This is a genomic window from Flavobacterium kayseriense (assembly GCF_014305095.1).
In the GTDB taxonomy this organism is placed as follows: domain Bacteria; phylum Bacteroidota; class Bacteroidia; order Flavobacteriales; family Flavobacteriaceae; genus Flavobacterium; species Flavobacterium kayseriense.
The window spans coordinates 1-57,671 of record NZ_JACRUI010000005.1; the positions used below are offsets into that span (position 1 = coordinate 1).

The following is a 57,671-nucleotide window of genomic DNA, read 5'->3' on the forward strand; positions in this document are numbered from 1 at the left end:
TATACTTTTGCAGTAACCAATACAGGAAACACTACCCTTACGAATGTAATCGTAACGGATCCGATGACTGGTTTAACAATCACAGGAAACCCAATTGCAACGCTTGCAGTAGGCGCTTCTAATAGTACAATCAAAGGAACGTACACCATCACTCAAAGTGATATCGATGCGGGTAAAGTGGTGAACACCGCTTTGGCTACAGCGAAAGATCCGAAAGGAAATAGTGTAACGGATATCTCTGGTACTACCGTGACAAACGATACGCCTACGGATACCCCATTAACGCAAACTCCTCGTATTGCACTTGTGAAAACAGCTGCAGTAGGTGGAACTGGAAAACTAGGTGATGTAATTACCTATACTTTTGCAGTAACCAATACAGGAAACACTACCCTTACGAATGTAATCGTAACGGATCCGATGACTGGTTTAACGATCACTGGAAACCCAATTGCAACGCTTGCAGTAGGCGCTTCTAATAGTACAATCAAAGGAACGTACACGATCACTCAAAGTGATATCGATACGGGTAAAGTGGTGAACACCGCTTTGGCTACAGCGAAAGATCCAAAAGGAAATAGTGTAACGGATATCTCTGGTACTACAACTACTAACGATACCCCTACGGAGACTCCGTTAGCGCAACGTCCTAGTTTAGAAATAGTAAAAAATTCTACTTCAGAAAATTATACTAATGTTGGAGATATTTTGAATTATACAATCAAGGTAACGAATACCGGTAATGTAACATTATTCGCAGTTTTGGTAACTGACCCATTAACAGGTTTATCAATACTAGTACCTACACTAGAACCAGGAAAATCAATCGATTATGAACAAAACTATAGCGTAACACAAAACGATATATCAAACTTAAGTGTTACTAATATTGCTTATGTAAAAGCTACTGGTCCTGGGAATACAGAGATTTCAGCATCAGATGACGCAGTTGTTGAAGCAGCACTAGTTTTACCTTGTGGGAATGTGGTAGTTCACAATGCCTTCTCCCCTAATGGAGATGGAATAAATGAAACATTTATTATTGATAGTATTACTGATACGACTTGTTACCCAACTAATACAGTAGAAATATACAATCGTTGGGGTGTACTTGTTTATGAAGTAAAAGACTACGACAATGTTAATAGAGCTTTTAAAGGATTCTCTGAAGGTAGAGTTACCGTAAACCAATCGGTTGGTTTACCAGTAGGAACCTATTTCTATATCCTTAATTATACATCTGTCGATGGTAATGGTCAATTAGTGACTAATAAAAAAGATGGCTACCTATACCTAACTAGATAAGAATCAAACAACCAGGGTGTAAAATACCCAGGTTTATAAATTAAATCAAATGAAGAAAAATTTTCTACTACTTGCCGTATTACTAACAGGATGGTCAGGATTTGCGCAACAAGATGCTCAATTTTCACAATATATGTACAACACCATTAATGTTAATCCAGCGTATGCAGGATCAAGAGGTGTAATGAGTATATTTGCATTACACAGAACTCAATGGGTTGGGCTTGATGGTGCTCCTGTAACAAACACAGCATCCATAAATACTCCCTTAAATAATAGTAACTTGGGGCTTGGAGTATCTATTATCAATGATAAAATCGGTCCCACTGATGAAAACACAATCTCTGCAGATTTATCATATACGGTACCTACATCTGAAACTTTTAAACTTTCATTCGGTTTAAAAGCAACAGCTAATTTATTTAGTTTAGATGCTAGTAAACTTAATCCTGTACAAAGTGATCCCAGTATACGTGACTATAATAATAGGTTTACTCCCAACGTCGGAGCAGGTATTTACTACCATTCGGATAAGGCATATGTAGGTTTCTCTATACCGAATTTCATTGAATCCGACAGATATGACGACAATGAAGTAGCAATATTCAAAGAGAAAATTAATTACTACTTAATTGCTGGTTATGTATTTGATTTAAACTATAATTTAAAGTTTAAACCTGCATTGCTAACCAAATTGGTAAGCGGAGCACCTTTACAAGTAGACATTTCTGGTAACTTTCTTATTAATGAAAAATTTACGGTTGGTCTTGCTTACAGGTGGAGCGCTGCGGTTAATGCGATGGTTGGATTTCAAGTTACTGATGGATTATATATAGGATATGGCTACGATCTTGATACCACTCGATTAGGAAATTATAACGCCGGATCACATGAAGTATTTTTACGATATGACATATTTAAAAATAATAAGAAAATTACAACACCTAGATTCTTTTAAAACAATTACTATGAAAAACTTTATATATATTTCCCTACTAATAGTAAGTGTATTTTCATCAAAGTGTTATGCGCAAAAAGTTGCTAATGCAGAAAAAAAATATGATAATTACGCCTATGTTGATGCAATAAAAACTTATGAAAGAATTGCAAATAAAGGTTACAAGTCTACCGAAATTTTTAAGAATTTAGGGAATGCCTACTATTTCAATGGAGAATTAGATCAAGCAGCTAAATGGTATACTGAACTTTTTAGCATCTCATCTGACTTTGGAACTGAATACTATTATAGATATGCACAATCTTTACGCTCAATTGGTGATAATGCAAAAGCTAACAAAATCTTAGAGAAACTAAATAGTACTAATAATGATGATATTAGATTAGCATTATTTCTAAAAAACAAAAACTATTTAGAAGATATTAAAGCAAATTCAGGACGTTACAAAATAGAAGATGCTGGTATAAATTCAATATACTCAGATTACGGAACAACTATATACAACAATCAAATTGTTTTTACATCTGCGAGAGATACAGGTAGCCTAGGACAACGTAAGCATACGTGGACAAATCAGCATTTTACCAACCTCTATTCAGCTAATCTTACCGAAGACATGACTCCTGAAAGTCCAGTAAAGTTTGATCAAAACATCAAATCTAAATTTAATGAGTCTACTCCTATCTTCACAAAAGATGGTCGAACAATCTATTTTACAAGAAATAACTATCTCGAAGGGAAAAGAGGTAGAAATAGCGAAGGAATTACATTAATTAAAATTTATAAAGCTAAACTCATTAACAACGTTTGGTCAAATATAGAAGAGCTACCTTTTAATAGTGACAATTATAGTACCGCACATCCTGCTTTAAGTGCTGATGAGAAAACATTATATTTTGCATCAGATATGCCAGGAACTTTGGGACAATCAGACTTATTCAAAGTTTCAATTAATGAGGATGGTACGTATACAACTCCTCAAAATTTAGGACCTAAAATCAATACCGAAGGTCGGGAAACTTTTCCTTTTTTAAATGATGAAAACGAAATATATTTTGCATCTGATGGTCATCCCGGACTTGGAGGTTTAGATGTTTTTATGTCAAAAATAGATTCAAAAGGATCATTCACTGAAGTTATAAATTTAGGTGCTGAGATCAATTCTCCTAAAGATGATTTTGCTTATATAATTGATACAAAATCAAGAGTAGGTTTTTTTACTTCGAATAAAGATGGTGGATTAGGTTACGACGATATTTATAAATTTACTGAAACTAAGAAATTAATATGTGAGCAGCTGCTTAACGGGCAAGTAACAGATTTAATAACAAACGAGATTTTGCCAAATACAAAAGTAAGTTTACTTGATAAAGAACTGAACTTAATAGGTGAAGTTATATCTGATGCAAAAGGCTTTTATTCTTTTACTGTAGAATGTGGAAAAACATATAGCATTAGAATCCAAAAACCTGAATATAGTTCTAAAGAGGAAAAGGTAATTATTCCTAAAGTTAGCGGAACTACATACAAACCAACAACTTTAGAAAAGGTGGGTTGCAATGTAGTAGTAGGTGATGATTTAGGTAAATGTTTCGGGATTACGATGATCTATTTTGACCTTGATAAATCAAATATTAGACGCGAAGCTGCACTTGATCTAGAAAAAATATTAGATGTCCTAAAAGAGAATCCGAATATGGAGATAGATGTTCGTTCACATACAGACAGTAGACAAACATTCAAGTATAATGAAGCATTGTCCGATAGAAGAGCCAAATCAACAATTAGTTGGCTAATCAAAAATGGAATCGATGCAAAACGATTAACTGGAAAAGGTTACGGAGAGTCACAACTTATAAATAAATGTGCTGATGGCGTAGAATGTACCGAAGAAGAACATCAAAGAAACAGAAGAAGCGAATTTATAATAACTAAACTATAAGTTTTAAATTATATAGTTCATTCCAATATAAAGATTAAATAACTTTAGTCAAATAATTAAAAAAGTATTTACAAATGTAAAATTTGTAAATACTTTTTTTTGTTCTAGTCTTAGATATTTACAGATTGATCGAAATATTTATAAAGCTTGACAACAACTCTAATAAATAGAATAATGTATCCTTACTTACTTCTCTACGATAATTAAAGGCTCTTACTTATATACGTCAGATAAAAAATCCTTTTATTATAGTTTAGTTTAAACCTACTAAATCTATATAATTAAATTATTGAAAATCATTAAATCATGGGATACTATTTTAATTGATTTTATCTGTACTCTTATATTAAAAATACAATTGTATCTAATCCAAAAGTAATTCTTAACCTATTTAAGCCACATTAACTAAAAAGAGCATTATGATATAGGCTTATTAGTCTTCTGCCAAAAAAAGACCTAAGAACTATTAAAACTATAGGGAAGCCCCTATCCTACTTAATCTACTTTCTAATTTTGTTACATTACCTAATTTCATTATTTAAAAATGGATTATTTCATTCCTATGATTTTAAAAATGTACTTAATGAAAGTACTTGAAAATAAAAATTATATTATACAAACTTGACCTTATAGTTATTTTTTAAGTACAGCCCTCAAAATTTAATCATAGTTGATAAATATGTATTATGATAACCTGCTACACTCGTACCTGTTTCTATTGCTATAAAAACTACTAAAAGTACTAAAAGCTTATAATCAAGTGGTACATTCAACAACTTAATGCAACACTTTTACTTTTATGAATTTGTTGTTAAAGGAAAAGAAGCCTACCCGATTACCCTTTTTAAAACGTGTTATAATAAAAACTTTATTATCCGAAAAGTGATGAATTAAATATATTTCCATGCAATTAGACAAAAATAGTAATTTGATTCTCAGAGAAATTAAAAAATAGATTTACATTCCCTTTGATCTTTAGCAAGCATATCTTTTAGATTTTTGTGCTAATGACTATTATTTAAACAAAAGAAATCTTGATGAATAAACACTGATTTGATGTTAAAAGTATTTGTATACATGAGATTACTTAATAATCACTCTATCTAACAAATCGCTGGAAATATTAAAAATTTATATCAAAATGATTCAATACTAACGGTGGCTAAATTGTGGGCTTTAGACGAAAATCGCAATAATTAAAAAGATTAAGAGAAAATCAGGATTTACATGCGTCATTTTTCTCAAATGCAGCACATCGAAAACTAATACGCAAGCTGTGCCTACAACTATAAACATCTTAATCCTAGAAGCAAGAAATACAATTACTTACTTTAATAAAATGGAAATGGATAATCACAAATGGATAACCCTAAACAAAGATGTTAATATCTATTTTTGTGAATTCTTATTCATCTAGTAAAAAGATACAAATTGCAATACAAATGGGCTTTTTAGACGCTATGTTTAAAAGAAAACAGACTTTAATAGCATGTCCGAACAACAACTAAAAATAGTGCGAGAGCACCTTAATAACAGATCAAGGAAAGTCCTAGGACAAAACATCAGTAGATATGCTAGAACTTAAAATAAGTAAGATCAATATACAAGGTTCACAACCGTATTGCGCAGTTGATCATTGACTAAAAAGATTAATTGTTCAATATGATCTTGAAGCTACCATAAGCCATCTATTTGAATTCTATACTATGGCTAAAATCATTAGATTGTTACATGGTGATCATTTCTCCATTATACCTTTGAATGGTGCTTAAATTATTTCAACCATCATATTCACTTCAGAAATTTTGTGATGAATGCAGTATATCAACTCACCCAAATTACAAGTATTTGGTAGTAGCCTAGGAAATCATATCAGGGATTCCAAAATAAAAAGCTGTTAAATGGGAATAGTAATAAAAATAGAAATTAAAATAAAATTTTCATACTGGAGATTGTATGATAATTATAAAAAATAAGATGTTTTGATTACCATTGTAATGCCAATCGACTAATTGAGAACATATACTTGTTCCTCTCGAAACTTTATGATTTATACAATAGCTTAAATTAATAGCAAGCTGTACCATAAATTAAGATGAAGTTATATTTTATCAGAGATTGATAAATATAATTTACAGCAGTAATACATGACAAACTATAGAGAGCAATAGCTTCCGAAAGTAAACTAATTAGAAAACAATCTGATGAAATTAATTTTCAAATGGCGCGCGCATTAACTATTAAAGGTAGAAAGCAATTACAAATTATAAGTCATTTATAAGTACCACAAAAAAGAGACTCTAAAATAGAGCCTCTTTTATGATGAAATACAAAAAAAATACGATTTGGGGAACTATATATATTTTGTATTTACTGTATGTTACACATTATATTCTAACAAATATATTAGTGTAATATTTTTTTCCTGTAGTAGCGTTTTCTCTAATCGCTATCCCAAAGTGTGTAAAATTACCTTCAATATTGTCTTTATGACTGGCGCTTTTTAACCAAGCATTGACAGCTGACTCTGGAGAATTGTAATTATAAGCAATATTCTCTCCAACATTTTTTGCACCAACTACTTTTACAATATCTTCTGATCTTGATACGAAACCATCGTGACTCACTACATTTTTAGTGATCATATATTGATCATGCTCCTCTGATTTAACAGAAACATAATTTATTGGCTCTAATGCATTTAAACCAATACTAACTCTGTAATCGTTGATTAATTTCATAGCTGCTAACTCAGAAACTGAATATTCAAATTTTACTGCAACTTGCGATTTAGCTGTAACCGAATTATCTTCTGCTGAATCCGCAGAACAAGAGCTCATCATAAATATTATTCCTGCAACAAACAGGATGCTAAGTAATTTTGCTTTCATAAGTTAGTAGTTTAAGTTTAAAGTAGATTGTGGGGCAAACTTCTTTAAGTTTATATATCGTTTGTATTTTATATATACTCAAACATACTACTTATTTCTGCTTAAAAGCAAATAAAATCGACTAAATACATTAAATAAACAAAAATAAGATAATTATCTTACAATTAACCCGCAATTGTCAAATAATCAGAATAACTTGATAAGCAATAGTGCATTATTAATAAGACACTTAATTTTACTAATTTCCAAAATTCTTCTTATATGAATTTCTATAACAAAATTACGTTCATAACGAAAGGTACAATTATGTTTTGAAATATCTTTTTACATGCCTTTTGCTTTGATTACTAAAATAGAAAATAGAGACGGTCAATTATAGTACTTTGCCACACATTTGAAAAAGAAAACACTACAATAGCGAATACTACGTCACAACTTTTAACGAGAAGAGGCCATCATTTCTGATGGCCTCTTCTTGCTGTAAAAACAACAAAAAATTAGATTTGGGGCAAATTATTTTTTTTTGTCTTTAAAATATTTTAGATTTTTACAAATATATTTGTATAATATTTTTTACCAGTTGTCGCGTTTTCTCTTATAGCAATTCCAAAATGTGTAAAATTACCTTCGATATTTTCTTTATGACTTTCGCTTTTTAGCCAAGCATTTACAGCACCTTCTGGCGTATTATAATTGTAGGCAATATTTTCACCAACATTCTTTGCTCCAACAACTTTAACGATATCTTCAGATCTTGAAACAAATCCATCGTGACTCACTACATTTTTAGTGATCATGTATTGATCATGCTCCTCTGATTTAACTGAAACATAATTGATTTGTTGTAATACACTTAAACCTTTACTCACTCTGTAATCGTTGATTAACTTCATTGTCGCTAATTCTGATGCAGTGTATTCAAACTGAACTGAAGTTTGTGCTTTAGCAGTTACTGAAGTTTCTTCGGCTGAATCTGAAGAACACGAATTCATTGATAAGATTACAAACATTAATACTGTAGCGCGGAGTAAAATTGTTTTCATAAAATAGTAGTTTAAGTTTAAAGTAGATTGTGGGGCAAACTTCTTTAGGTTTATATATCGTTTCTGATTTGTCTCTACCCAAACATAGTAATATATTCGGTTTAAAAGCAAATAAAATCGACAAACTACATAAAATAATCATTTTTAATGTATTTATCTTACATCAAGGAGATAATCTCTCAATTTTCCAGCTAAAGTCATCTTGAGCTATATATCGAATTCTATCGTGCAATCTATTTGGTCTACCTTGCCAAAACTCCACTTCTACCGGATTAACAAGATAACCTCCCCAGTGCTCTGGTCTAGGAATGACCATCCCTTCATATTGTACTGCTAAATTCTTTAAATTTTCCTCTAGATAACTTCTAGATGGTACAACCTCGCTTTGATTCGACACAATAGCTCCAAGCTTACTCCCATCTGGCCTAGATTCGAAATAACTATCAGATATTGTTGTAGACACTTTCCGGGCTATACCCTTAATAATTACCTGGCGCTCCATAGCGTGCCAAAAAAAGGAAAGACATACATGTGGGTTCAGTTCAATAGCTTTTCCTTTATCGGAGTTGTAATTGGTATAAAAGATAAAACCTTCTTCAGTGTATTTCTTTAATAATACCACACGAGATCGAGGAAAACCATCCGCTCCGACGGTAGATATTGTCATAGCATTGACCTCCCCACCGTCTCCAAAATCCTCTACTTCATGAAACCAACGGTTGAAAAGATTAATAGGATCCTCAGGAATTGAAGTTTCTAACAATTCACTCTTTTCATATGACTTTCTATAATTACTTAAATCTTCCATGATTTTTTATTTTTTAATATCTCTAATCGTATTTAAATTATTTACTACTAAATTCAAAGGTTTTACCATCATCTGCCAACTGCACTTTATCAAATATAGTTTCAGCTTCCTCTTTAAAAACGCTAATATTTTCGTACCGTGTTGAATAATGGCCTAGAATTAATTGCTTAACATTTGCTTTTAGGGCTATCGTAGCTGCTTCAACAGCGGTAGAGTGTTTTGTTTTTTTTGCTAATAGCTCTTCTGATTGTAAAAAAGTTGATTCATGATACAATACATCTACATTTGCAATAATTGGAACTATCTCTTCACTGTAGGCCGTATCGGAACAAAATGCATAGCTTTGAGGAGCAATGGGATCATGTGTTAATTGTTCATTTTTAATCACGCTACCATCATCAAGTGTAATGTCTTTTCCGTTTTTAATATTCTGAAAAAAACACGATTCGATATCAAATTTTTTAACTGCCGCCACATTTAATTTTCTCTTGTCTAATTTTTCTCTAAACAAGAACCCATTAGTATAAATACGGTGTTTTAACGGAATTGTACTTACACTGACTTTATCATCTTCATACACTAGTTCACTACTTTTGCTTGACAGTTCGGTAAAATGTAATTTGTAATTAATCCAAGAATCAGTAAGTTTCATTTGTAACATAATGATCTCTTTAATTCCAACTGGACCATATATATTTATGTCTGTAGTACGTCCTAATAACGTAAAAGTTGAAATTAAGCCTATCAGACCATAAAAATGATCACCATGCAAATGTGAAATAAAGATGTGATTTATTTTCGAAAATTTTATCTTATTTTTTCGTAATTGAACTTGTGTTCCTTCACCACAATCAATAAGAAATAGTCTATTTCTAATCTCTAAAACCTGTGAAGTTGGGTTAGTGAAAGTTCGGGGAGTAGCTGCATAGCAACCTAATATTGTTAAATTCAAGTTTACATTTTTAATTGGTGAAGATTTAAAACATGAAAATCAAAATTTAAAAACCTAAATCTCGCTCAATCTCTTCCATTTCAATAACATCATGTGCTTCTAATAAAGAGGGCACCACGGTTAATTGATCAGGAACTGCATTGTAATCTATATTTAAAACAACGATTACAAAAGATTTTTTAGCTTTCTTGTGTTGTTTTGATAACAGAGAAAGTGACTTGATATCTGTAATTGATAGATCACTGTATTTAGACAAGTCTACAATAATGTTTAAAGGTTCAAAAGCTTTGTATTGGTTTGTTAACTTCATCAAAAAAGTACTAAAATCGCCTTGAGTATCTTTTATTGTAACTGAATGCCCTTTTTCACTAACTTTCATACTTTTATCTTTTAATTTTTAATAACTATAGTTTGTTATTTTATTAGCCCCTATTGAATTTTAGATGCTAATAGATAAATTACCGCCATACGGATTGCAACTCCATTCTCTACTTGATTTAAAATCACAGATTGGTTAGAGTCTGCTACATCTGAAGTTATTTCAACTCCCCGATTGATAGGGCCTGGATGCATTATTACAATTTCCTTGTGTAAAGAATCTAATAGCTGCTTATCAAGTCCATATTGTTGTGCATACTCTCTGGTTGATGGAAAATAATTTACATCCATACGTTCATTTTGTACACGCAACATATTAGCTACATCACACCATTCTAAAGCTTTTCGGAGATTAGGTTCTACTTGTACTCCTAATGATTCGATATATTTAGGAATTAATGTTTTAGGTCCGCAAACTTTAACCTCGGCGCCTTGCATTTGCAAAGCATAAATATTGGACAAAGCCACTCGAGAATGTAAAATATCGCCTACGATAACCACTTTCTTCCCTCCTACATCACTTAATTTTTCACGTATAGAATAACTGTCCAGTAAGGCTTGAGTGGGATGTTCATGTGCCCCATCTCCGGCATTTATTATACTTGCTTTTACATTTTTAGATAAAAAATACGCAGCTCCAGGATTTGCATGGCGCATAACAACCATATCAACTTTCATCGAAAGTATATTGTTAACCGTGTCTATAAGTGTCTCTCCCTTTTTAACTGACGATTGTGCCGCCGAAAAACTAATTACATCAGCTGATAGTCTTTTTTGAGCTAGCTCAAAAGATAATTTAGTACGGGTACTATTTTCGAAAAAAATATTAGCAATGGTAATATCTCGTAAAGAGGGAACTTTTTTGATAGGTCTATTAATAACTTCTTTAAAATGATCAGCAGTTTCAAATATTAAGTCAATATCATTTTTGTTGATGTATTTGATACCTAATAAATGATCTACGCTTAATTCTTTCATTTTATTTTGAGATTATTGTATTTAAAAAATTGTTGGTTGATGCTGATTAAAACTAGTTGGTTACCAAATAGACTTTATCTTCACCATCATTTTCTTCCCAACTCACCTTGACTTTTTCGTTATTAATAGCATCTACTTGTCTGCCTCTATAATCCGGCTGAATAGGCAGATTACGACTAAATCTTCTATCGATTAAAACGAGTAGTTCTATCTCTGAAGGACGGCCAAAAGACTGAATAGCAGTCAATGCAGAGCGAATACTTCTTCCAGTAAATAATACATCATCAATAAAAATGACTTTTTTATTCTCAACGATAAAATTTATTTTGGTCTTATTTGCCTCTAAAGGTTTTTCTGTCCTACGAAAGTCATCTCTAAAAAAAGTGATGTCTAGGTACCCTAATTTAATTTCAGGAGTTGCATATTCTTTCTCTAAAATACTTTTAAGTCTCTCCGCAAGAAAGGTTCCTCGGGGCTGAATCCCGACTAAAATTGTATCCGAAAAATCTAAGTGCTTTTCAATCAACTGGCAAGCCAAACGATGTAAAATAACGTTTACTTCTTTTGAATTAAGCAATACTTTTTCGGTCATAGTCTTAGTTTCTGTTGGTGTAGCAAATATACATATTTCAAAGTAGGTATTAAAATTTTATTTTTGCAAAACACATCTTAGAATATTGAAACTCTTAATAATAATTATATAATATTCAAATAGTACAACAATTGTACTTTTACCTTATTATTAAACATCGCTAAAACATATATTATGAAAAATCAAATACTAAGAGTACTTATGCTGCTTGTAGCTTCACTGTCGTTTACAAGTTGCGAACTAATAGGAGGAATATTCAAAGCAGGAATGGGAGTTGGAATATTTATTGTCATTGCAATAATCGCAATCGTTTTGATTGTAGTCAGCAAACTTTTTGGAAAGAAATAACTAAAAATAAAAAAGCTCCTTAATAATGATTTAGGAGCTTTTTCTATTGATATTAAAAAGTATAATTTTTACTTGGCGTACATCTTTACTCTCAATTCTTGTATTTTTTCATCGTCAAGGTATTCGTCAAATGTCATGTAACTATCGATAACACCTTTAGGAGTTAGCTCTACTACTCTATTACCAACAGTTTGAGCAAATTCATGATCATGCGTAGTGAAGATAACTGATCCCTTAAAATTCTTTAATGAATTATTAAAAGCTGTGATCGACTCTAGGTCCAAGTGATTGGTTGGTTCATCTATCATCAATACATTTCCTCTCTCCATCATCATGCGAGAAAGCATACAACGCACTTTCTCTCCTCCTGATAATACGCGACATGTCTTTAAAGCTTCTTCTCCTGAGAAAATCATTTTACCAAGAAAACTGCGAATATTAACCTCGTCACGTTCTTCCTCTGTCTTTACCCATTGACGCAACCAGTCTACTAGTGACAAATCGCTCTCAAAGAAAGAATGATTTTCAACTGGTAAATAGGCTTGATTTGTGGTAACTCCCCAATCAAAATTTCCGGCATCTGCCGTTTGGTTTCCGTTTAAAATTTCGTAAAAAGCGGTAGTAGCTCTAGAATCTTTAGAAAAAAGGACAATCTTATCTCCTTTAGCCATATTTAAATCCACACCTTTAAACAAAACTTCTCCGTCTATAGAAGCACTAAGTCCTTGAACATTTAAAATTTGATCTCCTGCTTCACGCTCTTGATCAAAAATAATTGCGGGGTAACGACGGCTGGAAGGTTTTATCTCTGAAATATTTAATTTCGAAATCATTTTTTTACGAGAGGTAGCTTGCTTAGACTTCGCCACATTCGCTGAGAAACGACGAATAAATTCTTCTAATTCCTGCTTTTTCTCTTCAGCTTTTTTGTTTTGCTGTGCACGTTGTTTTGCTGCTAACTGACTTGACTCATACCAAAAAGTATAATTTCCTGAATAATGATTTATTTTACTAAAATCAATATCAGATATATGTGTACAAACTGAATCTAAAAAGTGACGGTCATGTGAAACGACAATTACCGTATTTTCATAGTTTGCTAAAAAGTTTTCTAACCAAGCGATAGTTTCAAAATCTAGGTCATTTGTTGGCTCATCCATGATTAATAAATCAGGATTTCCAAATAAAGCTTGCGCCAACAAGACACGCACCTTAATCTTACCTTCAAGATCCCCCATTAATGTATAGTGATGTTCCTCAGTAATACCAAGATTTGATAACATCGAAGCTGCATCTGAGTCGGCATTCCACCCGTTCATTTCTTCAAATTGCACTTGCAACTCCCCTATTCTATCTGCATTTTTATCATTGTAATCAAGATAAAGTTCATCCATTTCTTTTTTAACGGCGTACAAAACTTTATTTCCCATGATTACAGTTTCCAATACTGTATGTTCATCAAACATATTGTGGTTTTGGTTTAAAACCGACATACGTTTTCCTGGCTCTAAATGAATGTGACCTGAAGTAGGATCCATTTCACCTGAAATAATTTTAAGGAAAGTAGATTTTCCAGCACCATTCGCACCAATAACTCCGTAAATGTTACCGTGTGTGAAGGTTGTATTTACTTCGTCAAACAAAATTCTTTTGCCAAACTGAACTGATAAATTATTAACTGTTAACATGAATATCTTTTAAAAAATTTGTGCAAAAGTACAAAAAAAATACCGATTTAAAGAAAGGCAATTACTATACTTATTCTGTCTAGCAATCATTATTTTCCTTTTATGATAAATCTATTTCAAGTATTAAAATTCATTCAAAAAACAAACATCACGAAATTTTAACGTATTTAATTTTAATTATATTTTTTTTTATTTGGCTTTAAATATACATTTACCGTTAAACTAAAACTTAAATAGAAAAAACTAAAAAATGGAAACCGAAAATCTACAAACTAAATGGGGACAATTTATCTCCTTAATCATCGTCTTTTTCTTTTGGGGATTTGTTGGTTCGGCCAATGACATCCTTATACCCGTATTCAAAAAGGTGTTTACCCTATCTCAAGTGCAATCACAATTAGTAGCTTGGGCATTTTATGTTGCTTATTTTGTTGGATCAATTATCTTCTTTTTAGTATCTGTAAAAGTCGACGTTTTACAAAAATTTGGTTATAAAAAAACACTTTCAGCTGGATTGTTGCTCTCAGCTATAGGATCGTTCATGTTCGTTCCAGCTGCTACAATGGAAAGCTTTCCTTTTTTCTTGACAGCTCTTTTTACTGTAGGGTTAGGTTTTTCTATTCAGCAAATTGTTGCTAACCCTTTAGCTATAAAAATGGGGAGTCCTGCAACTGGTGCACATCGTTTAACATTGGCAGGTGGTATCAATTCATTTGGAACAACAATAGGTGCAATCTTGTTAGGAATTGCTCTATTTGGAATGGGAAATGACAAAAAAACGGCTCTATCACTTGAGGATATAAAATTACCATTCATTATTTTGGGAATTGCGTTCATAGTAGTTGCTATTTTTATGAATTTTTCTAAAATTGAAAACCCTGCAAAAATTGAAAAAACAGTTGTTGCAGAAGGTACTGATAAATTTAGAATTTTAGATTACCCACAGCTCTACTTGGGTATGCTAGCTATCTTTATATATGTAGGAACAGAAGTTACAATTATTAGTAACCTACCTGCTTTGCTTCAAACTGCAGAATTTGGAAACGTTTTAGAAGACGCTATTTCACCCTTCATTGCACTATATTGGGGAAGTCTTATGATAGGTCGTTGGAACGGCGGTGTTAATGTATTTAATACCACTAAAATCATGAATATCTCTTTAAAATTCATCGTACCAATGATTGCATTTGGCGTTATCATAGGTGCCAATATGTTCGCTGGTCACGACGTGTCTGAATTTTATATCTACCCACTTTGGATCTTATTGTTTATTGCTGTAAGTTTCGTTGGAGGAAAAAATGCTGGAAAAACATTAATGTTATTTGGACTTTCTGGTGTTGCAATGATGTTCATCGGACTAGTAACTACAGACATCACGTATACAAAATTCTTCATAATCTCTGGTGGATTATTTGCTTCTATCATGTGGCCTTCTATTTTTGATCTAGCTATCGCAGGTCTAGGCAAAAACACAGGGAAAGCTTCTTCGTTCTTAATCATGATGATACTTGGTGGTGGTGTAATTCCGTTACTTCAAGGAAAAATTTGCGATTATGACCTGACTCATGCAGATGGTATTCTAGGTATCACGTGGACACATTTCTCTTACGTTGTTCCACTACTTGGATTCGCTTATCTAGGATTTTATGGATTTTATTGTCCTAAAATACTAAGAAAACAAGGGATACTACAAGTTGAAACTGAAGGTGGAGGACACTAGTTAATTAAAATATTTTTTAGATAAATCATAAAAACCATCAAAAATATTTGATGGTTTTTTTATGGCACCAATTTTGAATTCTTCAGTAATATAAAATACATTTGCTTAAATAACCTGCTATGAAAAAAACACTACTCTTACTTGCTTTTGTATTATTTATTGCTTCCTGCGGAATAAAAAACACTCAAACTCTAATAAGCGAAGGTAACTATGACACTGCCATTGACAGAGCTGTAGAAGGTTTGCGTTCCAATAAAAACGCTAAAGGGAAACAAGATTACATATATCTTTTAGAAGAGGCTTTCGCCAAAGCAAAGGAGCGTGATCTAAGCGCCATTCGCTTTTGGGAACAAGAAGCAAACCCACAAAACTTGGAAAAAATTTATACAACGTATGTTGCGCTGGCCGATCGTCAAAATCAAATCGCCCCCTTATTACCCTTACAATTACTTAAAGAAAACAAGAATGCTAAGTTCATTTTTAGTAATTACAATACTGAAATCATAAATAGCAAGCAGAAACTTTCATCATTTTTATATGACAACAGTAAGGCCTTGCTACTAACAAAAAATAAGGCTAACGCCCGAAGAGCATTTGATGACTTAGTTTATTTAAACCGAATCAATCCTAATTTTAAAGAAACTAATGATTTAATGATCGAAGCTCAAAGCAAAGGAACTGATTATGTAAAAGTCTCATTGCAAAATGATACCAATCAACTTATTCCTTTGCAACTGCAAAAAGAACTCATGGATTTTAACACCTATGGTTTAGATCAAAAATGGACCATTTTTGATAGTAGCAATCAAAAAGGGGTAAGTTACGATTATGGATTAATTCTCAATTTCAATCAAATTGATATTTCACCAGAGCAAATAAAAGAGAAAGAGTTTGTAAAAGAAAAGCAAATAAAAGATGGAGTAAAAGCTTTAGTAGATAGTAGAGGAAAAGTTGTAAAAGACAGTCTAGGCAAACCAATTATGGTCGATAATCTTAAAACCATTCAGATCAGAATATATGAATTCTACCAATTTAAAGCCTGCTACATAGCTGCTAATGTCAATTTTATAGACTTAAAAAGTAATCGCGTTTTAGAATCTTTTCCAATTGCAACTGAATCTGTTTTTGAAAATACCTATGCAACTTACAAAGGGGATAGAAGAGCTACTGAGAGTGAATATTACACTTATTTTGACCGGAGAGCATTACCGTTTCCTAACAATGAGCAAATGGTTTACGACACCGCCCAAGATTTAAAAGCTAAATTTAAGACTATTATTAGTCGCAATAATTTTACAGGAAACCGCTAATTTCTGAGCATTTTACTTCCCCATATAAAATCACACTGCATTAAAATTTTGTTAGAATTTTAAATTTTAATGCAGTGTATTAAAATTATGTGTACTTTCGCAATATGAATAAAAAGAGTGTACATACAATCTCTACCTCACGGACAATAAAATTAGCTACTTCTCCCGTAGTGCGGATGCTGTAATTACAGTACCCAAGATTTATTTTATTTTATTCATTTTTACCTTTTCCTATTTTGAAATTATATTCGTTCGTCATTGGACTAGCGCATGCTAGCGACATTCAAATAACCAGCATTAGTTTACTCATAACCATTTGCTGCTCAATATTTTGTTATTTATTTCATAACTTTGATTGTAATAACAAAACCTTTTGTAGAAACAAATTCATCCCATTATTTAATCCACAAATTCATCTTCTGAAATGAATATCTCTATTGTTATAACTCAGGAAGAACATTTTAAGTACGCACAAATTATTTGCGATACTATAGAATCGTCTGCCTTATTGAGAGGAACCGGAATTGCTAAACGTACACCTGAATACATCCAAAAAAAGATGGAAAACAAGGATGCCGTAATTGCCTTAGTTGATGGAACTTTTGCCGGTTTTTGCTACATAGAAAGCTGGCAAGACAGTAATTATGTAGCACATTCAGGGTTAATTGTGCATCCTGATTTTAGAAACCTTGGCTTGGCAAAAAAAATTAAAGCAAAAGTTTTTGATTATTCTCTAAAAAAATACCCTAATGCTAAGGTTTTTGGGATCACGACTGGTTTAGCCGTTATGAAAATTAACTCCGAGCTAGGATACAAACCCGTTCCTTTCTCTGAACTAACAACTGATCCAAGTTTTTGGAAAGGATGTCAAACCTGCACCAACTATGAAATTTTAAAAAGTAAAGACAATAAAATGTGCTTGTGCACCGGAATGCTTTTTGATCCTAAGGAAAAAGCAAAGCATCCGCCTAAGCACCCTTTTAATGTCCGGATTTGGAACCGTTTAAAAAAAATCAAACAAGCTCTTTTCTTAGAGGAGTAAAAAATTAAACTAATCACTTGCGGGATTTTACCACAAGATCAAAAAATGAAAAAATGAAAAAAGTTGTATTAGCCTACAGCGGCGGTTTAGATACTTCCTACTGTCTAAAATATTTGAAAAACGAAAAAGGATATGAAGTTCACACCGTCTTAATCAACACCGGTGGTTTTGATGATGCCGAATTAACAGCAATTGAAGAAAGAGCCTATGAATTAGGAAGCGCACAACACGCTAACCTTACCATCGTTGATAAATATTATGACAAAGCCATTAAATACTTAATTTATGGTAATGTTCTTAAAAATAATACGTACCCTTTATCTGTAAGTGCCGAGCGTGTTTTTCAAGCTATTGAAGCAATTAAATATGCTAAGTCTGTAGGTGCCGAAGCCATCGCTCATGGAAGTACAGGTGCAGGAAATGACCAAATTCGTTTTGACTTAATATTTCAAACTATCGCTCCCGAAATTGAAATCATCACTCCTATCAGAGACTTGAAATTATCAAGACAAGAAGAGGTCGATTATTTATCAAAAAACGGCGTGCATTATTCATGGGAAAAAGCACAATATTCAATCAATAAAGGACTTTGGGGAACAAGCGTTGGAGGAAAAGAAACTTTAACATCTAATCAACCTCTTCCTAACGAAGCTTATCCTTCACAATTGCAAAAAGATGGAGAAGAAAAAGTGACATTAACCTTTGAAAAAGGAGAATTGGTGCAGATTAATAATATCAAAAAATCACCAATCGATAATATTGTAATTCTTGAAAAATTAGCAAATGCATTTGCTATTGGTAGAGATACTCATGTGGGTGATACGATTATTGGAATTAAAGGAAGAGTCGGTTTTGAAGCTGCTGCACCGCTAATTATTATAAAAGCACATCATTTATTGGAGAAACACACTCTTGGTAAATGGCAACAATATTGGAAGGAGCAACTAGGAAACTGGTACGGAATGTTGTTTCATGAAGGTCAATTTCTTGATCCTGTAATGCGCAATATCGAGGCGTTCCTTGAAGATACTCAAAAAACAGTAAACGGGAAAGTTATCGTTACTTTAAAACCGTATCACTTTACGCTTGACGGAATTGAATCAGATAATGATTTAATGAATACAGGTTTTGGTCAATATGGCGAAATGAACAACGCTTGGACTTCAGATGACGCAAAAGGTTTTATCAAAATTTTAGGTAACGCCCAAAATATTTTTTCAGCTGTAAATAACGAGACGTACGAATAATTAATTTTAGTAATTTTTAATATTATGAAAATAAAAGCACTTATTTTATTACCGTTATTTTTTATCATTTTCGGATGTACTAATGATGATTCTCCTGAAAAAGAACCATTAAAAAGTATTACTTATGAGGTCTTACTATTTGATTATAAAGCTGATACAGGTAATAACACATCTAGGTTACGTTATGAGATAAAGTTTACTAATCCTAATAATGTTGACGTAAAAGGAAATTATAAGATAACATATGACGCTGATGGACTTATTCTAACTCCTATTAGAAAAGTACCCAACGACGATCCTTATGAAAAAATTGGAGCGAACTCCTTTTATACCGTTAGCTATGATGTTGAATCAGCAATTGATATAAACAAAGGAAAGATTAACTCAATAAAGTTCGTGACGGCAGAATTTATTTTTGCTACGGAATAAAACATAAAAATAGATTGATTTTATTTTTACAAACCAATCTTAAAAATAAAAAATTATGATTAACATAGGAATAATAGGCGGTTCAGGATATACAGCAGGAGAATTAATTAGAATCTTGATGTTTCATCCTAATGCAAAGCTTGATTTTGTTTACAGCACTACAAATGCTGGAAAACCAATATCAATTGCACACCATGATTTATTGGGTGATCTCGAAATGAACTTTACAGACACTGTGAATCCTAACGTTAATGTAGTTTTTCTTTGTTTAGGACATGGTAAATCGATTTCATTCTTAAAAGAAAACAAGTTTGCAAGTCATACTAAAATTATCGACTTAGGAAACGATTTTCGTTTAAACAAGGACAAAGATTTTGAAGGAAAATCATTTGTCTATGGCCTTCCTGAACTAAACAAAACCAATATTAAAAATGCTAATTATATTGCAAATCCAGGTTGCTTTGCAACAGCAATTCAATTGGCTTTATTGCCTTTAGCATCACATAATTTGCTTACTAGCGACGTGCACATCAATGCTACCACAGGTAGTACTGGTGCCGGAGTGAGTCCGTCTGAGACAACACATTTTAGTTGGAGATCCAATAATATGTCACATTACAAAGCTTTTGACCACCAACATTTGGGAGAAATTAACCAAAGCGTAAATCAGTTGCAAGCTTCTTACAATGACGAAATAATCTTTGTTCCAAATAGAGGAGATTTTGCGAGAGGAATTTTTGCTACGCTGTACACCACCGTTGAAGAAAGCTTAGAGGATTTGGTAGCCAAATATGAAGCCTATTACAAAGACCAACCTTTCGTAACAGTAACAACTGCAAATATCAACATGAAGCAAGTGGTACAAACTAACAAATGCATCATCAGTTTAATGAAAAAAGGAAACCGAGTTCTAATCACTTCAATAATTGATAATCTAGTGAAAGGTGCCTCTGGACAAGCCGTTCAAAATATGAACCTCATGTTCGGACTTGATGAAACAACGGGATTGCATTTGAAACCATCAGGGTTTTAAAAATTTGTTTCAAGTTTAAAGTTTAAGGTTGCTCACGTAACTTGAAACTTTAAACCTTAAACCATTTAAACAAAAACACAATGAACTTATTTGACGTTTACCCATTATATCCTATTACCCCTGTAAAAGCACTTGATTGCATAATTACAGACGAGAACGGAATCGAATATTTAGATTTATACTCTGGTCACGGAGTAATTTCTATTGGACATACGCAACCGTATTATGTCGCAAAAGTAAAAGATCAGTTGGAGAAATTGAGCTTTTACTCAAATGCCATCCAAAATCCATTGCAGGTGGAACTGGCAGAAAAACTTGGGAAACTTTCAGGTTACACCGATTACAGCTTATTTTTGTGTTCTTCGGGAGCAGAGGCTAATGAAAACGCCTTAAAAATGGCCTCTTTTCATACCAATAAAGCAAGAGTAGTTTCTTTTGAAAATGCTTTTCACGGACGTACGTCGGCAGCTGTGGCGACAACGGATAATCCGAAAATTGTCGCTCCAATCAATGCGCAGCAAGTGGTTACTTTTTTGCCATTAAACCAAATTGATTTGGTTGAAGCTGAACTTAAAAAAGGAGATGTTGCTTGTGTCATCATCGAACCTATTCAAGGTGTTGGTGGTTTAGATCAAGGAACAACCGAGTTTTTTCAAGCACTTGAAAAAGTATGCAAAGCACATGATGTGGTTTTGATTATGGATGAAGTGCAATCGGGTTTTGGAAGAAGCGGAAAATTCTTTGCACACCAATTTCACGGCATTACGCCTGATATTATATGCATGGCAAAAGGTATGGGGAACGGTTTCCCAATTGGTGGAATTTTAATCGCACCTCATTTCAAAGCAAGCTACGGTTTACTAGGGACTACTTTTGGTGGAAGTCATCTAGCTTGTGCCGCAAGTATCGCTGTTCTTGAAGTCATCGAAAAAGAAAACTTGATGGCAAATGCTAGTAAAATCGAAGCCTATTTCTTGGAAGCGATCAAAGTAATTCCCGAAATAATCAAAGTAAAAGGAAGAGGATTAATGCTAGGAGTCGAATTCGATTTTGATGTAAGCGCCTTGAGAAAGAAAATGATTATTGAAAAACATATTTTTACTGGTGGAGCTAATAATAAGAACTTATTAAGAATCCTTCCTCCTTTAACGATAACAACGGCTGCTATTGATACATTTATTGTGGCTTTGCAGGAGTCATTGACTGAGTTGAAGTAGTTTTAAGGTTTAAATTAAAATCTGCTAAATCTGTGAAATCTGCGTGCTACTATTTTCACGCAGATCTCGCAGATTTAAGAAGATTATAGAAAAGGCTCCTCCCAATGGCTGTCAGGTATTTTTACGCAGCGGCACGCCCAAATAAATTTAAAATAAACAAACCATGAGTACATTATTATCCATAGAAAAAAGAAACATTGTATTGACTACCATGGCAGCGCTTTTGACAGAAGAAAGAGAAGGTTTGAAAGCCATCAATCAGCAGGATTTAGCCAATTATAATGGGGATGATTTAGCTATGGAGAAACGTTTGCTTGTTGATGACGCAAAGATTGATGGAATGATTTTGTCATTGCAACAATTAACGAATCAGGAAGATCCGGTGGGGAAAGTTCGTTTTGATTTCACACATGAAAACGGAATGAAAATCAGCAATAGAACAGCAGCTTTTGGTACGATTTTGATCATTTATGAATCGCGTCCAGACGTCACTGTTGAAGCAGGCGGAATAGCTTTCAAGTCAGGAAACAAGATTTTATTGAAAGGCGGAAAAGAATCGTTGCTGTCTAATTTAAAAATTGTGAGTCTTTGGCATCAAGCGTTAATAGATAATGATGTTGCCACTTCATGGGTGGAATATTTGAATTATGACCGTAAAGAAACACAAGCTTTCCTTGAAAATCCGACACAAAAAGTAGATTTAATTGTACCACGTGGAGGAGAGCAATTAATAGCTTTTACAAAGAAACATGCGACTTGCCCTGTGATTGTAAGTGGTCGCGGAAATAATTTTGTTTACGTAAATAAAGACGCAGATCTTGAAAAAGCCTTGGCGATTATTATAAATGGAAAAACATCCAATATATCCGTTTGCAACGCTTTGGATAAAGTTTTGATAGATGCTAATTTACCTAATTGGGAAGTCTTTGCAAACAAATTGATAAGCAAATTAAAATCGTATAATGTAACTATTTTAGGTGATGAGGCTATTGCAAAAGCGATTCAGGTTCCAGCGATTGAATCTGATTTGATTTGGTTTGAAGAGTTTTTAGATTATAAAATTGTTATTGGCACCACACAGTCAGATGAAGAAGCCATTACCAAAATAAATAAATATTGTGGCGGCCATTCGGCTTCCATAATTACAGAAAATAATAAAATGGCACAGCTATTCATGGACAATGTTGATACTGCCGCGGTTTACCACAACGCCTCTACCCGATTCACAGATGGAGGTCAATTTGGACTTGGTGGTGAACTCGCAATAAGCACAGACAAATTGCACCAACGTGGACCAATAGGATTACAACATTTGGTAACCAATAAATGGTATGTTTATGGTGACGGACAGATACGATAAAAATTGAAAGATTAAAAGATTGAAGCATTTAAAGGATTAACACAACGAAATTTTTAAATTATTAAATCTTTCAATTTTGAAATTAAATTACAATGGCTAAAAAAAGAATACTACTAAAAATAGGAAGCAACACCTTAACGAGAGAAACTAATCATATCTCAAGGGGGAAAATCGAGGACATTGGGATGCAAATAGCAGCCTTGCAGGACGAGTACGAGTTTATAATTGTAAGTTCAGGCGCTATTGCTGCAGCCAAGCAATTTGTGAAGTTAGAAAGTAAAGGCAAGGAAATAGTCGTTAAACAAGCTTTGGCGTCTATAGGGCAGCCACACTTAATGCGGATTTTCCACGAAAATTTTAGTGATATAGGATTGTTGACTTCACAGTGCCTACTATCCTACTCTGATTTTGAGAAAGAGCAATCTAAAGTCAATATTGTCAATACCATTAACGTGTTAATCGAAAACAATTACATCCCTATTATCAATGAAAACGATACGGTAGCCACAGACGAAATCCAATTTGGAGACAACGATAAGTTGGCTGCATTAACCGCTGTCCTATTGAATGTAGATATTTTGATTATTGCAACAAACACAAACGGAATTTATACCAAAGCCTCTATTCATAACGCTGTTCCTGAGACTATTTTAAAAGTCAATGATCTAGCTTTAATGCAACAAGAAGTTGGAGATTCAAAATCATCACATGGAACTGGTGGTATGCAATCTAAAATTGAAGCGGCGGCAATTGCAAAAGCGGCAAATATTGAAACGTGGATTGTGAATGGCTTGAAAGATGATTTTATTTTGAACGCCATAAAAAACAGTATTCCGTTTACGAAAATAGCATAAAACAAAATGGAACGCTGATGACGCCGACTCGCCAAAGCGAAAACGAAAACGCAGAAAATAAATCGTTTCATAATAATACAAACTAAATAAATCAAAAATCCGCTCTGATCAGTGTCTTTGCGATAGCAAATCCGTATCATCAGCGTCCAAACATATGTAAAAAATGAACTACATTTCTTTAGAAAACATAGACTCACTCGAAAAATGGGTCAAACAAGCTTTAAAAATCAAGAAAAAGCCACTTAAAAACAAAAAACTAGGTAAAAACAAAACCTTAGGAATGTTGTTTTTTAATCCAAGTTTAAGAACACGTTTAAGCACTCAAAAAGCGGCTTTAAACTTAGGAATGAACGTTATGGTAATGAATTTTACTAGTGAAGGCTGGACATTAGAGTTTGAAGATGGCGCGGTAATGAATCAAGGAGCTTCAGAACACATTAAAGAAGCGGCAGAAGTAGTTTCGCAATATTGCGATATCGTTGCAGTAAGAGCTTTTGCTGGCTTAGTAGACAAAGAAAAAGACAATGCCGAAACCGTTTTGGCAGGTTTTTTAAAACACGCTACAGTGCCTATCGTGAACATGGAAGGTTGTACGGGACATCCTTTGCAAGCACTTGCTGATGCCATTACCATGGCTGAATACAAAACTGAACATAAACCAAAAGTAGTGTTGTCGTGGGCGCCGCATCCTAAAGCTTTACCTCAGGCTGTTGCCAATTCATTTGTAGAAATGATGTTATTGCAAGATGCTGATTTTGTAATTACACATCCCGAAGGATACGAACTAAACCCTGAAATTACTAAAGGAGCTACTATCGAGCACGATCAAAACAAAGCCTTTGAAAATGCCGATTTTATCTACACAAAAAACTGGAGCAACTATATTGATTATGGTAAAATCACAAATAATGATCTTAACTGGACCGTAACTGCTGAGAAAATGGCTTTGACTAATAATGCTAAATTCATGCACTGCTTACCGGTAAGACGTAACGTAATAGTTTCTGATGAGGTACTTGACAGCGAAAACTCCATTGTAATCGAACAAGCCAATAATAGAACCTATGCAGCGCAACTAGTATTGCAAAAAATCCTTGAGAATGCAGAATAAGAAATCCATTACAGTAGTTAAAATTGGTGGAAACATCATTGACAATGCCCAAGAGCTCAAACATTTTTTAGCTGATTTTGCTAAAATTGACGGTCTAAAAGTATTGGTGCATGGTGGCGGAAAATCGGCTACTAAGATGGCGCATAGCATTGGTTTAGCTCCTCAAATGATTGATGGACGCCGTATTACTGATGCTGCTATGCTTGAGGTTGTCGTGATGATTTATGCGGGCCAAATCAATAAGGACATTGTGGCACAATTGCAAGCTAACAATGCCAATGCACTGGGATTCTCTGGAGCAGACGGTAATTTAATCCAGTCTGATAAAAGAAATCATCCAACAATTGACTACGGATTCGTAGGTGATGTTAAAAAAGTCAATACTCCCTTATTAGAAACATTATTAAACAGCGGAATAGTTCCTGTTTTCTGTGCAATTACGCACGATAAAAACGGACAATTACTAAACACAAATGCCGATACGATTGCAAGCGAATTAGCAATAGCCTTATCTGAAGTTTTTGAAGTAACGCTAAATTATTGCTTTGAAAAATCAGGTGTTCTTTACGATGCCGAAGAGGACAGTTCGGTTATTGCAAAAATGAATCCTGAATTGTACGCTAAATTAAAGGCTGAAAAAGCCATTCATTCCGGTATGATCCCTAAATTAGACAACTGTTTCAATAGCTTGTCTAAAGGGGTTCAAAAAATCAAAATCGGGCATCACAAAATGTTGCAAGATGCAAATGCAGTTTGTACAACTATAGAATTGTAGCAACTAAGCACGAATTTTCACAAATTAAAAAACTAGGTACCAACAGGACTTCGTTATAGAAAAATATGAAAAACAAAGAAACACTTACTCAAGAAGCAATTGCCTTATTAAAAAACCTGATTGAAACGCAGTCTTTTTCAAGTGAAGAAGAAAATACTGCGGTTTTAATCGAAAACTGGTTTGCTGTAAACGCCATTCCGTTTGAGAGAGAAAACAACAATATTTGGGCGTACAACAAGACATTCGATAAAAATAAACCAACACTATTGCTGAACTCGCATCATGATACCGTGAGACCCAATCAGGCGTACACAAAAGATCCATTGAAAGCCATTGTCGAAGATGGAAAACTATACGGTTTAGGTAGTAACGATGCTGGTGGTTGCTTAGTTTCGCTGTTGGCTACTTTTGTCCATTTTTATGCTGCAGAAAACTTGCCTTACAATATTGTTATGGTGGCTTCGGCAGAAGAAGAAAGTAGCGGTAAAAACGGCTTAAACAGCGTTTTAAAAAACCTTCCCGAGCTAGAATGTGCCATTGTGGGCGAACCTACCTTAATGCAATTGGCAATAGCCGAAAAAGGTTTGCTTGTTCTCGATGTTAAAATCAAAGGAACGCCAAGTCACGCTGCACACAAAAATGATGACAACGCTTTGTACAAAACGATTCCCGTGATGGAGTGGTTTAAAAATTATACATTCGAAAAAGTATCAGAGCAATTAGGACCCGTTAAAATGACTGTAACCCAAATTAACGCTGGGAAACAACACAATGTGGTTCCGTCAGAATGTGATATCGTAGTTGATATTCGCGTTAACGATTGCTACACTAATCACGAAATTTTGGCTATCGTACAAGAACAGGTAAATGCCGAAGTTACGCCTCGCTCTATGAATTTAAGTTCGTCATCAATCCCCGAAAATCACGGTTTGGTGCAAGCAGGAATCGCTTTAGGAAGATCAACTTATGGCTCTCCAACGCTTTCAGATCAATCGGTTTTAAGTTGTAAATCCTTAAAATTAGGCCCTGGAGATACGTTGCGTTCCCACTCAGCTGATGAATTTATATATTTAAACGAAATCGAAGAAGGAATCGACTTATACATTAAGATACTAAGTGATTTTTTAAAGCAGTAAAATAAGTAGGAGCTATTTCCTGCTATTCGCTCTATCTTTTCCTGCTTAAAGAAAGCAGTAAAAGGATGCCGCTGCTATCAGGGCTAAAATTAAGTAGTCCTATACAATATAAAAACTTCGTGACACTCTAAGCAACCAGTGCTAGACTTTTCGAAACAAAACATACAACTATGAAACTTTGGGAAAAAGGAATACCAACAGACAAAAAAATAGAACAATTCACTGTAGGAAATGATAGAGAGTTGGATTTAGTTTTAGCTAAGTACGATGCATTGGGTTCGATCGCCCATGCAAAAATGTTAGGAAGCATTGGTCTATTAACTACAGTTGAAACAGAATCCTTAGTAGCCGCTTTAAACGAAATCATGGCTGATGTAGCCGAAGGTAATTTCGAAATCGAAGATTCATTCGAAGATGTGCATTCGAAAATTGAATATTTATTAACCGCAAAGTTAGGTGATGCTGGAAAAAAAATCCACACTGCACGTTCCCGTAATGACCAAGTTTTGGTTGATGTGAATTTGTATTTAAAAGATGTCGTTATCGAAATGAAGGCGCAAGTAAAAGCCCTTTTTGATTTGCTAATGGAATCTGCAGAGAAATATCAAAATGTATTGTTGCCAGGATACACGCATTTACAAATTGCAATGCCATCTTCTTTCGGGATGTGGTTTTCTGCTTATGCAGAAACTTTGATCGATGATATTACTATGCTAAATGCCGCATTAAAAGTGGTGGATCAAAATCCATTAGGTTCGGCTGCAGGGTACGGAAGTTCGTTCCCAATAGACAGAACATTTACTACAAAAGAATTAGGTTTTGAAACTTTAAAATACAATTCGGTTGCTGCACAAATGAGCCGAGGAAAATCCGAGAAAACATTAGCTTTTGCAATGAGTAGCGTGGCGGCAACGCTAGCGAAGTTTTCTATGGATGTGTGTTTGTACATGAGTCAGAATTTTGATTTTATTGGTTTACCGGCACATTTAACTACCGGTTCGAGCATTATGCCGCACAAGAAAAACCCTGATGTATTTGAACTAATTCGTGGAAAATGCAACAAGATTCAAGCCTTACCCTACGAAATCACTTTAATAACCAATAACTTACCTAGTGGGTACCACAGGGATTTACAATTGTTGAAAGAAGGTTTGTTTCCAGCAATTCAAAACTTGCAAGCTTGCCTTGATATTGCTATTTTCTCAATTAAAGACATTAAAGTAAAGGACAATATCTTATCCGATAAAAAATATGATTACCTATTCACAGTAGATACGTTGAACGAAATGGTCGTTGCAGGAATGCCTTTTAGAGACGCATACAAAGCCGTTGCTGAGCAATTAGAAAACGGAACTTACGAGAGTCCAAAGAAAACTAAACATACGCACGAAGGAAGTATTAATAATTTATGCTTGGCTGAAATTAAAGAAAAAATGAACCAAGCGTATTAAAGTGCAATGCTACTACCCACACAACTACTTAAAATCTGTTCTCATTAGGAGCAGATTTTTTTTTTGATTCCTATTCGATACTAGATATAGAGAATGAAATTGGTTCAAATTATATATATTTGGCTATTAGCCAATTTAAGACCACTTATGAACCCATTCAAAGAACCGAAAACTCAGGAACTTTTTGACCGGAAATTAATTACTGAAACCCAATTTACCCAAGTAAAAGCCTATCGGAAATTAGGAATTTTTTCGTTGCATGCAGAGTTGAAGTTATTCCTTTATCTTTCTATATTGTCGTTTACAACTGGAATTGGGATTTTAATTTATCAAAATATTGATACCATTGGTCATGTTGTTATTTTAGGAATAGTATTAATGGTGACTGCGGTATGTTTCTACCTAAGCTTTAAACAATCAAAAGGATTCGACAAAGAACATACTCACTTTGAAAATCCTGTTTACGATTACGTCATACTCGCTGCACTGCTACTTAGTTGTATTTTTATAGGATATTTACAATTTCAATACACGGCTTTCGGCACACATTATGGTTTAGCAACATTAATTCCAACAGCAATTGGACTTTTTTGTGCCTACTATTTTGACCACAAAGGAATTCTATCAATAGCTATTACGGGACTTGCTGCTTACGTGGGCTTATCAGTATCACCGCAAGCACTATTGCAAAACAACTTTTACGATACAAATACTTTAAGTTATTCAGCTATTGGGTTAGGAGTTATCCTGATAGCCTGGGCACTATACAGTAACCAAATTGCTTTAAAAAAGCATTTCACTCAAGTATATCTTACCTTTGGATTGCATCTTATTAGTATCTCCTGCCTCAATAATTTATTTCAACCTTATTGGTTTGTATTTACAATGATCTTGGGAACTACATTATTTTATTTTTATAAGGCAAGTTATAAGTATCAAACTGTTTCTCTTTTGATTTTCACAGTAGTATATGGTTATATTGGTGCTAATATAATATTATTAAAAATCATTGAATTAATTCGAATCGATGAATTTCTAATCCCTTTTTTCTTCCTTGTTCCATTTTACTTTATTGGTTCTATCATCCTTTTTATCAAGTTGATAAAGCAATTTAATAAACAAAAAACACAATGATAGTTTACGATAAAACAATAGTACAAAATAATGATTTGCTTGACGAAGCACAATCGCTTAAAAAAGCTGGATTTATAGACAAAGTTCAATATGATACAATTATTAAAGAGTTAGTTATCACTAAAACACACGACAATATTTTAGTTAGGGCTCTTTTTTTCATCTTAGGTGTATTTTTGTATTCCTCAATCTGCGGTTTTTTAGCATTAATTAGCTTAGAGGCTTTAGATACTAATTACGAGTATTTAGTATTTTTCTTTGCCATCGTTGGCTTTTTAGGTACTGAAATTCTTGCTCGATCCAACTTTTATGGCCATGGTTTAGATGATGCCTTCATTATAGGATCCCAACTCACATTGGCAATAGCGGTAGGAATTGCAACTGATTTTGATGAATTAGTTATGGCCGCAATTATAACAGGAACTGCGTTAGTAAGTTATCTTCGTTACTTACACTTATCAGTAGCATTGTTGTTTTGTTTAGCCTTAACCTATACTTTAGTTTTAGGCATATTTGAATTAGATGAATCCATACATGCTTTTTTACCATTTATTATGATGGTTTATGCTTTAACTCTATTTTTTAGTAGCAAAACAGCGATACAAAATTTAGCTACTGCTTACTATCACAAAGGACTTTTATTAGCCCAGAATTTTACTTTAATTCTGTTTTACTTTTCAGGAAACTATTTGGTAGTGCGCGAACTTTCTGTTGCCTTATTGGGACAAGATGTTGCGATAGGAAGCGATATTCCATTTGCCTTTATATTTTATGCTTTTACGTTTATTGTTCCAACAGCATATTTAGTATTAGCAGTGCTCAAAAAAGAGCGTATATTGCTGTGGATTGGTTTATTAAGTTTTTGTTTTTCAGTGTACAGCATTCGATTTTACTATTCGATTGTACCTATAGAAATTGTCTTAACAATAGGAGGAGCCATCTTATTTACCATAACACTTTTTACAATAAGAAAATTAAAAAACAAAGAAACCGGAATCACGTTCCAACCTGATCGTTTTACAGAGACAAATGCTTTTTTAACCGCAGAGATCCTAGTTACATCACAAATAGGAAGTATAAAACCCGAACTAACAACCGAATCCCCTATAGAGTTTGGTGGTGGGGACTTCAGTGGTGGTGGTTCTGGCGGAAGCTTTTAAATAAAAAAGCCACGCATTCACTTCTTAAAGTACTAATTAGTGAACGTGGGGCTTTAGGTCTATATTTTCTCCTCAATTTAAAGCCTATTCTATCTATTTATTCATAACGAAAATTTACGTTTCCACTGCACTTCTCTACGAAACAACTCTTATAGTAATTTAATTATTCAATTTCAATTGTACTATAACCGGCTCCTGTGCGAACTAATTTAATTTTGGTTCCAATACGATCTTTCAATTCCCCTACGTGAGAAATAATACCAATAGATTTATTACTCTCGTTTTGCATATTTTCAAGAATACTAATCGCTTGATCTAGAGATTCTGGATCTAAAGAACCAAATCCCTCATCAATAAATAAAGACTCAATGGAGACGTTGCGAGCTGCTAAATCAGATAAACCAAAAGCTAAAGCCAAACTCAGTTTAAACGTTTCACCACCTGATAAAGAGCTAACGGAACGTTTTGTGTTTCCCATATAAGTATCAATAACTTTTAATCCATCAGAGTCGTTTGTAGTATCCAATAAATAACGATCTGAAAAACCTATTAATCGCTGATTACCATATTCTAGTAGCTGTTTTAAGGTTAAATCTTGAACAAAATTAGAGAATTTTTTACCCGTAGCATCACCTATTAATAAGTTCATTTTACTCCAAAGCGCTAAGTCTTTTTGTAAACCATCCATTATTTTCTGACTTTCTTTTAGCTTCTCTCTATTCTTAATATCAATTTCAATTTTGTTTTCTTGATCCCAAATGTGTTTATTCAATACCGCTATTTCTTCTATTATTTTTGGTAATAAAACAGTTATTTCTTCCAATGTAATTGACGCATCATCTAATTTTTTCTCCTCTTCTAATGATTTGTCGATAGCCGTTTTGTTGGTTTCTAAACGAATTTCCTTCTCCACTAACAGTTGCAGGTTTTTTCGAAGCTGACTCGCTGTACTTTCGTCTAAAATTTTAGCTTTCAATTCTGATAAAGAAGTGATTCCATGTTCTTCAAGTTGAGGCAAAAGACTCGCCAGCAACGCTTCATTTTCTTTTATGGTTTCTATTTTACTCTTTTGAAAGTCGGTTAATTGCTCTTTTAAACTCTTTATTGTAGATTGACAAGAGCTAAAATCGTTACTTAATTTACTAACTTCGGTAGTAATGTCTTTTCGATCATAAACCAATAACAAAGCTTGCTTAGCCTCACTATATCCATTTTTAAGAACTGCATAATCACTAAATAATTGTTGCATTTCAATAAAGACAACCTTGGCTTTAATGAAATTTTCAAGTTTATCTAGTTCTTTTAATTCCTGTTGGAAATCAGTCGTATCTTGCTGCCATTTTTCAAGGCTATCTTTTGTAGTCCATTTTAACTGATTGCATAATTCGGTTATCTTGTATTCTAAAGTTTTGAATTCCGCGATCCTATTGTCTAAGGCTAAAGTTTCGGCGGTACTTATCTTCTGCAAACTTTGACGCTTTACTTCATTTTCAAGCAATGCTTTTTTCAAATCCTCTAACTGCTTTGTCAATGATTGAAAATTTTCTTCTAACGAATTCAACAACGTTGCCGAAAGTTCCTGCGCAAATGGATGCGTTTCAGAACCACACAACGGACAAGCTTCTCCATCTTTTAATTCATGGCGGTGTTCGTCTAAACTTTTGCGTTGTTTCCAGTCATCAAGTTCTTTTTTTGCTTTTTCGAACTTTGGCAACAAACTTTCTAATGTCTCACTTTGTAATTTTCCTGAAGCAATTAACACTTCTAGTTCCTCTTGTTGCTTCTTAATTTTAAGTTGCAACTCCCCTATTCCTTTACTTTTTTCGTCAAATAATTTCCGGTCTCCAATTAACTGATTCGCGGGAATCATCAATCGTGTCAAATCATCTTTTTTTGATTTAACTGCATCAACAGAAGTAATTCCTTTTCGGGTAACTTCGGTATTAATTATAGTTAACTCGGACTGTATTTGATCTGATAACGTATCGTTTATAGTTAATGATATTCCGTATCCACTTAGTTCATTGCGTTTATCTTCTATACGTTGTGATTGTTGTTTGGCTTGAGATAAGCTGTTTTTTTCGGTTTCTTGTAATGCTAAAACACGATTTCTAAAGTCTGTTATTTCCTCTTCAAATTTTTCAGCATTAACTTCTTTTTTTACTAATGTGCTAGCTAACAAAACCAACTCGCTTTTTACTTTTTCTTGTTCAGAAAGTTTACTATTTCCAATATTGATCCGCTCTAATAACTCAGCTGATTTTTTTTCGGTATTAGCTACAGCAAGCATTTGTTCTTTAAAAACAACTAGACTATCGTGGATTTTCAGTTGGTTTTCCTGAGGTAAAAATGCCGCTTTATCTTTTGCAAAAGCAATCCATTCAATTTCATTGGTCTCCTTTAACTTGCTATTTTTAAGAATATTTTCTTTAACTATTTTTTTCTTTCCAAGGGTTTCTTGTTGGATTAAACTAGCTGCTAGCAAAGGTTTTTGCAATAAAACATCATCTTGAATCTTTTTAACCACTTCGGCGGTTAACAAAACAGTTTCACCCATTTTAATGTTTTGCGTCTTCACAGCATCTTCCACTCCACGAAATCTTTGAAAAACTGACCTTCCAATTTTTCGATAAATAGAAGACCCCGTAATTTCTTCTAACAACGCATTTCGATCGTCTTTTTTTGCTAAAAGTAATTTAGAAAATTGCCCTTGAGCTAATATCATTGACTGTACGAACTGGTTGTAATTCAGACCAATAATACGTTCATTCTCACTAACTACTTCTTGTACACCAGAAACTAAAATTGCTCCTGTAGAAAGTTTTATTAATTCTTGTTTTCGTTTATCTAGTGAACCCGTTCTTGTTCTTCTAATCGACCATGAAGACAAGTACCTCTCTCCTTTCATTTCATATTCTACTTCGGCATAACAGTCTAGAGCATTTTTAGTCAAAATCACTCCTTCGTCTTCAATCACTTTTTCTGAGATAGCTTTATCAATTCTAGGAATCTTGTTGTATAATGCTAAAGTAATTACATCCAGTATAGTTGATTTACCAGTACCCGTGGCGCCTGTTATCACAAAAAGCCCCGCTTCTCCCAGAATACCATTTTCAAAATCAATAGTATGTTCGCCTTTTAGAGCGTGTATATTCTTAAATTTTATCTTGCAAATTTTCATAGTAAAGTAGTCGTTGGGAGCTATTAGTCTGTTATTTCAGAAGTTTGTAATCCTTCTAGTATTTCTCTAAAAGCATTGATCAATTCATCTGTATTTTCTAATGAATCGTCCTGTTCTAATCGTTTTTCGAATAATTGAACTGCAGAAAAATCCTTTATATCTTCTCCTTTAGAAAGCAATTTTGAAGTACCTGAAACTTCCGTTTTAAACTTGATACTTCCCTTTAATATTTGCAATCCGTTTTCTGGTTCTGATGTCAATAAGTCCTCCAAAGCTTTAATGTGTGAAATGTTTTCATTATCCTCTTCAATAATTACCTCAGCAAGATCAGTTAAAATCGAATCCGACTCATAATCTGCTATTTTTTTTGTTACATCTTTAACTGTTCCTTTAATAGTTAATAGCTTCCTGAATTTTGGAATTGGCAGCAAATTGACAGTGAAATTACTACCTTCTAAAGTCAGCATAACCACTTCTTTTATGTCTTTTTTTTCACTAAAACTCAATGCTATTGGAGAACCGCTGTAGCGAATGTTTGGCTTACCCACCATTTGTGGTCTGTGGATGTGTCCCAAAGCAACATAATGTGGTTCCTCTCCAAAAACGGCCGACGCAACACCCGCTTGATTTCCTATTTGTATTTCGCGTTCACTATCAGAAACTGAAGCCCCTTGTGCAAATAAATGCGCCATCACGATAAAAGGAGTGTTATCATAATTTGCTTTATAATGTTGGTTCACATTAGCAAAGTAAGTTGCAATTCCGTCTTTTATCAATTCAATTTTATCACTGTACGACTCTCCCGGGACAGCATTCCTAATGTCTTTATCCCTTAAAAAAGGAACTGCAGCAACCACCACTTTTTCATTACCTACAGCAATTTCTACAAATAAATCGGCTATGTTTTCAGGAATACCTCCTACTACCTTTATTTCGAGAATCTCTAATAAGTCTTTAGGAGCATTAATAACGTGCGGTGAATCATGATTACCACCCGTTAAGATTACTTTGCATTTAAGCGGTAACAATCGCTTTAAAAACCCATAATATTGCGCCATAGCCGCTTGTGAAGGATTTGCTTGATCAAATAAATCACCCGACATCAATAAAACATTGATATCATTTTCTTGAATACATTCAATTAACCAATCAAAAAAAAGATCCATGTCTTTTGCAAAATCGATTTTTAATAATTGTTTTCCAATGTGCCAGTCAGCGGTATGCAAAATCTTTATGCTCATAGTTTATGGCTTTTGTAATTTTTAATTTCAGAAACAATAGCATTTTCTAAAGTGAAGTTTGGACAGTGATACCTTAAAAAACGATTGTTTTTCGATTTTTGTCAAGCAAACAAATTTAACTTTAAAAAAACTTAAATAAGAGCAAATCTAAACTTAAAAAAGAGGTCTTCTTTATGGAAAACCATAAAAAACACATCTTTTTTATTTGTTAGATCGCTAACTACAGTGCGCTATTTGTTTTACTTATTTTCGCTCTAAAATATAATTTGCAAAATACTTCTTGCTGTCCGTTATTCTATCTCTAATTTCAAAGTCGGTTTTGCTTAAAATTTTGCTTAAAATTTCATCATTGTATTTTCGTGATATTTCCATCAATATTTTTTCTCCTTCTTGAAAGTGGAATGTTTTATTAAGTTCAGCGATGTACACTTTTTGCGCTTTGGTACTAACTAAATAACTTTTAGCAATTCCGTCCTTTTCATCATATTCTGGTAGATGTCTAAAGGCATCCAAATTAAAGTTTGCTTCTAACTCCCTATTTATTCTATAAAGTAAATTTAGATTAAAAGCGGCGGTCACTCCTTGATTATCATTGTAAGCGGGAAGAACAACCGAAGCTGGTTTTATCAAATCGACACCTAAAAATAATTTATCCCCTTCTTGTAAATTAGCACTTAATTTCGAAATAAAATCGGTGGCAACTTCATCAGACATATTTCCTATATTCGATCCTAAAAACAGAATCACTTTGGGGTGTTCGTTTTCTTTCAATGATTCTAAAACCTCAAAATAATCACCTTGTTTTTTCTTAATTGACACACTTGGTAACTGAATATTTAAATCAGCTTCTAGACTATTTAAAGCATTTTGAGAAATATCTACAGGCATATAATCAAACTTGTACTTTTCGCGATTCAGCTCTTTCAAAAGTTCTTTGGTTTTTAAACCATCACCAGCACCCAACTCAATTAACTCAAAGTACGTATCTGGTTTAAGCTGCAAAGCAGTGATGATTCCGTTGCTTTGTTGCTTAAAAATTTCATGCTCAGAACGTGTAACATAATATTCTGGTAAATGCATGATTTTTACAAAAAGAGCATCTCCTGTTTTATCGTAAAAAAACTTAGATGGCAGTGACTTTTCTGTATTGCTCAATCCCTCATCAACCTCCTTCTTAAATTGGTCTATCATAGTATTATTGGGATCTATTTTTTTTATAGTGTTTATCTCTTTCATCTTGTTAAGTTATAAATTATTTAAAATTTAAAATGTTTAAGTACTAACTTAAGGATTGTTAATTTGAATAGGATTATCCTTTTTCACAATTGTATTTTTAAAAAATAAAAAAATAATGTAGCCATATAAAAAACTAAAAGGTAAAGCCATAATGACTAATAAATTACTTATTCCGTTTAATAATTCACTGGTTCCAATGGCGGTCAGTCCAAGCGCTGTTGCTGTGATTATAAATCCCCAACCTAATTTATGTTTCTTAGACGGGTTTTCATTCCCTTTGTCACTAATCATTCCCAACACAAAAATCGCCGAATCAACAGAGTTTATTATCGAAATAAGCACTAATAGTCCTGCTACAAAAAAGGTGATATTGTGTAGCGGAAAATGTTCTAAAAAAACAAATAGCGATGTAAAAACATCGTTAAATTGTGATGTATCACCTATGCTAATAATTTCAAAAGCCGAATTTGCAAAAATGGAAAACCAAATAACAGTAGCTACTGTGGGAATTAAAATTGTTGTAATTAAAAACTCTTTTATTGTTCTTCCTTTAGATATTCTTGCAATAAATATTCCAGTAAAAGGAACCCAAGCTAGCCAGAAAGCCCAATAAAAAACGGTCCACTCTTTCGTGAAATTTTCGGAAGTTTTGTAATTGCCTAAGGACAAATTCATTTCAAAAAAATGAATCACATAATTATAAAAAGCGATTGCTGTATGGTAAATAAAATCATTAAAATCTAAAAAGAAAGCAATAAATAACATCAGAACTATAGAAAAAGTAAAATCTAAGTCGGCTAAGAATTTAATAACTTTATTCAAACCCGTAAGTGCCGAATAGGTAGCTACAACACCTATAAAAACAACCATCGCCAATAAAAAATTGTTGCCAAAATCAACTTTAAAAGCATAATTAATGCCGTTTACCACTTGTGCCGTTCCTAATCCTAATGAAGCAATTACACCTGTAACGGTAATTAAAACAATAAATAGTGTAGCTATATATTTTATGCCTTTACTTTTAATATAAGGTACAATGGCATCTAATACATTGTTGGTTTTCTTCACATAAAGATTATAAGCGACTATTAAACCAAACAGGCTGTACATCGCCCAAGGTGTAAATCCCCAATGAAAAAAAGTATATTGCAAAGCCGTTATTTTGTTATTAGAGGTTGCAACGGGAGTATTACTAAAATAATACACGGGCTCTTGAACTGCACGCAATAAAAGTCCAGAACCCATTCCGGTACTGTACAATAAGGCTACCCAACTAAAATACGAATAGGCGGGTTTTTCATTTCCTAAACGTTGCTTTAGCAAAGGCAAAACTAAAATAATTAAGGCCGCAACAACTGTAATTAAACCTACCCATAAATAATAAGTACTAAAAACCGATAGTAATTTCTGGTTTACTTCATTTAACCCCTGCGTCAATAATTCAGGAGCTAGTATACCCGAAACAAAGAAAAATACACCAAACAATGCTCCATAAAACAGCAAGCTATTTGACCGTAGATGACCGTATAGTTTTGTAATCAAAATGCTATTCTTTAATGATTGGTTTTAAGCTTTCTAACATCGTAGGAATCAATTCGGTTACCGTAGGATGAATATGAATTGCATCTCTAAAAACAGTGTATGGTTGTTTTGCATACATTAGATTCGTGATACTACTAATGATTTCATCACCACCCACACCTAAAACACAAGCTCCTAAAAACTGATTTGTTTTAGTATCGATAATTGCTTCCATAAATCCTTTTGTTTCTCCTTTTTCTTTAGCGCGACCTACTTTATCCATGGGTTTGTGTGCAATTAAAATATCAAAACCTTTCTCCTCTGCTTCCATTTTTGTCATTCCTACTCTTCCTAAAGGCGGATCAATAAACAGCCCATAAGTTGTAATTCTGTCACTGATTTTTCTTTTTTTATCTCCTAGAAGATAGTTCTCTACAATTTGAAAATCATTATAAGAAGTATGTGTAAATGCCCCTTTTCCGTTGCAATCTCCTATCGCAAAAATTCCATCTACGTTTGTCTTGCAATAATCGTCTACGGCAACATATCCTTTCTTTTTATCAAATTCTATTGTCGTATTTTCTAAGTGCAACGTATCTGTATTTGGCGAACGCCCAATAGCTAGTAAAACATGTGACCCTTTAACCTCCTTTTCCTCTCCATTTATTTTTATCGAAATTCCGCTACTATCCTGAGACAATTTAATCTCTTTAGCATTAAATTTAATTTCGACCTCCTCAGATTGCATAATTTCGGCAACCGTTTCACTTACATTCTTATCTTCTCTACTAATTAATCTATCACCACGCTCGATGATGGTTACTTTACTGCCAAAACGCTTGAACATTTGACCAAATTCTAGCCCAATGTAGCTTCCGCCAATAATCAATAAATGCTCTGGTAATTTGGTTAAACCTAAAATATCAATATTGGTTAAATAATCAACATGGGCATATTCCTCGGGTATTACTGCCCTTGCTCCTACATTTATAAAAATTTGTTTCGCTGTAATTTTATCTTCGTTAACCGCAATTTCATAATTTGATAAAAAATGCGCCTCTCCTCTGTAAAGTGTGATAGTATCATTGTTGGCAATACTTTTTTCAATTCCTTCTCGGGAACCATTTACTAAAGTATCTTTTCTGGCTTTGATTTTCTCCATATTTGCTTTTGCACCTGCAGGAATTTCAATTCCCATTTCTTCACCATGCCTGCTATCCCACATTCTGCGTGCGCTAGCCACATAAGCTTTTGTGGGAACACAACCATTATTAACACAAGTTCCGCCTACTAAACTCTTTTCAATAAGTGCTACTGTACCTTTTTTAGATAGGCTAAATGCCAAAGGTATTCCTGCTTGTCCACTACCAATTATTATAAAATCAAACTTTTTCATAACTGCATTTTTAAATTAGAAACTTATTCTTCAACCGAAACATTTTTCCAAAATGCGACGTAATTCTTTATTTCCTTAGCCGAATCTTTTGGATCGTTATAGGACCAAGCTGCGTTTTCGCTAATTTCATCCTTTACTTTCAGTGTATAATAAGAAGCCTCCCCCTTCCATGGGCAAGTGGTATGATGAGTCGTCTTAGTAAAATAATCACTATGAATACTTTCTATAGGAAAATAATGGTTTCCTTCTATAACAATTGTGTTATCACTTTGTGCAACTACTGTTTTATTGAATATTGCTTTCATACTATTTGTTTTAAATTATTTCGCTAATCGGATTCCGTTAAATTGCCACCGCAGATTTGGATGGAAAAAATTACGATATGTTTTTCGGCTGTGTCCTTCTGGAGTAGCCACTGAGCCTCCTCTAAGAATCATTTGATTAATCATAAACTTACCATTGTATTCTCCTAATGCTCCAGGGGATTTATTAAACCCCGGATAAGCAAGGTAGGCACTATTTGTCCACTCCCATAGTTGTCCCCATTGCAATTGATCACTCGCTATTTCCCACTCAAATTCGGTAGGCAAGCGACAGCCTTTCCATTCACTATATGCAAAAGCTTCATAGAAACTAACATGCATTACGGGTAAATCAAGAGCGACTTTCTCCAAACCGTTTAAGGTATAATTCCACCACTCATTATCAATTTTGTACCAATATAATGGTGCTTCAATTTTAGTGCTGTTAACCCAGCTCCATCCTTCGTCATGCCAATAATTAAAATCTTGATATCCACCAGCGGTAATAAATTCTATGTATTCTCTATTGGTAACTAGCTTATTGCTGATTTCAAAATCACCTACATATACTTTATGTTTCCCTAATTCATTATCAAAACAAAAAGTATTTTCTTGATGCCCTATTTCATAAAGTCCCGCTTCGATTTTGATAAAAGTCCCTTCTTGAATTTCGGCTTTAGTTCTATAGCTATTGTCATACATTGGAAAAGTAGGTTGATTCCCTAAAATGTATTTAATGTCATATACTAAAAGTTCTTGATGCTGTTCCTCATGATTAAGGCCTATTTCAATAATCGCTAAAATTTGTTCATTTGGCTTTGTAGCTAAAAAAGCGACCATCGCCTCCGTGACATATTTACGATACTTATAAACCTCCTCAACAGAAGGTCTGGTCATCAAACCTCTTGAAGGACGTAAAACACGCTTACCAACATTGTTGTAATAACTATTGAATAAATAAGAAAAATCTTCATTATACACAATGTAATCCACTGCATATTTTGTCAATATAAATTCTTCCCAGAACCAGGTAGCGTGGGATAAATGCCATTTTGGAGGAGAGGCAAATTCACTCGCTTGAACCGAATAATCTTCGGTTATCAAGGGTTTGCAAACCTGTTCTGAATTTTGTCTAACTTTTAAAAAACGATCAATCATAAGCTGTTAGATTCTATATTAGTTAAGTCACATGTAAGGTAGTGAAATAACTTTTTATGAAAATTACATTATAATGGAGATCTATTACGTAATTATGATGTGTAGTCGTTAACTGACCAATACCAATTACCAAAACTTATTCTTAAGTATTTTATGAACCAAAAAAATTAGCTTAGTACAGATTACAACTCTTGAATTGATTGTGATTTATTGTTTTCAAAGATTTAAATCACCCTTAAAATTAATTACAAATACCAGTACAGTTTATTTAAATGTAAATATAGAAAGCATTGAATTCAAGCAGCACTTATTTATGGTCTACCAAATTGTACATAAAATTTACGTCTAAGCTTAAATAATTGATACCTACAAATACTATTATATGCCAAAGTTTTTCTTATTTATCTGGTTGCTTACTAGCAACTTTTTCTAAAAACAAAGCCACGAATTCACTAATTAAATTGATAATTAGCGAATTCGTGGCTTTTATTCTAAATCTTCTAGATCTACTATACTTTTGCTTTTAAGGCAGCAGAATCAATATCGCTATGCGAAACATTATAAACTGCTTTACCATTTTTAATCAAGATTAATTGTGGCGATTGGTGTTGCACTCCAAAACGGCTAGCGATCTCATTTGAAATTTCGCGAAAAGCGATTAAATCAAGGAAGTAAGGTGTTACTTTTTCTGGGAAATCAAACTCATTTTCAAATTGTTTCAAAGCCATACGGCTAATACTACATCTTGTGCTGTGCTTAAAAATAGCCACTGCCTTCTCGTTTGACAAGCTAATAATCTCATCTAACTGAGATATATGATTTAATGGTTCCCAATCCATCTTGCTATTGGATTCGTTTTGGTTTTCAGAACTCCCAAAAATATTTTTTAAAAAACTCATAATTTGTCTGTATATAGGTCATTATGAATCATTTATATGATATAAATCATAGTTTATAAGCCATTTTGTCCGTAATTTTACTATGGAATATAAATTGATTCCTTCTTTACAAATATAAAATAAAATACGAACATACACACGATATACTATTTTACAAACCAACAAGCTTATGCTTGTAACTAAAAAATAAAAAATCATGAACATCAATAAATTTACCATTAAGTCGCAGGAGGCCATTCAGCAATCGCAACAATTGGCTCAAGGTTTTGGACAGCAGCAAATAGAGAATGAACACATTTTTAAGGCCATATTTGAGGTCGATGAAAATGTAGCCCCTTTTATTTTGAAAAAACTAAATGTAAACGTGCCACTATTTATTCAGGTTTTAGATAGTACCATTCAAAGTTTTCCAAAAGTATCTGGTGGCGAAGTCATGTTGTCAAGAGAGGCAAACAAAGCTTTAAACGAGGCAGAGATTATTGCGAAAAAAATGAATGATGAGTTTGTTTCTATCGAACATTTAATTCTGGCAATTTTTGGTTCAAAAAGTAAAGTTTCACAAATCTTAAAAGACCAAGGGGTAACTGAAAAAGGTTTAAAAGCAGCTATTGACGAATTGCGAAAAGGAGAACGCGTTACTTCAGCATCAGCCGAAGAGACGTACAATTCTCTAAATAAGTACGCCAAAAATCTAAATGAGTTAGCCAAAGCAGGGAAACTAGACCCTGTAATTGGTCGTGATGAGGAAATTAGACGTGTACTACAAATCTTGACACGTCGAACTAAAAACAACCCCATGCTTGTGGGAGAACCTGGTGTGGGTAAAACCGCTATTGCTGAAGGTTTAGCACATCGAATCGTTGATGGCGATGTACCTGATAATTTAAAAGACAAAATCGTTTTTTCACTGGATATGGGAGCGCTTATAGCAGGAGCCAAATACAAAGGTGAGTTTGAAGAGCGTCTAAAAGCCGTAGTAAAAGAGGTAACCGCTGCCGAGGGCGATATTGTGCTTTTCATTGACGAAATTCATACGCTCGTAGGCGCAGGTGGTGGCGAAGGCGCTATGGATGCAGCTAATATTTTAAAACCGGCTTTGGCTCGTGGAGAACTCCGCGCTATTGGAGCAACGACTTTAGATGAATACCAAAAGTATTTCGAAAAAGACAAAGCACTAGAGCGTCGTTTCCAGAAAATTATAATCGAAGAACCCGATACCGAGAGCGCGATTTCTATTTTACGTGGAATCAAAGAAAAATACGAAACACACCATAAAGTCCAAATCAAAGATGAGGCTATTATTGCCGCTGTAGAGTTGTCACAGCGTTATATCACTAATCGTTTTCTTCCGGACAAAGCGATTGATTTGATGGATGAGGCTGCTTCCAAAATTAGAATGGAAATCAACTCTAAACCAGAAGAGCTAGACGTATTGGACCGAAAAGTAATGCAACTCGAAATCGAAATCGAAGCTATAAAACGCGAAAAAGACGAAAGCAAGCTCAAAGTCCTGGGAATGGAATTGGCAAACTTAAAAGAAGACCGCAACACCATTTACACCAAATGGAAATCAGAGAAAGATGTGGTGGATAATGTGCAAGCCATTAAAACGGAGATCGAAGATTACAAATACGAAGCAGAACGTGCGGAACGTGAGGGAGATTACGGAAAAGTAGCCGAAATACGTTACGGAAAAATCAAAGAAGCCCAAGAGCGATTAGATATTTTGCACAAAGAATTAGTCGAAAACCAAGCGGGCGGCAGTTCATTAATTAAAGAAGAAGTAACCCGTGAGGACATTGCCGAAGTAGTTGCTAAGTGGACAGGAATACCGATTATGAAAATGCTACAAGGCGAGCGTGAAAAACTGCTACACCTTGAAGAGGAGTTGCACCGCCGAGTAGTAGGTCAAGAAGAAGCGATCGAAGCCGTGAGTGATGCCGTACGCCGTTCTCGAGCTGGTTTGCAAGACATGCGTAAACCTGTAGGAACTTTTTTGTTCCTTGGAACAACGGGTGTGGGAAAAACAGAATTGGCAAAAGCTTTGGCCGAATATCTATTTGACGACGAAAACGCCATGACGCGTATTGATATGAGTGAGTACCAAGAGCGCCACAGTGTGAGCCGTTTAGTGGGTGCGCCTCCAGGATATGTGGGTTATGACGAGGGTGGTCAGTTAACGGAGGCGGTACGTAGAAAGCCGTACTCTGTAATATTATTAGATGAAATCGAGAAAGCACATCCAGACACATTCAACATCTTGTTACAAGTGCTTGATGAAGGTCGTTTGACAGATAACAAAGGGCGCTTAGCCGATTTCAAAAACACCATAATCATCATGACTTCTAACATGGGAAGCCAAATTATACAAGAGAAATTTGAGAATATCAAAGGTAGTCTTGAAGAAACCACCGAAGTAGCCAAAATAGAAGTACTGAACCTGCTAAAACAAACGGTGCGACCTGAATTTATTAACCGTATAGACGAGATTGTGATGTTTACACCTTTAACGACAGCAAATATTACTAAAATCGTGAGTTTACAACTAAAATCAGTCACTAAAATGCTTGCATTACAAGGCATTACCATGGACGCTACACCCGATGCGATTGCATATCTTTCTGAAAAAGGTTTCGATCCACAATTTGGAGCCCGCCCAGTGAAACGTGTCATTCAGCGTGAGGTATTAAACAAGTTGTCTAAGGAGATTTTGGCCGGCAAAATTGCAACCGAAAGCATTATTCTTTTAGATGCTTTTGATGGCGAAGTGGTTTTTAGAAATCAAACCGAAGTAGTAGAATAATTAATTATATTTTTTTTTTGTAGTAAGAGAACATCAGTCGCAAGGCTGGTGTTTTTTTATATTTTATTTTTTAGAAGCAGAATAGTAATTTTCAAAACAACCTTCCCTCCTGCTCTCTGCTGTATCTCTGCGTTTCACTGCGAGTATGCCGCGACGATCAGGGCTAAAGGAGACGAGTAATTTTTCTGATCACGATTTTTATAAATCCTAAAATTATATTTATTGTCAATCGCACTATCTATTATTAAAATAAGAAAAAACTTAAATAATTATAAAAAATAATGAAAAAGAGGTGTATATTTGACGTTATATACGAGTTATAGAGCATTTTAAAAAATCGTGCAAAAAGACAACAAATCAGAAATGAAAGGACACATTTTTATAAATAATTCCGAAATTGGAACTGTGAATTTTAAAATTATTGACGAAAATATGGGCGCAATAGGCGGAAATTTTGTTGCGGTGGAAAATTATCTGAAATTTAAAAATGTAGTTCAAAAATTAACTGTCAAAAATGGAAGTGCAAACTCACAGAATTTTAACTTCAGAATCGTTGTGAAAAATATTGAATTAAATCCAGTTGGCGGAATTTGCCTTATCGACTCAGAAGAGTTTTCCGAATTATATTTAGATGCTGCAGGAATAAGCGAAATTGAATTGAAAAAAGTTAATTGTTAAAAAAATAAATATGGCAGCAGGTGGACCACACGATCATCCATTAACGGACATTGTGAACTTTAAGCTTAAAGTTTATAATGAAGTCTGTGATCAATTAGTCAGAGAAATTTCAAAATTAGTTTCGATGAACGAGCTTTATGAGATGTTTGATTGGTTTGACAATTTTTCCGCCACTAAAAGTCAACTTGACAATTTTGAAATTGAACTAAATAAAAAATTGGAAAACTTAAAAACTAATGCAAAAAATAATGGTTGGGAAATATAAAAAAACGCTCTATAACCGCTGTTTTGATATAGCTGGAATTTAGTGGAATTATCATTTCGCATCAAGTTTTCGTTAAGCCGAAAATTGAGCTGTTACGATTTTCCAGCCATCTCAAAGCAGCCAAACGTTGTATGCAATACTAACGCAGAACCGCCAAAATACTTAATAATTAAAATATGATTTTTAATATTTACTACATAAATTTTCCAAAAGTATACGAAATAAAGATGATGCTTAGTAATGTTATCGCTTTAAATCGGGAAAAGCAAACCGACTCCACAAACCAAAAAGATGTTGACTATAAAGGAAAACTTGGAGTTAATTTTTTAAACTTTTTTAATACTGGAATAGGTATTGATGCTGAAGCATCAAACAAAAATTCAAAGTCTGATTCACAAAAAGTTTTAGAAAATTTTGAAATCAAAACAACCAAATCTATAATTTTAAGTGAAATAATTGAGCGAAGCGAACGAACTCAAGACTTTAGTAATTTAGAAGAAGGTCAATTAATAAAAATTGATAATGTAAATTTATCACTAGAAAATGAACCTGAACTCAGAACGGTAAAACTTTTTACAAGTGGTTCATTTAAAGGCATGAACATTCCGGGAGCAAATGGATTTGATATAAATAATTTATTCAACTCGATGTTTAAAGATTACGCTTATAAAATGAAAGGAACTATAAAAGATTCTGAAGAATCTGTATTAGTAAAAATTCCACTTACATTTGAAAGTGAGTTTGAAAGTTCATATAGTGTAGATGATTTATTTATTGGAAAAGTTTCAATAGTCGGATTATATAAAGGAAAAATTAAAATAGAAGCTTTAAAAAATTCTTTAGAATTCTTCCAAGAATTAGGTTCAATGCAGAATATATTAAATAGTCCCGAAAATGATGAGATTCAGGATAGTCAATATCAAACTCAAACAAATAATAATAGTTTTTTATTTTCAAGCTCAGAGCAAAGCGACAAAGAATACCACTATATTGATTTATTAGCTATTGTTCAAAATGTAAACTTCCCTAAATAATTTTGAATGGTACCAGAACTTTTATTTTATGATAAAAATTACTTCGATTATTTTAAAAAAACTAAAGAAAAAGAGGGTTTTAAAATTATAAGTGTAACTGAATATATGCGTAATTTTGAACTTGCTAATGATGTTAGTGAATTAGATCAAATCGTCGATATTTCATCTCTTTCAAGTCTTAATTCCTTACAATACAATTCTGAAAGTCTATTTCCTTACTTTAATGAAAATATTACTTTCATTTCAGATAAAGAAAATAAAAAACTTTTTGAATACGAACTCCGATTTTGCTTCTATGAATTTAATGATTTAGAAATTATAGAGGGAATAATTGTAACGGATGAAGATGAAATTAAGTTTGAAAAACCTTTAAAACACAAAAAAATAATCGACATTACAAATGAAGAAGTATATACTTTCTTAAAAGCATTCTCCTCTGAAATTTACGGTCACGAAAAATTTAAAGATGATTTCTCTAAATTAATAACAAACTTTAGAGTTTTCAATAAACTTGGAGAACATAAAATATTGTCTCTTTTTTTAATGGGAGATTCTGGTGTTGGTAAAACTGAAGTTGCAAGAGCCATTCACAAATGTTTAGGAGGAAAAGGTAAACTTGCAAAAATAAATTTTGGAAATTATAGTAGTGATAATTCTTTAAATTCTCTTATTGGAAGTCCAAGAGGATATATAGGAAGTGAAGAAGGTGAAATTTTCATACGAGTTAAAAATTCAGATATTGGATTAATTCTAATTGATGAATTTGAAAAATCAAATTCTACACTTTTTAATTATTTTCTTGACGTGCTAGAAAATGGAAAAATGTCAAGTTCACTAAGTGAAGAAATTGATTTAAATGGTTTCATTATAATTTTCACCTCCAATATTAGTAAAGAGGATTTTACTAAAATTATTTCTCCTGAATTACGTTCTAGATTTGATTATAAAGGATATTTCACACTATTATTCCATAGAGATAAACAGAAGTTTGTAGATTTTAGAATAAAATCAATTATCCAAAAATTCAAAATTCACTTTAACAAAGATCTTCCAGAAAGCATTGAAGAAGAGATCTTTGAAAAAGTAAATGTTAGCCAATTCAAAAATATGAGAGATTTAAATAAAAGCATAAAAAATGCATTTGTCGAATGTTTAGTAAAACCTAGAGAACAATAAAAAAGTACTGCATACAACAGCCATTTTGATATAGCTGGAATTTAGTGGAATTATCGTTTCGCATCAAGTTTTCGTTAAGCCGAAAATTGTGCGTTTACGAACTTCCAGCCATCTCCAAGCAGCAAAACGTTGGGCAACATGTTAAATAAACGGAGACGAATTAATAAATCGAAAATGAAAAAAAATCTACTTATCCTGTTTTGTATTATTATATGTATAAATAAAATTCACTCGCAAACAAATTGGGAACTATTAAATCCTAAACCAACAGCTAATACTGGAAAAGGTGTTGAATTTGTGACAAATAATATTGGTTACATTATAACTTCAAATGAGTTATTAGAAACACTGGATGCTGGTAATACTTGGACAAAAAAACAAAATATCTCAAGTGGAAATGATATGAGTTTCTACAATACAAAAGGTTATATTGTTGGTAACAATGGATATGTTTTAGAATCTGTAGATAACGGAGCATCATGGAATCAAATTTCTATTGGTTTCAGCGGTAATTGCAATACTGTTAATATAATAGATGATAACAATATAATACTATCAACTTCAAATAGTATCGTAAAAACTAATAATGGAGGAAATACTTGGCAAAGTTTTACAATTCCTAATGTCACCGTGGTTAAAACAGCTTTTACCAGTTCTTTAGTTGGACATGCAGTTTCTAGTAATGGAATCATACTAAAAACCATTGATGGAGGTCAAAATTGGTACAAAACAAAAGATAACAGTAATACATCACCTTCAGGTTATTTTACGGTTTATTTTGTAAATCAAAATATTGGTTTCGCAACAAGAGAACATAATGACCTATACAAAACAACAGATGCTGGCGAAACTTGGGTAGAAATTTCTGGAACAAATCAAGCTATTTATGACTTTCATTTTTTGGACGAAAATAATGGTTTCGCCACTGGTGAATATGGTGCCACCTACAAAACAACTGATGGAGGAACTACATGGAATCAAATATTTTTTCAAAATGGCTTTGTAGCTGTAACTTCTATGTACGGTATATATTTTCAAAACAAAAATATTGGCTACGCTACTGGTGATCGCGGTCGAATCATTAAAACTACAGATGGAGGAAATACTTGGACACCGCATTCTATAACGTATAATGACTTTAGTCAAATTGATTTCATCAATAAAGATTTAGGTTATGCCTTACAAGGAAATAATTTTTATAAAACAATCGATGCAGGAAGTACGTGGAATAATCTTGGACCTCCACTTAAAAATGAGAAAACTAGCAGATTTGATTTTATCAATGAAAATTTAGGCTATGCCTTAGTTGGCGGTACTATAGGAACTTCAGGTAATACAGGCTCCGTTTATAAAACCATAAATGGGGGCATAAGTTGGACCAAATTAAATAATGGAAATGAAATAATCAATGAGGATTTGTCTTCTATCAATTTTATAAATGATGATATAGGATTTGTCAGTGGTGGTTTCAATCAAAAAAAAGTAATGAAAACTACAAACGGTGGTTCCACATGGACACAAGTTAAATCTATTTTATATGGCAAAATACAATTTGTTAATGATTTGGTAGGATATGGCAATAGAATAGGATATTCAAATGGTAGTATGTATAAAACTATTGACGGTGGAAATACTTGGAACATTTGTATTGAAGTAGATGAAGGAATCAATGCCTTTGATTTTATTGATGAGAACAATGGATATTTTGTCGGTGACCAAGGATTGATTTATAAAACAACTGACGGAGGTATTGTATGGAAAAAATTAGAAATTCCTTACGAATGGTACACAAAGGTTAAGTTTTATTCAAAAAATGTAGGTTATATTGCAGACGAAGATGGAAAATTATATAAAACAGAAAACGGAGGCTTAAATTGGCAATATCTTACTCAACAATATGCTATTAACTCCATTGAGCTTATTAATGATAAAATATATACTGCAGGGTCAAATGGTAAAATTTATAGAAGTGATGTGCAATACCAACCCATAGTTTTGAGTATTAATCCTGCTAAAAACGTTACTAATTCAAGTGCTAGCTTAACTGGTAATGCTACTTCTAATGGCCAGGCTATTTCAAACATTCAATTTGAGTACAGTTTAGATCACTCTTTCAAAAATGTTATTGCTACAACACCTGGTACAGTTGCTTCAAATGGATCTGCAAATATTTCAATAAATTTAATAAACTTAGAATCAAATACTACCTATTACTATAGATTAACTGCAATACAGAATTCAAATATATATTACAGCCAAATTTTAAGTTTCACAACACTTCCCGATTTTGAAATAACAACAAACTTTACTTATAATTATTCATCAATTACTGCACAAATTTCAGGCAATATAGTTTCTAATGGGTATGACATTACAAATGTGGAGTTTCAATATGGCACGAGTTCTGATGTTCTTGATAGTACTTTAGGCGGAACACCAACACTTGTATTAGGAAATTCAACAGCAACTGTTGAGGCAAGTTTAACTAACTTAAAACCAGAAACAAAATACTTCTACAGAATAAAGGCCACACACAAAGGGGAAGATATTTATGGTAACATTCGGTCCTTTACAACTTATCCAGAATATAAAATAAATATTAACAATCCAAATATTAATGGAACGGAGGTTACATTATCAGCATATTTAACTTCCTATAATAAAGATATAACCGACATCGTATTTGAATATGGTACTCTCGATTATAAAAACAATATTTCAACCAATCCTTCGCAAATCAACGCTAGCAGCTCTAACTATGTAAGTGCCACAATTACAAACCTAGATACCAATTTAAATTATTATTACAGATTGAAAGCCATGCATAATGGACAAGCAATTTATAGCGAGGAAAGAGTTTTCAATTTGTCAAGAAATATTATAATAGTCAATGGAACAATAGAAGAAACTCAAACAAATTCTTTAAAATTAAAAGGCTTAATTAATTGTCAAGGTGCATATTTAACTAACATTCATTTTGAGTATGGAGTTACAAAGAGTTTTGGTTCATTAATAACAGGAACACCAAATTTTGCTTATGGTTATAATACTAATTTGATATGCGGTTTAATCAACAATCCGTTGGCAAAACAAACTTATTACTACAGATTAGTTGCAACTAATAATGGAAATGTAATTTATTCAGATACATACCAATATACAACAGGAACATTAAGTCTTACAGATTTTGATTTAGAAAAAGAAATATTAATATTCCCAAACCCAGCAACTGATTATGTGAATATTAAATCTAATATTTCTGAAAAAGTTAAGTCTATTGAATTTTATAATGCTTTAGGTCAACGTATTTACTATGAGAATTTTTTTAATATCTCTGATATAAAAATTGATATATCAAATTTCAGAAAAGGAATATACTTCGTAAAAGTAAACTTCGAAAGTACCAAAGTAGTATCATCGAAATTAATATTGAATTAAAAACACGATTGCCCAACAGCTGTTCCTATGTAAAGCATCGTTTAGTTATTAACAACTTTTGAGAGGGTTATATGTAGGGTGTTTTTCGAGTATAGAATTCCATCCCAACGACTTGTTGAAAAAGTTGTTTGAAAAGAAAAACGGAACAGATAACATCAGTTACGCAATACACAAGGATTTACTAAAATTACCGTTTCGCATCAAGTTTTTGATAATCCCAAAATTGAGCGATTACGAACTTCCAGCCATCACAAATCAGCGTAGACGTTGCGAAGATTAAACCGAATTAAATGAAACGATTTTCAATTTTTAAGAAGTCAGCGGAATTTTATTGGAGTAACAATAGAGTTATTTATCCAATAATAATCACTTGTACGCTCATTTTAGTAATAAATAACGGAAGTGGAACTTTGGAAAAAAACTTTCTCAATAATACTCTTATTGGAATGATGCTTATTACTGTTCTTTGCGGAATAATTTTAGGCGTTATGGGAATTCCTAAAACTGAACCTTTGCAAGGTAAAATTGACGGATTTCTAACTTTTGAATTGAACTCAATTGAAATTGGATATGAATTATTTGAAATTAAAAATATTGAAAATATTGAGATTTCAAATGACGATTATTATGGTAAAATGGTTACTTCTGTAAAAGGTAATTTTAATAGTCCTAGGTCAAACGGAGTCGCTAATTTTATAAAGCTAAAACTATATTCTGGCGAATTGAAAATGTGTAATTATGCACTATACCACTCCAATGATATTCAGAAAATAAGAGATGAATTAATAAACTATTATCTTAACGGAAAAATAGAGTTAGATAATTTAGCAAATGCTCTTGGAGAAAAAAGTGAAAGTGAAATTGCCGAATTGAAACTCGAAATAGAAAAGAAAGCACAACACCTAACAACCATTCCTATGTAAAGCATCATTAAGTTATCAACAACTTTTAAGAGGGTTATATGTCGGTTATTTTTCAAGTATAAAATTCCGCTCCAGTGGCTTGTTGAAAAAGTTGGAAACCAACTTTTTGTCCGCCGAAGGTTTAGTATTGGAAAAGTTGTTTGAAAAGAAAAACGGAACAAATAACATCAGTTACGCAATACACAAGGATTTACTAAAATTACATTTTCGCATCAAGTTTTCGTTAAGCCGAAAACTGAGCGGTTACTAACTTCCAGCCATCCCAAAGTGGCAAAACATTGGCAAACATTATGAAAAAAACTCTGCAATTTATTATACTTCTGACTTCTATTATAACTTTTTCTCAAGAAAAGTTAAGTGGAGAATATTGCTCAATTGCTATTGGAGAATCTGATGTTGCCTGTATTGATTTTAAAAAAAATAATCGCTTTGAATATTCTGTTTCTGGTTGTTTAGGGACTTCTCAAATTGGAACTGGAATTTTTGAATTAAATAACCAAACCCTAAAACTGACTTTTGACAAAAAAGAACAGCCAACAAGAAGTATAGTTAATGTCAAAGAGGTTAAATCAAATTTTGAAAACATAGAATTCAAATTTGTCATTAAAGATGAAAATGGAATTCCTCTTTACGCAAATGTAGTTGAGCAACCAAATGTCAAAGCATTTGAAATCTACGAAGAGCATAATACTTTTAAGGCTGAGAAAAAAAAATCTAAAGTCAAATATCAAATACTTTCATTAGGCTTCGAAATTGTGGAATTAGAATTGGAACATAATTCAAGTAAATTAATTGAAATTACAATGATTCCTGCTCAAGCAAAAGTAATTTCCGAAAAAGTGTTTGAATGGAATTTGACAGAAATCAATGGGGGAGAATTTAAAACTGGACCTAAAATTTGGAATACATATCGAAAAATAAAAAAATAACGTTTAGCCAGCCGCCATTTTGAGCTAGCTGGAACTTAGTGGAATTACCGCTGCGCATCACGTTTTCGTTAATCCGAAAATTGAGCGATTACGAACTTCCAGCCATCTCAAGTCAGCATAAACGTTGCGAAGATTATATACAACCTACTAAATAATAAAAATTGACAAATGCCACCAAAAAATATCTTGATTCCTATAAGGTAGTTTGCCCTAGTTTAACAAAAGAAGAGTTGAATTTTATTGCAGAAAGAACTTCTACTTCTGAATTGAAAAGCAAAACATTTTATCTAAAAAAAGACCAGGTCCAGAGGGAGATGAGTTTTGTATATCAAGGTCTTTTAAGAAGTTTCTACATTGACGATAAAGGAAGTGAAATCACCATTCAGTTCATTAGAGAGGGTGAATACGTTGCTGATTACATGGCTTTTATAACTCAAAAACCAACAAAATTTTATATTCAATGCATAGAGCCTTGTATTTTAGTAAACATCTCATTTTTGACTATACAAGATGCTTATTCTAACTTTAAAAATTTTGAAAACTATGGCAGAAAAATAGCTGAGGCAATTGTAGTAAATAAACAAAATCGCATAGAAAGTTTCCTTTTTGAAAACGCAGAAAGTCGCTATTTAAACTTTATAAAACAAAATCCAAGTTTAGTAAATAGAGTATCTGTAACTCATTTGTGCTCGTTTTTGGGAATTGAGAGGCAATCTTTAACTAGAATTAGAAAAAAACTACAAACAAAATGAGTTTGTCACAAACGTGTCATTTAAAAGAAATGATAAAGTTTAATTTTGATTTTTTAAAATCATAAATATGCAGATTCACAGAAAAATCAAAATTGTAGGTACCGTAGTAATTTTATTTTCATTAAGCTCCTGTGCCTTCAACTTTGCGTTCTTTCGCCCTTATAAACTCCCTAAAAGCAATTTTTCTTTAACTATTGGTCCCGACACAACATTTGTGAAAATGGACACACTAACTTTACAGCCAACTTTTCTAAAAAAAAACAAAGACACCGTAGATTTTGGTTATTCTATTGAAAGTGTCATTTTTAAGAGTTCCAATGGAAATAAATTAAATGGTTGGATGCTTAAACCTAGAAATGTAAAAATAATTGGTACACTATTGCATTTCCACGGGAGTGGCGGTAATTTAATGTACCATCATAGGGCAATAGCTCCACTTACACAATTTGGTTACCAGATTTTCACATTTGATTATAGCGGTTTTGGTTACTCCGAGGGTAAATCGACAAGAGGTTCTGTTGCAGAAGATGCATACTCCGCATTTGATTACGCTTTAAATCGTGTTGATGTTAAACAAACAAAAGTTTTGCTATATGGACAATCGTACGGTGTTCATTTAGCAACAATTGTAGGTGTCAAGCACCAAAATAAAATTGAAGGAATGATTCTAGAAGCTGGCTTTTCTTCTCACAGAGATGAAGCTGTATATACGGTGCCAATCATTGGAAATATGGTAAAACAAGGAATATGCACCAAAAATGAAATAAAGAAATTTAGGAAACCTGTATTAATAATCCATAGCAAAGAAGATAAAAAGGTTCCCTTTTATATGGGTGAAAAAATATTTGAAAATGCCAATCAACCAAAAGAGTTTTATCAAGTAGACGAACCACATATTGAAGCACTACAGCATTATTCAAAAGAGATATCCGATAAAATTAAAAAAATGTATCATCCCTAAAAAACTTAGCATTAGAACTATTTTGGGCGGACTAGGATTTAGCAGACTTACTGTTTTTATTCGTATTTACGTTTAGTAACCTAAAACGTATTTAAAATCCACAATAGTATTAAATTCGGCAACTTTAAACCAAGTCCTCTGCTATCCAGAGTTGTCTGTGAAAGTTAAAAACAGAAAAACATCTTTTTTCAATCAATACTATTTGGGCTAAACCACAACTGCTCCTATTCTTTTAACTTCGAACGATCTAAATGAATCACTAGTACTATTGACTAACAAAATAAAATGACGTACTAAGAAAAACAATAATTGTAAAAGGACTTTATCCTATATTTACAAATAAGTAGTAAAAATTGCAAAACATGAGCGGAGAAAAGAATTTAGAAATACTTTTAAAAAAAATGAAACCTAAATTAAATGCAGGAGAATTTGTTTTTTGTGAAGTAAAAAATTTAGAAGAAATAAGTTTAAAAAACATTTTAATGTCTTTTAGAGAAGAGGAAAGCATAACGATCATAATCGAAAAGAAAATTGCTGATGATTTAGATTTACGCTATTCTTTTGTTGCTTCATGGATTACATTGACAATACATTCAGCTCTAGAGGCTGTGGGGCTGACTGCCGCTTTTTCAAAAGCATTAAGTGATAAAAATATTAGTTGTAATGTGGTCGCTGCATTTTATCACGATCATATATTTGTCGATACAAAAGATGCTGCACAAGCAATGGAAATTCTTCATCAATTTTCAGCCTAATTCAAACATAAAAAGCAGCAGAATTCGCGAAACAAGAAGATCCGTATAAACTGGCTGTTAAAAGTAAACAATATAGTAGATTACTATAAAGTACTGCAGCCAGCCCATTATCTCTACATAAATAAGGGCTGCACCTAGCAATTAGCTTTGCACTAAAGCTCCCAAGCATGAATTTGGGATTGCAAATGCATCTACTAAGGCAACTGCATCTGGTCGAATATCCCAACACAATTGATTAACCATTTTACGAATAGCTTTAGTTTTTACCGCTTCCATGTAGTTATCTTCTAAATACCAACCTTTATTTTTTTCTAACTGAGACAGTGCAAACAACTGACACAATTGGTTCAAAATTGCCTTACAATCCGCATCCTCAACTGTACTAATGGCAATTTGAAACTGCTCTAAAACCACTCGGTCTAAGTGAGCTCCAGCCAAATCAATCATTTGGTGTTGCACCACATTAAAGGCATCATACCCATCCATACCGTTATCAATTAGTTTTTTGATACGTCGCGCCGCCGAAGCTACAATTGTTTGCTCGCGATGCTGAAAAGCTTGTAAATGAAACTGACTATCCAATAAATGCGCCTCATCAGTATTTCGAATTGTAATAGGATTTTTTTCGGTGATTGCGGTTTTAGCATTTTCATACACATAATTAATCACACCCAAAGAACCCATTTCGCTAAACGATTTTCTAAACTCAGACAAACGACTCTTGGCTACTAGCTGCATTAACACCGTATTATCACCTTCAAAAGTGGTATAAATCTCTGTATCATTTTTTAAAGCACCAATTCTGTTTTCTGATAAATAGCCCTTCCCTCCGATCGCTTCTCTGCACTCTTGCAAAGTTGCAGTGGTATTCCAAGTAGAATACGATTTTAAACCAGCTGCAAGAGCCTCGATTTCTTGCATATCACTCTCTGACCTTTTTGTAAATCGATCCGTTAGGTACTGCAAGGCAAAATGAATTGCATAAGTCTTCGCAAGCGGAATTAACAGTCTACGTTGGTGCATGCGGTAATTTAAGATTGGTACTTCTGAGCCGCCTTCGGGTCCAAATTGTCGGCGTTGATCACTGTACTTAATGGCAATGGTTAGTCCTGTTTTGGCCGCAGCCATAGCGGAACGCGGAATCCCAATACGACCTCCAACTAGGGTTCCTAACATCGTAAAAAAACGTCGGTTATCACTTGGGATAGGACTCGTAAATTCACCCTTTTCATTTACAGCAGCAAATCGATCTAACATGTTTTCATGAGGAATGCTCACATTATCAAATGAAATCGTACCATTATCAACACCATTTAATCCCATTTTATGCCCACAGTCACCGATAGTGATGCCCTCTAAAACTGTTCCTTGCGTATCACGTAAAGGAACAATAAAAGCATTTACACCATAATCATGTCCATCAATAATAAGTTTTGCAAAGACGGTCGCCATTTGTCCGTGTACGGCAGCATTACCAATGTATTCTTTCTGAGCTTTGGGATGTGGCGTTTGTATGGTAAAAGAGCGATTGGTATGATTATAAGTTGCCGTAGTTTCAAGCCCTTTTACATTAGAACCGTGATGCGTCTCCGTCATAGCGAAACAACCTGGCAATTTTAAAGTTCCAATATCCCTCAAATATTTAACGTAATGTTTCTCTGTACCTAAAGAATGAATGCTCATTCCCCATAGTCCAAATTGTACTCCAAATTTTATTACCAAACTCAAGTCATGGTAACTAAGTGTTTCCATTATGGCAAAATAGTTCAAAATATTATTGCCTCCGCCATACTCTGTAGGGTAAGCCATGCTGCCAAAGTCTTCTTTTGCTAGAATTTTACACCATTGCATTACTTGCTCACGATAGTCCTCCGTGTTTGTGATAATTTGAAGTTGGAACTCAGGACGAGAAATTACCTCTTTTACCTTATTGATTATGGGCGCTTGGGCTCCATCTAAAATAGCAGTTATTTTAGCAACATCAAAATTAGTGTGTGCAGCATGCGTAACCGTTTTTGGATCTATTTTAGTTTTAAAGTGACTAATTGCCTCCGCACTTGTAATTCCTAAACTACTTTCTAACAATGTAAATGATTCTTCCGCATTTTTCACATCACTATCGTCCTCCGAAAGTGCAAGTGAAATAGCGTAAATTGATTTT

General features: G+C 33.3%; 47 protein-coding genes (1 of these 47 running past the window's edge). 30 read left to right on the forward strand and 17 right to left on the reverse strand.

Features of this window, described 5'->3' with window-relative positions; translation table 11 throughout:
* The 3 genes from H8R22_RS13315 to H8R22_RS13325 form a co-directional block, all read left to right on the forward strand.
* A partial coding sequence (locus tag H8R22_RS13315) for a gliding motility-associated C-terminal domain-containing protein (protein ID WP_187016531.1) occupies positions 1-1,305 on the forward strand: 1,305 nt, incomplete at its 5' end.
* Between the two features lie 49 nt (positions 1,306-1,354).
* A complete protein-coding gene (locus H8R22_RS13320) occupies positions 1,355-2,263 on the forward strand; it encodes a PorP/SprF family type IX secretion system membrane protein (protein WP_187010891.1) in 909 nt (302 codons plus the stop codon).
* Between the two features lie 10 nt (positions 2,264-2,273).
* Positions 2,274-4,205 carry an OmpA family protein gene (locus H8R22_RS13325; RefSeq protein ID WP_187010892.1) on the forward strand — a complete coding sequence of 644 codons (1,932 nt, stop codon included), beginning with the start codon at positions 2,274-2,276 and terminating at the stop codon, positions 4,203-4,205.
* Positions 4,206-6,592: 2,387 nt separating this feature from the next.
* Here the strand turns inward: H8R22_RS13325 and H8R22_RS13330 are convergent.
* The 7 genes from H8R22_RS13330 to pyrR form a co-directional block, all read right to left on the reverse strand.
* Complete coding sequence (locus H8R22_RS13330) at positions 6,593-7,096, reverse strand: CAP domain-containing protein (protein WP_187010893.1); 504 nt, start codon at positions 7,094-7,096, stop codon at positions 6,593-6,595.
* A 539-nt stretch (positions 7,097-7,635) separates the two neighbouring features.
* Entirely contained in the window at positions 7,636-8,139 is a 504-nt protein-coding gene (locus tag H8R22_RS13335) for a CAP domain-containing protein (protein ID WP_187010894.1), read from the reverse strand.
* Positions 8,140-8,302: 163 nt separating this feature from the next.
* On the reverse strand, positions 8,303-8,947 hold the full coding sequence (gene pdxH / locus H8R22_RS13340) for a pyridoxamine 5'-phosphate oxidase (protein WP_187010895.1): 645 nt from the start codon (positions 8,945-8,947) through the stop codon (positions 8,303-8,305).
* 37 nt (positions 8,948-8,984) lie between these two features.
* Complete coding sequence (locus H8R22_RS13345; RefSeq protein WP_187010896.1) at positions 8,985-9,899, reverse strand: ribonuclease Z; 915 nt, start codon at positions 9,897-9,899, stop codon at positions 8,985-8,987.
* A 46-nt stretch (positions 9,900-9,945) separates the two neighbouring features.
* The gene (locus H8R22_RS13350; RefSeq protein ID WP_187010897.1) at positions 9,946-10,278 is read right to left on the reverse strand and encodes a ribonuclease Z; all 333 of its coding nucleotides are present in this window, start codon (positions 10,276-10,278) and stop codon (positions 9,946-9,948) included.
* 50 nt (positions 10,279-10,328) lie between these two features.
* Entirely contained in the window at positions 10,329-11,255 is a 927-nt protein-coding gene (locus tag H8R22_RS13355) for an aspartate carbamoyltransferase catalytic subunit (protein ID WP_187010898.1), read from the reverse strand.
* A 52-nt stretch (positions 11,256-11,307) separates the two neighbouring features.
* Entirely contained in the window at positions 11,308-11,847 is a 540-nt protein-coding gene (pyrR, locus tag H8R22_RS13360) for a bifunctional pyr operon transcriptional regulator/uracil phosphoribosyltransferase PyrR (RefSeq protein ID WP_187010899.1), read from the reverse strand.
* A 174-nt stretch (positions 11,848-12,021) separates the two neighbouring features.
* On the opposite strand from pyrR, the gene H8R22_RS13365 reads away from it, so the two are divergent.
* A complete protein-coding gene (locus H8R22_RS13365) occupies positions 12,022-12,195 on the forward strand; it encodes a hypothetical protein (protein WP_187010900.1) in 174 nt (57 codons plus the stop codon).
* Between the two features lie 68 nt (positions 12,196-12,263).
* On the opposite strand, the gene H8R22_RS13370 is transcribed toward H8R22_RS13365, so the two are convergent.
* On the reverse strand, positions 12,264-13,883 hold the full coding sequence (locus tag H8R22_RS13370; RefSeq protein ID WP_187010901.1) for an ABC-F family ATP-binding cassette domain-containing protein: 1,620 nt from the start codon (positions 13,881-13,883) through the stop codon (positions 12,264-12,266).
* Positions 13,884-14,133: 250 nt separating this feature from the next.
* Here H8R22_RS13370 and H8R22_RS13375 point away from each other — a divergent pair, with 250 nt between their 5' ends.
* From H8R22_RS13375 to H8R22_RS13445, 15 genes are all read left to right on the forward strand, one after another.
* Entirely contained in the window at positions 14,134-15,603 is a 1,470-nt protein-coding gene (locus H8R22_RS13375) for an MFS transporter (RefSeq protein WP_187010902.1), read from the forward strand.
* Between the two features lie 119 nt (positions 15,604-15,722).
* The gene (locus H8R22_RS13380; RefSeq protein ID WP_187010903.1) at positions 15,723-16,913 is read left to right on the forward strand and encodes a hypothetical protein; all 1,191 of its coding nucleotides are present in this window, start codon (positions 15,723-15,725) and stop codon (positions 16,911-16,913) included.
* Between the two features lie 424 nt (positions 16,914-17,337).
* Complete coding sequence (locus H8R22_RS13385) at positions 17,338-17,955, forward strand: GNAT family N-acetyltransferase (RefSeq protein WP_187010904.1); 618 nt, start codon at positions 17,338-17,340, stop codon at positions 17,953-17,955.
* A 53-nt stretch (positions 17,956-18,008) separates the two neighbouring features.
* Complete coding sequence (locus H8R22_RS13390; protein ID WP_187010905.1) at positions 18,009-19,202, forward strand: argininosuccinate synthase; 1,194 nt, start codon at positions 18,009-18,011, stop codon at positions 19,200-19,202.
* A gap of 24 nt (positions 19,203-19,226) precedes the next feature.
* Entirely contained in the window at positions 19,227-19,631 is a 405-nt protein-coding gene (locus H8R22_RS13395) for a hypothetical protein (protein ID WP_187010906.1), read from the forward strand.
* 55 nt (positions 19,632-19,686) lie between these two features.
* On the forward strand, positions 19,687-20,664 hold the full coding sequence (gene argC, locus H8R22_RS13400) for an N-acetyl-gamma-glutamyl-phosphate reductase (protein WP_187010907.1): 978 nt from the start codon (positions 19,687-19,689) through the stop codon (positions 20,662-20,664).
* A gap of 80 nt (positions 20,665-20,744) precedes the next feature.
* A complete protein-coding gene (locus tag H8R22_RS13405) occupies positions 20,745-21,881 on the forward strand; it encodes an aspartate aminotransferase family protein (RefSeq protein WP_187010908.1) in 1,137 nt (378 codons plus the stop codon).
* A 163-nt stretch (positions 21,882-22,044) separates the two neighbouring features.
* Positions 22,045-23,241, forward strand: coding sequence for a glutamate-5-semialdehyde dehydrogenase (locus H8R22_RS13410; RefSeq protein ID WP_187010909.1), 1,197 nt, complete (start codon positions 22,045-22,047; stop codon positions 23,239-23,241).
* A 92-nt stretch (positions 23,242-23,333) separates the two neighbouring features.
* Positions 23,334-24,095 (forward strand): glutamate 5-kinase, encoded by a 762-nt coding sequence (gene proB / locus H8R22_RS13415; protein ID WP_187010910.1) that lies wholly within the window; start codon positions 23,334-23,336, stop codon positions 24,093-24,095.
* Positions 24,096-24,258: 163 nt separating this feature from the next.
* Entirely contained in the window at positions 24,259-25,206 is a 948-nt protein-coding gene (locus H8R22_RS13420; RefSeq protein WP_187010911.1) for an N-acetylornithine carbamoyltransferase, read from the forward strand.
* Positions 25,196-25,981, forward strand: coding sequence for an acetylglutamate kinase (gene argB / locus H8R22_RS13425; RefSeq protein ID WP_187010912.1), 786 nt, complete (start codon positions 25,196-25,198; stop codon positions 25,979-25,981). The genes H8R22_RS13420 and argB overlap by 11 nt, the downstream gene beginning before the upstream one ends.
* Positions 25,982-26,046: 65 nt before the next feature.
* A complete protein-coding gene (locus tag H8R22_RS13430; RefSeq protein WP_187010913.1) occupies positions 26,047-27,117 on the forward strand; it encodes a M20 family metallo-hydrolase in 1,071 nt (356 codons plus the stop codon).
* 170 nt (positions 27,118-27,287) lie between these two features.
* Positions 27,288-28,568, forward strand: a complete 1,281-nt coding sequence (argH, locus tag H8R22_RS13435) for an argininosuccinate lyase (protein WP_187010914.1) — start codon at positions 27,288-27,290, stop codon at positions 28,566-28,568.
* Between the two features lie 147 nt (positions 28,569-28,715).
* Positions 28,716-29,702, forward strand: a complete 987-nt coding sequence (locus H8R22_RS13440) for a DUF2157 domain-containing protein (protein WP_187010915.1) — start codon at positions 28,716-28,718, stop codon at positions 29,700-29,702.
* Complete coding sequence (locus H8R22_RS13445) at positions 29,699-30,862, forward strand: hypothetical protein (protein ID WP_187010916.1); 1,164 nt, start codon at positions 29,699-29,701, stop codon at positions 30,860-30,862. The genes H8R22_RS13440 and H8R22_RS13445 overlap by 4 nt, the downstream gene beginning before the upstream one ends.
* A 163-nt stretch (positions 30,863-31,025) precedes the next feature.
* Here the strand turns inward: H8R22_RS13445 and H8R22_RS13450 are convergent, their stop codons facing one another.
* The 8 genes from H8R22_RS13450 to ytxJ form a co-directional block, all read right to left on the reverse strand.
* Positions 31,026-34,043 (reverse strand): AAA family ATPase, encoded by a 3,018-nt coding sequence (locus H8R22_RS13450; protein WP_187010917.1) that lies wholly within the window; start codon positions 34,041-34,043, stop codon positions 31,026-31,028.
* Positions 34,044-34,066: 23 nt separating this feature from the next.
* Complete coding sequence (sbcD, locus tag H8R22_RS13455) at positions 34,067-35,284, reverse strand: exonuclease subunit SbcD (protein WP_187010918.1); 1,218 nt, start codon at positions 35,282-35,284, stop codon at positions 34,067-34,069.
* A 243-nt stretch (positions 35,285-35,527) separates the two neighbouring features.
* Positions 35,528-36,520: an L-histidine N(alpha)-methyltransferase gene (locus H8R22_RS13460; protein WP_225876032.1), complete on the reverse strand. Its 993-nt coding sequence runs from the start codon at positions 36,518-36,520 to the stop codon at positions 35,528-35,530.
* 48 nt (positions 36,521-36,568) lie between these two features.
* Entirely contained in the window at positions 36,569-38,062 is a 1,494-nt protein-coding gene (locus H8R22_RS13465; protein ID WP_187010919.1) for a BCCT family transporter, read from the reverse strand.
* 4 nt (positions 38,063-38,066) lie between these two features.
* Positions 38,067-39,437 carry a mercuric reductase gene (locus H8R22_RS13470; RefSeq protein WP_187010920.1) on the reverse strand — a complete coding sequence of 457 codons (1,371 nt, stop codon included), beginning with the start codon at positions 39,435-39,437 and terminating at the stop codon, positions 38,067-38,069.
* Between the two features lie 23 nt (positions 39,438-39,460).
* Positions 39,461-39,742 (reverse strand): DUF427 domain-containing protein, encoded by a 282-nt coding sequence (locus H8R22_RS13475; RefSeq protein WP_187010921.1) that lies wholly within the window; start codon positions 39,740-39,742, stop codon positions 39,461-39,463.
* A gap of 15 nt (positions 39,743-39,757) precedes the next feature.
* Positions 39,758-40,897 carry an ergothioneine biosynthesis protein EgtB gene (gene egtB, locus H8R22_RS13480; protein ID WP_187010922.1) on the reverse strand — a complete coding sequence of 380 codons (1,140 nt, stop codon included), beginning with the start codon at positions 40,895-40,897 and terminating at the stop codon, positions 39,758-39,760.
* A gap of 509 nt (positions 40,898-41,406) precedes the next feature.
* A complete protein-coding gene (gene ytxJ, locus H8R22_RS13485; protein WP_187010923.1) occupies positions 41,407-41,796 on the reverse strand; it encodes a bacillithiol system redox-active protein YtxJ in 390 nt (129 codons plus the stop codon).
* Positions 41,797-41,992: 196 nt separating this feature from the next.
* On the opposite strand from ytxJ, the gene clpB reads away from it, so the two are divergent.
* The 11 genes from clpB to H8R22_RS13540 all read left to right on the forward strand — a co-directional run bounded on the left by clpB (position 41,993) and on the right by H8R22_RS13540 (position 55,510).
* On the forward strand, positions 41,993-44,599 hold the full coding sequence (clpB, locus tag H8R22_RS13490; protein WP_187010924.1) for an ATP-dependent chaperone ClpB: 2,607 nt from the start codon (positions 41,993-41,995) through the stop codon (positions 44,597-44,599).
* Positions 44,600-44,962: 363 nt separating this feature from the next.
* Positions 44,963-45,277, forward strand: a complete 315-nt coding sequence (locus H8R22_RS13495; RefSeq protein WP_187016532.1) for a hypothetical protein — start codon at positions 44,963-44,965, stop codon at positions 45,275-45,277.
* Positions 45,278-45,287: 10 nt separating this feature from the next.
* The gene (locus tag H8R22_RS13500) at positions 45,288-45,542 is read left to right on the forward strand and encodes a hypothetical protein (protein WP_187010926.1); all 255 of its coding nucleotides are present in this window, start codon (positions 45,288-45,290) and stop codon (positions 45,540-45,542) included.
* A 176-nt stretch (positions 45,543-45,718) separates the two neighbouring features.
* Positions 45,719-46,576: a hypothetical protein gene (locus tag H8R22_RS13505; protein ID WP_225876033.1), complete on the forward strand. Its 858-nt coding sequence runs from the start codon at positions 45,719-45,721 to the stop codon at positions 46,574-46,576.
* Between the two features lie 6 nt (positions 46,577-46,582).
* A complete protein-coding gene (locus H8R22_RS13510) occupies positions 46,583-47,752 on the forward strand; it encodes an AAA family ATPase (RefSeq protein ID WP_187010927.1) in 1,170 nt (389 codons plus the stop codon).
* A gap of 174 nt (positions 47,753-47,926) precedes the next feature.
* Positions 47,927-51,190: a YCF48-related protein gene (locus H8R22_RS13515; RefSeq protein WP_187010928.1), complete on the forward strand. Its 3,264-nt coding sequence runs from the start codon at positions 47,927-47,929 to the stop codon at positions 51,188-51,190.
* Between the two features lie 290 nt (positions 51,191-51,480).
* On the forward strand, positions 51,481-52,113 hold the full coding sequence (locus tag H8R22_RS13520; RefSeq protein ID WP_187010929.1) for a hypothetical protein: 633 nt from the start codon (positions 51,481-51,483) through the stop codon (positions 52,111-52,113).
* A gap of 290 nt (positions 52,114-52,403) precedes the next feature.
* Entirely contained in the window at positions 52,404-53,042 is a 639-nt protein-coding gene (locus H8R22_RS13525) for a hypothetical protein (RefSeq protein ID WP_187010930.1), read from the forward strand.
* A gap of 161 nt (positions 53,043-53,203) precedes the next feature.
* Positions 53,204-53,794, forward strand: coding sequence for a Crp/Fnr family transcriptional regulator (locus H8R22_RS13530; RefSeq protein ID WP_187010931.1), 591 nt, complete (start codon positions 53,204-53,206; stop codon positions 53,792-53,794).
* Positions 53,795-54,014: 220 nt separating this feature from the next.
* Positions 54,015-54,755 (forward strand): alpha/beta hydrolase, encoded by a 741-nt coding sequence (locus H8R22_RS13535; protein WP_187010932.1) that lies wholly within the window; start codon positions 54,015-54,017, stop codon positions 54,753-54,755.
* Positions 54,756-55,117: 362 nt separating this feature from the next.
* Positions 55,118-55,510: an ACT domain-containing protein gene (locus tag H8R22_RS13540; RefSeq protein ID WP_187010933.1), complete on the forward strand. Its 393-nt coding sequence runs from the start codon at positions 55,118-55,120 to the stop codon at positions 55,508-55,510.
* Between the two features lie 141 nt (positions 55,511-55,651).
* Here the strand turns inward: H8R22_RS13540 and H8R22_RS13545 are convergent, their stop codons facing one another.
* Positions 55,652-57,671, reverse strand: partial view of an acyl-CoA dehydrogenase family protein gene (locus tag H8R22_RS13545; RefSeq protein WP_187010934.1) — the 3' portion only. It continues 239 nt past the right edge of the window; the window shows 2,020 of its 2,259 coding nt (coding positions 240-2,259); its start codon lies off the right edge, out of view; the stop codon is at positions 55,652-55,654.

What these genes read in the sequence shown, in the direction of transcription:
- H8R22_RS13320 (WP_187010891.1), top strand. Translation starts at nt 1,355, where the DNA reads ATGAAGAAAAATTTTCTACTACTTGCCGTATTACTAACAGGATGGTCA.
- H8R22_RS13325 (WP_187010892.1), top strand. Translation starts at nt 2,274, where the DNA reads ATGAAAAACTTTATATATATTTCCCTACTAATAGTAAGTGTATTTTCA.
- H8R22_RS13330 (WP_187010893.1), bottom strand. Translation starts at nt 7,096, where the DNA reads ATGAAAGCAAAATTACTTAGCATCCTGTTTGTTGCAGGAATAATATTT.
- H8R22_RS13335 (WP_187010894.1), bottom strand. Translation starts at nt 8,139, where the DNA reads ATGAAAACAATTTTACTCCGCGCTACAGTATTAATGTTTGTAATCTTA.
- pdxH (WP_187010895.1), bottom strand. Translation starts at nt 8,947, where the DNA reads ATGGAAGATTTAAGTAATTATAGAAAGTCATATGAAAAGAGTGAATTG.
- H8R22_RS13350 (WP_187010897.1), bottom strand. Translation starts at nt 10,278, where the DNA reads ATGAAAGTTAGTGAAAAAGGGCATTCAGTTACAATAAAAGATACTCAA.
- H8R22_RS13355 (WP_187010898.1), bottom strand. Translation starts at nt 11,255, where the DNA reads ATGAAAGAATTAAGCGTAGATCATTTATTAGGTATCAAATACATCAAC.
- pyrR (WP_187010899.1), bottom strand. Translation starts at nt 11,847, where the DNA reads ATGACCGAAAAAGTATTGCTTAATTCAAAAGAAGTAAACGTTATTTTA.
- H8R22_RS13365 (WP_187010900.1), top strand. Translation starts at nt 12,022, where the DNA reads ATGAAAAATCAAATACTAAGAGTACTTATGCTGCTTGTAGCTTCACTG.
- H8R22_RS13370 (WP_187010901.1), bottom strand. Translation starts at nt 13,883, where the DNA reads ATGTTAACAGTTAATAATTTATCAGTTCAGTTTGGCAAAAGAATTTTG.
- H8R22_RS13375 (WP_187010902.1), top strand. Translation starts at nt 14,134, where the DNA reads ATGGAAACCGAAAATCTACAAACTAAATGGGGACAATTTATCTCCTTA.
- H8R22_RS13380 (WP_187010903.1), top strand. Translation starts at nt 15,723, where the DNA reads ATGAAAAAAACACTACTCTTACTTGCTTTTGTATTATTTATTGCTTCC.
- H8R22_RS13385 (WP_187010904.1), top strand. Translation starts at nt 17,338, where the DNA reads ATGAATATCTCTATTGTTATAACTCAGGAAGAACATTTTAAGTACGCA.
- H8R22_RS13390 (WP_187010905.1), top strand. Translation starts at nt 18,009, where the DNA reads ATGAAAAAAGTTGTATTAGCCTACAGCGGCGGTTTAGATACTTCCTAC.
- H8R22_RS13395 (WP_187010906.1), top strand. Translation starts at nt 19,227, where the DNA reads ATGAAAATAAAAGCACTTATTTTATTACCGTTATTTTTTATCATTTTC.
- argC (WP_187010907.1), top strand. Translation starts at nt 19,687, where the DNA reads ATGATTAACATAGGAATAATAGGCGGTTCAGGATATACAGCAGGAGAA.
- H8R22_RS13405 (WP_187010908.1), top strand. Translation starts at nt 20,745, where the DNA reads ATGAACTTATTTGACGTTTACCCATTATATCCTATTACCCCTGTAAAA.
- H8R22_RS13410 (WP_187010909.1), top strand. Translation starts at nt 22,045, where the DNA reads ATGAGTACATTATTATCCATAGAAAAAAGAAACATTGTATTGACTACC.
- proB (WP_187010910.1), top strand. Translation starts at nt 23,334, where the DNA reads ATGGCTAAAAAAAGAATACTACTAAAAATAGGAAGCAACACCTTAACG.
- H8R22_RS13420 (WP_187010911.1), top strand. Translation starts at nt 24,259, where the DNA reads ATGAACTACATTTCTTTAGAAAACATAGACTCACTCGAAAAATGGGTC.
- argB (WP_187010912.1), top strand. Translation starts at nt 25,196, where the DNA reads ATGCAGAATAAGAAATCCATTACAGTAGTTAAAATTGGTGGAAACATC.
- H8R22_RS13430 (WP_187010913.1), top strand. Translation starts at nt 26,047, where the DNA reads ATGAAAAACAAAGAAACACTTACTCAAGAAGCAATTGCCTTATTAAAA.
- argH (WP_187010914.1), top strand. Translation starts at nt 27,288, where the DNA reads ATGAAACTTTGGGAAAAAGGAATACCAACAGACAAAAAAATAGAACAA.
- H8R22_RS13440 (WP_187010915.1), top strand. Translation starts at nt 28,716, where the DNA reads ATGAACCCATTCAAAGAACCGAAAACTCAGGAACTTTTTGACCGGAAA.
- H8R22_RS13445 (WP_187010916.1), top strand. Translation starts at nt 29,699, where the DNA reads ATGATAGTTTACGATAAAACAATAGTACAAAATAATGATTTGCTTGAC.
- H8R22_RS13450 (WP_187010917.1), bottom strand. Translation starts at nt 34,043, where the DNA reads ATGAAAATTTGCAAGATAAAATTTAAGAATATACACGCTCTAAAAGGC.
- sbcD (WP_187010918.1), bottom strand. Translation starts at nt 35,284, where the DNA reads ATGAGCATAAAGATTTTGCATACCGCTGACTGGCACATTGGAAAACAA.
- H8R22_RS13460 (WP_225876032.1), bottom strand. Translation starts at nt 36,520, where the DNA reads ATGAAAGAGATAAACACTATAAAAAAAATAGATCCCAATAATACTATG.
- H8R22_RS13470 (WP_187010920.1), bottom strand. Translation starts at nt 39,437, where the DNA reads ATGAAAAAGTTTGATTTTATAATAATTGGTAGTGGACAAGCAGGAATA.
- H8R22_RS13475 (WP_187010921.1), bottom strand. Translation starts at nt 39,742, where the DNA reads ATGAAAGCAATATTCAATAAAACAGTAGTTGCACAAAGTGATAACACA.
- egtB (WP_187010922.1), bottom strand. Translation starts at nt 40,897, where the DNA reads ATGATTGATCGTTTTTTAAAAGTTAGACAAAATTCAGAACAGGTTTGC.
- ytxJ (WP_187010923.1), bottom strand. Translation starts at nt 41,796, where the DNA reads ATGAGTTTTTTAAAAAATATTTTTGGGAGTTCTGAAAACCAAAACGAA.
- clpB (WP_187010924.1), top strand. Translation starts at nt 41,993, where the DNA reads ATGAACATCAATAAATTTACCATTAAGTCGCAGGAGGCCATTCAGCAA.
- H8R22_RS13495 (WP_187016532.1), top strand. Translation starts at nt 44,963, where the DNA reads ATGAAAGGACACATTTTTATAAATAATTCCGAAATTGGAACTGTGAAT.
- H8R22_RS13500 (WP_187010926.1), top strand. Translation starts at nt 45,288, where the DNA reads ATGGCAGCAGGTGGACCACACGATCATCCATTAACGGACATTGTGAAC.
- H8R22_RS13505 (WP_225876033.1), top strand. Translation starts at nt 45,719, where the DNA reads ATGATTTTTAATATTTACTACATAAATTTTCCAAAAGTATACGAAATA.
- H8R22_RS13510 (WP_187010927.1), top strand. Translation starts at nt 46,583, where the DNA reads ATGGTACCAGAACTTTTATTTTATGATAAAAATTACTTCGATTATTTT.
- H8R22_RS13515 (WP_187010928.1), top strand. Translation starts at nt 47,927, where the DNA reads ATGAAAAAAAATCTACTTATCCTGTTTTGTATTATTATATGTATAAAT.
- H8R22_RS13520 (WP_187010929.1), top strand. Translation starts at nt 51,481, where the DNA reads ATGAAACGATTTTCAATTTTTAAGAAGTCAGCGGAATTTTATTGGAGT.
- H8R22_RS13525 (WP_187010930.1), top strand. Translation starts at nt 52,404, where the DNA reads ATGAAAAAAACTCTGCAATTTATTATACTTCTGACTTCTATTATAACT.
- H8R22_RS13535 (WP_187010932.1), top strand. Translation starts at nt 54,015, where the DNA reads ATGGACACACTAACTTTACAGCCAACTTTTCTAAAAAAAAACAAAGAC.
- H8R22_RS13540 (WP_187010933.1), top strand. Translation starts at nt 55,118, where the DNA reads ATGAGCGGAGAAAAGAATTTAGAAATACTTTTAAAAAAAATGAAACCT.